Raw genomic sequence first — 43010 nt, 5'->3', positions numbered from 1 at the left:
CCTGCCAGCTCAAGGGCACGCATACCCTCAATGGAAAAACCCCGGCGGTGTTGGGCGACAAGGCTTACTGCCCGCTGCATCTGGGCGAGTTTGCCTTCGTCGAAGGGCATCCGCGCCGGCGTATGAACGGCATTCCGTTTGTATGGGAGGGCCATCTCCTGGCCTGTGGTTGTCATGGCGTGGCGAGCACTGCTCAAAATGTGCGGGTAGGGTAAAAATTAAACAAAAAAAAGCCCGCGGGAGGGCGGGCAAACCGTAGTTTCTTGAATGAGCGAGGCAAATGTACAGGGTGTGGCTTCGAGGTGGGGTGAAGAAAAGTTCATGTGGATGAACGCCCGGGTCAGAAGCCTTGGTGCGCTCAAGGCAAATGATCCGCCGCAAAGTCAGCCTCCGAACGCGCACGCAAACCGGCGTACCCGGATGACTTGGGCGAAACGCATCCGTATTGGATAAAAATGCGGTCGGACGCGATCAGCCTGTTGTCGTCCTTCGCAGGGTGCCAGCCAAGTTGACGCTGCAAAGGCGTTTTAATTTCATCTTGGCGCTCTAGAGTGGCTACGCTGGGTAGCGCTCCGGTGAGCCACTGGATCCTGTTCATAAGTCATTGAGGTGGGGCAACGCCAGGTTGTACCTTAATGATCAAAATGGATCCATTTTAGGCGTCAATAAAGTGACGAATAATCGCGATCAGATGCCGTGCGGCGGCAAAGTAGACAACCTATTGACAGTATCGGTTTGTTCTCCCATTATCGGCCGCGCTTTGATGGCTTTGCGCCATAAAAATGTCGGTGGTGACTGGGCAGTTTCCCAAGTTTCGCAACCGTAATACGATGACAAATGCCCACACCGTCAGCGGCCTCTTTTAACGAGTATCCGCTTGAATATTCAGGAAGAAATTTCATGTTCGTTGAGCGCGTACTGGTCACTGGCGGAGCCGGATTCATTGGATCGCACCTTGTGGAAGCGTTGCTGGCCAAAGGGTATAAAGTTCGCGTTCTGGATAACTTGTCCACCGGCAAAGTCAGTAACTTGCCCATGGACAACGCCAATCTGAACCTGGTCATCGGCGATGTCGCGGACAGCGCCGCCGTGGCCCAGGCCATGCGTGATTGCAGTGCCGTCGTACATTTGGCGGCAGTGGCTTCGGTGCAAGCATCGGTGGACGATCCAGTCAGTACGCATCAAAGCAACTTCGTCGGCACTCTCAACGTTTGCGAAAACATGCTGAAGGCCGGGATCAAGCGCGTCGTGTTTGCCTCCAGTGCTGCCATCTATGGCAACAACGGCGAAGGATCGGCCATCGACGAAGACACGCCAAAATCGCCGCTCACGCCCTATGCCAGCGACAAGTTATCCAGTGAGCACTACCTGGATTTCTATCGCCGCGAGCACGGCCTGGAGCCGGTGATCCTGCGCTTCTTCAACATCTTTGGCCCACGCCAGGATCCGTCTTCGCCGTACTCCGGGGTGATCAGCATTTTCACCGAGCGAGCGATGAAGCAGCAGCCTGTGTCGATTTTCGGTGATGGCGAGCAGACCCGCGACTTCGTCTACGTTCTGGACCTGGTGAGCATTCTGCTGCAAGCCGTGGAGACCACCGAGCCGCGTCCCGGTGCGGTGAACGTCGGTCTGAGCCGCTCCACCAGCCTCAATGATTTGATCGCTGAACTGGGGGCTGCCACCGGCAATCCTTTGAAGGTGAATAATCAGGCGCCACGTCAAGGCGACATTCGCCATTCGCGCGCCAATAATGCCCGCTTGCTTGAGCGCTTCAAGCTTCCGGAACCGACTTCCATCGGCAACGGTCTAGCGCAACTCATCCGCAGTTTGTAACTCGGTCTGCTTTACTGTCCGACGCACAATCAGTACTGATCAAGTCATTTCAAGAGTGAGTTATGGAAATCGTTTTTCGCAGGACGCGTGTCCGCTCGGTCGCCAAGCGACTGTTAGCCGCTCTGGCGCTGTGTGTGGGTGGACCTGCCGTGCAAGCCGCGGTTTTGACTCCACCCTCCAGCGTGGCCTTTTGGTATGCCGATGAGCCGCCGATCTCTGAACTGGCCCAGTTCGACTGGGCAGTTGTCGAGCCGGGGCACATGACAGCGAGCGATGTCAAAACGTTGCGCAAGCTGGGCAGTGAGCCGTTTGCTTATGTGTCTGTGGGAGAGTTCGACGGCTCAAAGGCTGACATCACCAAGGCCGGCCTGGACAAGGCGGTCTCTCCGGTGCGAAACGATTCGTGGAACAGCCAGGTCATGGACCTTACGGCACCGGCCTGGCGCGAACATTTGCTCAGGCGTGCCAAGCAGCTGCAAGCCCAGGGTTATGGCGGACTTTTTCTCGATACCCTCGACAGTTTCACTCTACTGCCAGAAAAGTCACGTGAAGCACAGCGTGCCGGCCTTGCCAGTTTTCTGCGTGAGCTGCACAAGCAGCAGCCAAAACTGAAGCTGTTTTTCAATCGTGGCTTTGAAGTGCTGCCGGAGCTCGACGGCGTGGCGGCAGCGGTAGCTTTCGAGTCGCTGTACGCCGGTTGGGATGCCGCCGCCAAGCGATATCGACCCGTGCCGGAGGCGGACCGCCAATGGCTGCTGGGCCAGCTGCAACCGTTGCGTGCCAAGGGCATTCCACTGGTGGCGATCGACTATTTGCCACCGGAACGACGTGAGGAGGCCCGCAAGCTGGCCAAGCGTTTGCGCGATGAAGGTTTCATTCCTTTTATCAGCACCCCAGACCTGAATTCGATGGGTATCAGCAACATCGAAGTGCAGCCTCGACGTGTCGCGTTGGTTTACGACCCGCGCGAAGGTGACCTGGCTGATAATGCCGGTCATACCTATCTCGGCGGGCTGCTCGAATACCTCGGGTATCGCGTCGACTACCTGCCTGCCAACAGCGCCATGCCGGAATATCGCTTCAGTGGCTTGTATGCCGGGGTGATCACATGGATGACCAGCGGTTCGCCGCAAGACGCTGCGGCGTTCAACCGCTTCATTAGCGCGCGTCTGGACGAGCACGTGCCGGTGGTTTTTTTCTCCGGTCTGCCGATCGAAGACCGGGTCCTGCTCAAGCGCATGGGCCTGACCCGCGAAGCCCCGCCGGGTACCCAAACCCTGACCGTTACTCATCAAGACAAGGCGCTGATCGGCGCTTTTGAAGCACCGGTGCAGCCCCGATCCCGTGATCTGACGGCGGTTTCGGTGTTGCCCAAGGGGCCGACACCGGCACTCTCGCTGAGCAATGCAGCAGGTGAAACTTTTAATCCGGTCGTCATTGGCGATTGGGGCGGTCTGGCGCTGGCGCCTTACCTTCTTGAGGTGAACAACGAGCGCAGTCGCTGGATTCTCGATCCCTTTGCCTTCCTCAAGGCAAGCCTGCGTCTGCCTGAGCAACCACGCCCGGACACCACCACGGAAAACGGCCGTCGAATCGCCACTGTACACATCGATGGCGATGGTTTTCCATCCCGCGCCGAAGTGCGTGGCACTCCGTACGCCGGTCGTCACACGCTGGACGACTACATCAAGCCCAACCCGTTCCTGACGTCGGTGTCGATCGTCGAGGGTGAGATTTCGCCGCGCGGCATGTTCCCGCACCTGGCACGTGAACTGGAGCCCATCGCCCGCGAGATCTTCGCCAACCCGAAGGTCGAAGTGGCCACTCACACCTTCAGCCATCCGTTTTTCATGCAGCCGGACAAAGCCAAGAAGCGTGAGAATTTCAAACCGGAATATGGCTTGAACATGGCGATTCCGGGTTACGACAAAATTGATTTCCGTCGCGAGGTTGTCGGTTCGCGCGACTACATCAACCAGCAGCTCACCACCCCGGAAAAACCGGTGAAAATGGTGTTCTGGCCAGGTGACGCCCTGCCTTCGGCGTCGACGCTGAAGATTGCCTACGATGCCGGCCTGAAAAACGTCAACGGCGCGGAAACGATGATGACCAAGGCCGACCCATCGCTGACCGGGTTGAACCCGTTACTGCGCCCTACCGAGGGCGGTTTGCAGTACTACGCGCCGATCATCAACGAGAACCTCTACACCAACCTGTGGCACGGCCCCTACTACGGCTTCCGCGAATTGATCGAGACCTTTGAACTGACTGACAGCCCAAAGCGTCTGCGGGGCCTGCACCTTTACTACCACTTCTACTCAAGCACCAAGCAAGCCTCGATCAAGGCCATGCACGAGATCTACGGCTACATGCGTGAGCAGAATCCGATGTCGCTGTGGATGAGCGACTACATCGATCGATTGCATGGCTTGTACCAGGCCAGTCTGGCGCGAACCGCCGATGGCAATTGGCAGATTCGCGGCATGGATGCATTGCGCACCGTGCGCCTGGACCCGCAAATGGGCTGGCCGGATTTGCTGCGATCGCAAGGCGTTGCCGGTGTTCGAGATATACCGCAAGGCCGCTATGTGGCCCTGAGCAGCGACCGGGCACTGCTGGTTCTGCGTCCTGACCGGGATGGCCGCCCGGCGCTGGAGGATGCGAATTTGCCTCTGCTGAGTTGGCAGTACCTGGATGATAAACGCGTGAGTTTTTCGTTTGCCGGGCAGTTTGATCTGACCTTCTCGGTACGCTCGGCGAGTGCCTGCCGGGTCGAAGTGGATGGACAGCGTTTTGCCGGCAAGGGGTCTGCGGGCCTTTGGACTTTTCAATTACCAATGAAGCAGGTGAGTAATGGTCAGCTCCTCTGCAACTAAAAAAAGCCGCCTGCTCAACCCCTGGGCATTGGCGGTGGTGGCGGTTGCCGTGGGAGGTCTGCTGTGGGCGACCTTCCAGCGTGAAGAAGTATTCCAGCCCGATGGTCGTGAGCCGGATGCGGTCTCGGCCAACTATGCCGAGTTGCTGCTGGCGGCCCACCCGGACGACGATCACCTGCGTATGCAACTGATCGATCTGTTGATTCGTCTGGGTGAGTACGACAAGGCGCGGCGGCACCTGGAGGCCTGGCCGCATCCGAAGGCGCAGGTTCAGGCCTTTTATCGTTTGCAGCTTGACGCATTGGTGGCCGAGAGCAGCAACGATCTGATTGCGCAGCAGGCTTTGGTTGAGCGGATGAAAACCTTCGATCACCGCAAGTTGCCGACGCCGCAGTTGCAAACCCTGGCCAAGCTGGCGCTGGAGTTGCAGGCCCCGGCGTACGCCGCTGGCGTCTACGAAGAAATTGCCAACCGTGAACCGAAGTTGCGTACCGAGTCGTTCAGATCTGCCGCCCAGTGGTATATGGCCGGTGAGCAGCCAGGGCGTGCGGCTGATATCTATCAGCAGCTCAAAAGAGAAGCCCAGGTAGGCGCCGAGCGTCGCGAATTTGCAAAGCTGGCTTTTGACAGCCTGCTGTCCGCCGGTCGTGGTGACCAGGCCGCACAGGTGCTTGCCGATGAGCTACCGCAGCTGATCAATCCTCAAACCGACATTGCCTGGCTGGAACAGGGCGTTGATGTCGCGGTAGCGAACAAGCGTTTTGATCTGGCACAGCAAGTGCTCAAGCAGTGGCAGATTTTGCAACCGGATAACCCGCAGATCCCGTTGAAGGCTTTCCATGTGCGACTGGCCATCGGCGACCTGGCGGGTGCCTGGGAAACCGGTCAGCAACTGGTGATCGACCACCCCCAGGATCAGGCGCTGCTTGAGCAAATGGCGCGGCTGGGTGAATGGCGTGGAGAGAACGAGGCCGCGTTGACCTACTGGATCAGTCTGCTGAAGTTGCACGAAGACCCGAAGCTGCGTGAGCACGCGTGGCGTCTGGGGAGTCAGCAGTTTGACTTCGATCGTTCGATCCCGTTGCTTGAAGAGATCATGGATCAGCGTGCGCTGACTGACGTCGAACTCGATGCACTGAACTACGGTCATGAATCGCGGGGCACGCCGAACGAGGCCGAAGCCTGGTTCCACAAGTACTTGCGCAAGTACCCGTCGCATCGCCTGGCGTGGACGCGTTTGTTGCAGAACCTGGAAAACACCGGGCAGTTCGAGAGCAAGACCAAGGTTTATGAGAGCTATGCCAAACGCTTCAAGCTCAATACCACCGAGCAGGTCGACTGGGCCAACACTTACCTGAAGTTGTTCGATAACACATCCGCATGGAAAGTGGTTCAGGACGATGACCAGACCATCGACGACGAGCATTACTGGCACGCCCGTGCGTCCCTGGCCTGGGAACTGGAGCGCGATGAGGATTTACGGGTTTCGCTGGAAAAACTGCTTGCGATCAATGGCAAGTTGACCAGTGGCGACGAGAGTCAGTTGATCACCATGTATCGCACTCGCGATCCTCAACGCGCCTTGACGTTGACGATTGGCAGCTGGGAGCGCACCCGGGATCCGCAACGTCTGGTCGAGGCGTTGCAGCAAGCTCAGGAGTTGGACGACTGGTCGCGGGTGGTATCGCTGCTTAAAGATGCCGAGCAATACCCGGAGGCCTTTGATCAAGCTCAGGTGCTGGCGATGCGGGGTGCATTGGCGGCCAAGCAGGGGAATGCCGATGAGGCCGAGCGCCTGTATCAACTGGGCTTGTCGCGTTACCCCACTGACAACTTGTTCCGTGAGCGACTGGTGTGGTTCTACGTTGATCAGGCGGACACCGCGAAACTCAAGCCTCTGATGACCCAGTGGCGCGATTATGCACGCCAGGACCGACTGCTTTGGCTGCCGTTCGCCAGTGCCAGCCAGTTGCTGGGCCGCGACGCAGAAGCACTCGCCTGGTATCGCATGTACCTCAAAAGCAGTCCGCAGGACTGGCTGGTGCGGGCGGCCTATGCCGACGCATTGGAAAGCGCCGGTTATGAGGATGCAGCCCAGCGATTGCGTCTGAAGCTGCTGCGCAGCCCGGAAGGTGAAGACATAAAGCCATCGTCTCAGCGTTACGCTGTCTGGCTGCGTCTGATGACCAGCAGTTATTCGCCGAAAAAGGCGCAGCACGAGTTGTTGAGGTGGAAGGACGGTTCGCCGGCGATGTTGCAAATGTGGTTCGAACGCCTGCTGGCGCGCCTCGATACCACCAATTCGGAATCGCAAAAGGATGATTGGCTGGCGTGGGCACGTAGCCATGGCTTGAAGGTCGAACGCTACGAGCAGATTCAGGAAGCCCTGCGTAGCCGTAACAAGTCGCAAGTCGAAACACTGCTGGCCCGTAGCGACCTGGACCCTGCGCAGCGGGCTCAGGCGCTCAATCGCCTGGGTCGTCTGAACGAAGCGCTCGACACCAGCCTGACAGCGCTCGGTGACGAGCAGCCGGAAGCTGTGCGCGAACAGCTGCGTCGCCAGGCCGTGGAAATCCACGAGCGCACGCCGCAAGGCGCGCAGTTGTCGTGGCAAGAGCAGGATTTCGGCGGAATCGAGTTCAACGCTCCGCGTCTGCAAATCGCGCACAACCTGGGCGATAAGTGGTACGCCGATCTTGAGCTGGAACAGGGCGACTACAGCGGTGACGAAATCGAATCATCGAAAATCGGCGAAGAGCGTAATGCCGCCCTGACCCTGCAACGTGCAGTGGATAACGGCAGCTACAAACTGTTTGCCGATACCAGCCAGCGCGACGATGACGACCGCAACGGCCTGGGCCTGTCCCGGACCTGGCAGTTGGGCGTGAGCGGTGAACTGGAAACCGGTGTTGATTGGCATCGCAAGAACGAAGACAGCGGTTTGATGCGGGCCTTCGGCCAACAGGACCGCGTGTATCTGGGTGGACGTCACAGCCTGACGGCTCGCGATCAATTCAGTTGGGAAGTCGCACAGCGGTCATTTTCGACCCGTGCCGGTGACGATCTGGGCGATGGCCACGCGCTGAAAATGGAGTACAACCATACGCTGGAATTCGCCGGTCCCAACTGGACCGTACGCAGCGGTGTCGACTATCAGAAGAACCGGGTCAAGGACAAAAATCTGGATTATCTGTCCAGCAACTTTGGTGGGCCGGTCATCAGGGCCGCGCCTGAGCAGACGTTCGACCCGGATACCGGTGAGCCCGATCCGATCAATCCACTGGATATCGAAACCGTCACCGCCAGCGACTTGCTGCAAAGCCGCTACGGCCAACTGTATTTCGGCAGTTCCTGGCGTCGCGGCATACCTGGCGCGCTGGTGCGGACCAAGCCGCAGTACACCTGGCTGGTGGACCTGACGGCAGGTTGGCAATGGACCGATCAAACCTTTAACTACGGCATCAATACCGGGATCGGCGTTGAAGTGCTGGGTGATGACGAACTGGCCCTGACCTTCGGCTACCAATCCGCGCCACAAGGCGGGGACGGCAAGGCCGGCGGAACACTGGGCGTGAGCTACGGCGTGCGTTTCGGACGCTGATCATGGAATTTTCTACGGGAGAAAAACGTATGCAAGCAATTCGTAATCTGAGCCTGGCGCTGGCGGTCCTGTTTGTCGCCGGTTGTGCCAGCTTCACCGACGATAGCAGCCCGAACCTGCCGCGCACTGCGCAGTGGGGCATCGTGCCGATGGTCAACTATTCGCAGACGCCGCAGGCCGGTGAGCGCAGCGAGCAAATCCTGCTCAGCGTCCTCAGCAGCCACGGCCTGCAACCACGGGTTTACCCGGCCAGCACCCAGGGTGAACAAGCGTTGATGGACGACAACGAGCGTCTGGCCGGAGCCCTTGATTGGGCGCGCGAGCAGAAACTCGATTACGTGGTCGCCGGCAGCGTTGAAGAGTGGCAGTACAAGAACGGCCTGGACGGCGAGCCGGCAGTGGGCATCAGCCTGCGCGTGCTGGATGCAAGCAGCGGCCAGGTGCTCTGGAGCAAAAGTGGCGCGCGTGCCGGTTGGTCTCGTGAAAGCCTGGCGGGTACCGCGCAAAAGGTGCTCGACAAACTTGTTGGCGCCCTTAGGTTCGAGTGATTGCAATGAATTCTCCACACATGGATTACAGCCTGGCGCCTCGCGCCAGCGGCCTGGTGTCTTGGCTGGAAACGTTTTTGGTAACCGGCCTGACCATCGGCCTCGGTCTGTGGCTGACCCCACAAGACCCGATGCAAATGCACGGCGGGTTCCCCTGGACGATTCTGGCGCCGCTGCTGTTGGGTGTGCGTTACGGTTTTGTGCGCGGCCTGCTGAGCGCCGGTTTGTTGGTGCTGGCAGTCTTTGCCCTGCGCTACAGCGGCCATGCCGGTTATGAACAGCTTGAGCCGTCGTGGATTGTCGGCGTGCTGGTCTGCGGCATGCTGGTGGGCGAGGTTCGCGATCTGTGGGAACGACGTCTGGAGCGTCTGCAGATGGCCAACGATTATCGCCAGTACCGTCTCGATGAGTTCACCCGAGCGCATCAGATTCTGCGGGTCTCCCATGACCGTCTGGAACAGCGTGTGGCGGGCAGCGACCAAAGCTTGCGCAGCTCTCTGCTGGGCTTGCGCGAAAGACTGCGAGTCATGCCGGAGCAGGGCGATGCTCTGTTGGCCTTGGCTGACCCGATCGTCGCCGTGCTTGGACAATATGGCTCGCTGCGGGTGGCCGGGCTGTATCGGGTCGACGATCGCGGTGAGCGGGTGTTGCCTGCCCCATTGGCAACCATCGGCGTCATGGGCTCGCTGGACACCGAAGACGGTCTGGTCAAGTTGTGCCTGGAGCGCGGTGAGCTGGTGAGCGTGCGTCAGGAATTGATCGATGCCGGTGGCTCTGCGCAATTCTCGTCGTTGCAAGCGTGCATTCCGTTGATCGATGCCGAAGGGCGTCTGTTGGCGGTGCTGGCGGTGCGGCAGATGCCGTTCTTCGCCTTCCAGGACCGGACACTGAGCCTGCTGGCGCTGTTGGCCGGGCACATCGCCGACCTGCTGTTGCGTGACGTGCAAGTGCTGCAACTGGCGGATGCCGATGCGCAGCACTTCACGCTGCAACTCAAGCGCTCGCTGGTCGACGTTGAGCGGCATCAGTTGTCGGCCGGTCTGTTCGCCTTCGAGATGACCCGTCCCAACGAAGAGCTGACGCGTCTGCTGGAGCGCAGCCAGCGCGGTCTCGACTTGCACCTGCCGCTGCGCAACAACCGCGATCACCAGCTGCTGCTGGTGCTGCTGCCGTTGACCAGCCCGCAAGGCACCGAGGGCTATCTGTCGCGTATCAACCTGCTGGTGCATGAACACTTCGGCATTGAAAGTGACTTGGACAGCCTCGGAGTGCGGGTCATGCCTTACAACCTGGAGCCCGATGAACACAACGGGCTGCGTAACTTCCTGTTCAACGAGTGTGGCCTGAATGATCAGCAAGTGGCTGTTTAGCGGAGCCTTGTTGTTAGAGGCGGGCAGTTGGGCCAGCTTGTGGGCCGACGCGCCTGAACTGCACCAATTACTGGTGTTCACCCTCACTCATGGTCTGGCCTGCGTGTTGTTGTGCGCGGCAGTCTGGTTGCTGTTGCCGACGCGTTACCGCTCGCCTATGCCCTGGAGCCCACTGTTTATTTTCAGCCTGGCGTTCTTCGTGCCGGTGCTCGGTGCGGTCGGCGTGGTCGCGGCGATTTTCCCGGCGCTGTACCTGCCGCGCAAACGCGACAAGCAAGCCTGGCAAGCGGTGGGCATTCCAAGCCTGCCGTATCGTGCGCAGACAAATCTGCATTCGCCGATCTTTGCCGATGGCGGTTTGCAGGATGTCTTGCGTCACGCACCGGATCCGGATCAGCGCCTGGCCGCGTTGCTGGCCACCAGGCGCATGCCGGGCAAGGAAGCGGTGCCGATTCTCAAGCTGGCGCTGGGCGACCCGAGCGACGATGTGCGGCTGCTGGCGTATTCGATGCTCGACAAGCAGGAAAGCGACATCAACCTGCGCATCCAGATCGCCCTTGGCCAACTGCACGGCGCCACGACCAAAGCCGCCGGCGTGCTGCACGGCACGCTGGCGCGCTGGTATTGGGAGCTGGCGTACCTGGGGCTGGCGCAAGGCAGCGTACTCGAGCACGTCCTTAATCAAGCCAGTGAGCATGCCGAACAAGGTCTGCAAGCGGGTGAGGGCGGTGAGCTGTTTCTGTTGGCCGGGCGTATCGCCCTGGAACGCGGCGACATCGAGCGCGCCGAAGTGCTGCTGACCCAGGCCCAGGAAAACGGCATGGGCGCGGCGCAGATCCTGCCGTTTCACGCCGAACTGGCGTTCGAAGCCGGTCGTTACCATGAAATTCCGGGGTTGCTCGCAAGCCTTCCCGAGAAAACCCGCCAGCGACCACCCTTCGCTGATCTGGTGAGGAGCTGGACATGAGTCACAAGGAAGAGGCGCCGATCGCCGACATCTGCCTGCTGCTCGAAGGCACCTGGCCTTATGTGCGTGGCGGCGTGTCGAGCTGGATTCACCAGATGATCCTTGGCCTGCCGGAGCTGACGTTCTCGGTGATGTTCATCGGCGGGCAGCGTTCGGCCTATCCCGAACGGCGCTATCAAGTGCCGTCGAACGTGGTACATATCGAGGAGGTGTTCCTCGAAGACGCGACCCACACCACCGACACTCGGGGCACGCCGCGCAAGGCCGACCTGCAACAGCTGGAAGACCTGTATCGCTTCCTGCATCACCCGGACGCGCCTGAGCCGGCACTGGGCGAAAACCTGCTCGACTGCATCGCGCAAGGCCGACTGACCCTCGACGACGTGCTGCGCAGCCGCGCCAGTTGGGAGGCGTTGAGCGAAGGCTATCGCCTGCACTGCGCCGATCCGTCTTTCATCAACTATTTCTGGACCCTGCGCTCGATGCAGTCGCCGTTGCTGATGCTCGCCGAGTCGTCGCGCCGGATGCCGCGGGCGCGGATGCTGCATTCGATTTCCACCGGTTACGCCGGGCTGTTGGGCTGCATTCTCAAACAGCGCTGGAACTGCACGTACCTGCTCAGCGAGCACGGGATCTACACCAAGGAACGCAAGATCGACCTGGCCCAGGCCAGCTGGATCGCCGAGAGTTCCGGACAGGCGCTCAACCGCAGCCTCGATGCCGGCTCGGGTTACATCCGGACCTTGTGGGTGCGGTTTTTCGAGCGCATCGGCCAACTGACCTACAACAGCGCCGACAACATCATTTCGCTGTACGACGGCAACCGTCAGCGGCAAATCAAGGACGGTGCCGACCCGGTTCGCACCCAGGTCATTCCCAACGGTATCGACCTGCCGCAGTGGACCGCCGCGCTCGAATCCCGTGCCCCCGGCATTGCGCCGGTGGTGGGGTTGATCGGCCGCGTGGTGCCGATCAAGGACGTGAAGACTTTCCTGCGGGCCATGCGCGGCGTGATCAGCGCCATGCCCGAGGCCGAAGGCTGGATCGTCGGCCCGGAAGAGGAAGACCCGGAATACGTCAGCGAATGCCGCAGCCTGATGGCCAGCCTGGGGCTGGAGGGCAAGGTGCACTTCCTTGGCTTCCAGCGCATCCAGGACATCCTGCCCAAACTCGGGCTCATGGTCCTGACTTCGATCAGTGAGGCGCAACCGCTGGTGATCCTCGAGGCCTGGGCCGCTGGTACGCCGGTGGTCAGCAGTGATGTGGGCTCGTGCCGGGAAATGATCGAAGGCGGCAGCCCTGAAGACCGCGACCTCGGCCTGGCCGGTAAAGTCGTGGCCATTGCCGACCCGCAGGCCACCAGCGTGGCCATCCTCGAACTGCTACGCAGTCCGCAACGCTGGCAAGCGGCTCAGGCCAGCGGCCTGTTGCGGGTCAACCGTTACTACACCGAAGCCTTGATGCTGCAGCGTTATCGCGACTTGTATCAAGCCGCCATGGAGAAAAGTTAAATGGCCGGGATTGGCTTCGAACTCCGCAAGATCCTGTCGCGCGATTCCTACACCGCGACCTTGCATGCCTACGTCTACGCCGGGCTGATCAGCTCCGGGCCCTGGGTGCTGTCGATCATCAGCGTGATGCTGGTGGGTATCATCAGCCTGAGCCGTGTCGTGCCCAATACACTGGTGGGGCAGTTCCTGGTGACGGTCACCTATCTGATGGCCAGTTCGCTCATCCTGACGGGCGGTTTGCAGCTGTTCTTCACCCGGTTCGTTTCCGACCGGCTGTTTGAGAACAAGCACGACCAGATCCTGCCCAACCTGGTGGGTGTGCTGTTGATCGTCACCATCGGTGCCGGCGTCCTGGGTATCGTCGTGCTGAGCGTGTTGTTCGACCAGCCCCTGATGTACCGGCTGCTGGTGCTGTCGAACTTCGTGGTGCTGTGCAACCTGTGGATGGTGATCATCTTCCTCTCGGGGATGAAAGCGTATAACCGCATCCTCCTGGTGATGCTGGTGGGCTACACGCTGATGGTCATCAGTGCTTATCTGCTGAGCTTCCTGGGAATCGCGGGCCTGCTGTTGGCGTTGTTGATCGGGCACAGTACGCTGCTGTTCCTGTTTCTCTACGACATCCTGCGCGAATACCGTGCCGAGAAACTGGTGGCCTTCGATTTTCTTGACCGACGCCACGTGTTTGTCAGTCTTTTGGTGACCGGGTTCTTCTATAACTTTGGCATCTGGATCGACAAGTTCCTGTTCTGGTTCAACCCCGGCACTTCGAACACCGTCATCGGCCCACTGCGGGCCTCGATCCTGTACGACTTGCCGATCTTCCTCGCGTACCTGGCGATCATCCCCGGGATGGCGGTGTTCCTGGTGCGCATCGAAACCGATTTTGCCGAGTGGTATGACCGACTGTTCCGCGCGGTTCGCGAAGGCGAGACCTTGCAGCACATCAATTCGCTGAAGACCGAGATGACCTTGTCGATCCGTCAGGGCCTGCTGGAAATCTGCAAGGTGCAGGGGCTGACCGTGGTGCTGTTGTTCCTGTTCGCCCCGCGCTTGCTGGACTGGCTGGGCATCTCCAGTTATTACCTGCCGCTGTTCTACATCGACCTGATCGGCGTGAGCATCCAGGTGGTGTTCATGGCGTTGCTCAACGTGTTTTTCTACCTCGACAAGCGTGCCGTGGTGCTGGAACTGTGCGTGATCTTCGCGGTGCTGAACGCCGGGTTGACGCTACTGAGCATGCACCTTGGGCCGAGCTTCTTTGGCTACGGTTTCACCCTGTCGTTGCTGGTGTGCGTGTTGTTGGGGTTGCATCGGCTGTCCACCGCACTGGAAGACCTTGAGTACGACACCTTCATGTTGTCGCGCTGAAGCATTCTGGCGGTACAAAAAAGGCACTGCCGATGACCGGCAGTGCCTTTTTTTGTGGGCGTGGACCTGTCAGCGGTCACTTACTTTTCGTCGTGACGGTCTTTCGTCGTACGGATGAGGTTGTCGCGCAGTTTCACAATGGCCTGCTGGATTTGCACGAAATCGTCCGGATCAAGACCGGTTTGCGGGAAGCCTTCTTCCGTCAATCCCCCGCGCAGTTTCCGCCCTTCTTTCGTCAGGCTTATTCGCACCTGGCGCTCATCTTCCGGGTCGCGTTGGCGCAACAGATAGCCCATGGCCTCCAGTTTTTTCAGGATCGGCGTGAGGGTGTTGGATTCAAGAAACAGCTTTTCGCCAAGGCTGCCAACGGTCTGGTCATCCTGCTCCCACAGCGCAACCAGGGTGATGAATTGCGTATAGGTCAGGCCGAGTCGTTCGAGCATGGCCTTGTACGCCTTGCCGAAGGCGAGGTTGGAGGAATAGACCGCAAAGCACAGGAATTCGGAAAGCTTCAGGTCGAGGGCGGATGTCTTGTCGGCAGATTTCATGCGCAATCTCTCTGGGCAAAGACGGATGGAGTGCAAGGCCAGACTATACATCGCATGCGATGGTGTCGGAAGTGCTCATACCTTTGCAGGACTGTATCCACGGGTAACCAGTCCATGAAGCCGACGACCGGTCCACAGGGGGAAATACCCTTGGGGACCGGTTGTGGAGTGCCTTATGCAGTCTGGACGTTAATGGCGACATCGATATTGCCGCGTGTTGCCTTGGAGTACGGGCAGATCGAGTCGGCGATATGCGCCAGTTCGGTCGCGACGTCGTGTGCCAACCCCGGAACGCGCAGAGTCAAACGGGCCTGAAGGAAGTAGGCTGGCCCCGTCTGGCCAAGATCTACTTCGATGTCGACGGCGAGGTCTGCCGGCAGTGCGATGTTGCGCTCGGCGGCAACCAGGCCAACTGCTGCGGTGTAGCAGGCCGACCATGCCCCGGCGAACAATTGCTCGGCTTTCGGATGCGGTTGAGTGGCAGCAAACACGTGGGCCGGCTGGGCAGAACCGGGAGACGACAACTCGATGTCGAGGGTGCCGTTATGGCCGCGCGAGGTGATGCCGGCGCTGCTCAGGGTGGTGTGGGTTTTGCCGGTGGCCAGTACTTTTTCGATTTTGCTCATGGGATGATTCCTCAAGGTTGTTGACTGCGCTATCTAATCGTATGCGATATATATGCTGTAAAAAATGGACTTAGCAATCGGTTGCTGCAGTGATCCAGTTGTTGCCGTTGTGACCTTGGACAGCGCGAGCGGTGGTGGTGAACATGGTGTGGATGCTGGCGGTGTTCATGGTTGAATCTCCAAACGGCAATGGATCGATGTTGTTTATCGCTTTCGATTAAGTCGTATGCGATGGATTGATATTCTGCCAAAGCCCCAACGATGTCAAAGATTATTTTTCGCCAGGACGATAAGCGGTAGGAATGGGCATCGCGCGCGTCATCTGAAAAGTTGAGGGGCATTAGTGACCTGTGCTCGCCAACTGCGCGGAGTAGAGACTGTCGAGGCGGGGGAGAAAGCTGGAGGGGGTTACTGAATTTCAGGCACAAAAAAAGACGTCCGTGGACGTCTTTAGATGATGAAGTGGTGGGCCGGGGTAATCTGAATTGATTTCGTAAGCTTCTGATTTTATACGTTTTTTAATGTCTGTATTTTTTGCTTGGAATACTCTTTGGAATACCGAGTCCATTTGCAATGCTCTGAGGCGTGATCGGCCGAGCCGATGAGGTTCCTTCTGATCCGGAGGACTCGATCAAATGCCTTTAACGTTGGGATCGGCCCACAATCCCTCCAGCTCTAGCCATTCGGTTTTAGGTTAGCCCGGCTTGTAGGCGGCGTTATCGTTAGTTTTTACGTTATTTTACTGCGGTTTGTAGTGCTTTGAAATTTTGTCCCCCCATCATCGTTTTGCGTGCGCCTTACTGTTCAGTTCGAGATTGATGACTTTACGGTCTGTGTTTTCCCGCCGTCCGCAAGCTGATCGACTACCTCGCCAATCGCTTTGACGTGCTCAACGTGGATTGACGTCTCAAATTTGAATGCCTCGTCACCGGTCTCTCATCTGATATTCGGCTTGTACGCCTACCTGCGACTTGTTAACAGGGGTGTACAATCATCGGGCATTGCGCTCATTTCTATTCCGTCAATTCAGCGATGTTGGGTATCGCTGCGCTCAGCGCCATCCTACGATAAGTTTCTCACGGACCGCTTCTGGCCGAGGCTGTGTAAAAGCGTTTTTGACCAGCAACCTCGCACGAAAACAGTCAAAAGCTGCCGTTGGCCAACGGCGGAATTATCTTTGCATATTGTGTTGAAAAGACAGCTTTTCGTCGCCATACCGATGGGGCCCAGACGCAGTAATGGTTATTATGGCTACGCATGGAGTAAGAAATTCACTTCAGCAACGATCGATCTTTAGGTTAAAGCCGATCTTGCCGATGGAGGTAGCTGGAGGTCAATGGAAACTGTTGAAGCTGAGCTGGAGTTCTTAATACGCCAGGCTGGGCGATGGCCGTTATTTCAGACTGAAATACATTTCTATCGATCAGAGGAGGATCACCGCATAGCGGTGGCGAAGATCAGTGTTCTCTACCACTTCAGTTGTAACGGGTCTTGTAAGGTTTCGAACTTATAATGCTACTGATTTTCTTGTTCGCTGGTTTCAGCGCGGGCGAGGGTTGTTGCTCGAAGGAATTTCAAGGCGATGTATTATGGGGGAGTGTTTAATACTCGCTTGGTAATAAAAATGTCGTAGCCGAACGGTCGGCCTCTGTAATTACCCAGATAGTGGTATCAGGTCCTAGTACATATATAGAAAGAAGTCTGAAGCCGTGAATCAAAGCTTCATCATTGGATCGCGAATATTCGGGTAATACAGATCCCCAGTCGCCGCTTAGATGTCGCGACAATAGCGTGAAGACTGTAAGGTTTTTCTCTTCCATTGCTGCAAGTGCTTTGGGAGTGGCTAAAATTTTGCCAGGAGAAAATCTGTTTCTTTTTGGCCCTAGAATTGGCTTAGTAATAGCATCTGTCTTAGGTGAAATACTCATTTTTTATTACTCCTTTTGAAATCCGTAGCTGTGTCAAAAAGCTCGGATGCAGGGCGATACGTGGCCTTATGCGAGAGCTTCTGAGCGGGCTAGTGCTAGCGAGGTTGGATTGTGTGGTATCTGTGTTGGACCGGTGAGCGGGGGCGGAGACGTGCAGCTGGATCGATAGCGGGGCATACTCGACACTCCGGTTTTTCCTTGCTGGAGAGAAGTAGGGGCTAGATTAAATTTGCAAAACGCAGTACATTGGCAATACATCAAATCAGGGCTATCCCATGAAGCGTCTGAAGGACGAAACCATTTCGATCCGCACCTCTGGACACATTAAGCAGCTCTTGCGGATTTGTGCAGAGCGCGAACACCGCTCAGTCGCATCAATGATGGAAGTACTTATTCTTGCCTACGCGCGGCAGCAAGGCCTTGAGAATCACTCCGAATTGATCGCGGCGAGTAAATGTGACAAGAACTGAAATGAGAAATTGAATGCCAACTTTAAACTGGATAGGCAAAGAAGCAGTTGAGACACACCATAAAGAGATTCCGTTTCGTTTGATAGAGCCGGTACCTGAGTTGTCATGTGGTGATCATGAAAGTGGAAATCTTGTCGTTCAAGGGGATAATCTATTAGCTCTAAAAGCACTTCTGCCTAGGTTCGCTGGCCAAGTAAAATGCATCTATATCGACCCTCCCTATAACACGGGGAATGAGGGGTGGGTGTATAATGACAATGTTAACAGTCCTGAAATTCTCAAGTGGCTCGGAGAGACAGTTGGTAAAGAAGGGGAAACGCTGGATCGGCACGATCGCTGGTTATGCATGATGTATCCTCGGCTCCTTCTTTTGAAACAGTTTCTACGTGAAGACGGCGCGATATTTGTTTCTATCGATGATAACGAATTGGGTAATCTGCAGGCGTTAATGCGTGAGGTGTTCGGCGCGGGCAACGAAGTTGCCACTGTTGTCTGGGAAAAGGGTAAGAAGGGTGATTCTAAGCTCGTCTCGGTGACTCACGAATACATTGTGGCATTCGCTAGGAATAAGTCTCTTTTAAAAGCACAAAAAATCACCTGGCGTCGAAAGAAGCCAGGCGTCGAAGAGGTTCTTGAGTATTACAATAGTCTGCGCAAAAATAACGGTGAAGACCATGTGCAGATTAGAAAAGAGATGATGGCTTGGTACCGGGCAATGCCGAAAACAGACCCGCGCAAAGGCCATAAGCATTACAACTGGTCAGATAGCAAAGGGCTTTACTTTGCTGCAGATTTCGCAGGACCGGACGATGGGCGTGAAAATCGACCTCGTTATCCGATTCCCCACCCGATCACCAAACAGGACTGTGCAATGCCGTCTACTGGCTGGCGATGGGAAGAAGATACTACTAAGGCGGCACTGGCTGACGTCCCACCACGTATCCATTTCGGTAAGGATCACACTACGATCCCTAATCGTAAGAGTTACCTCTTCGAAGTAGATGAAGAGCCAATGATGAGCGTCATATACAAAGATGGGCGAGGCGCCACACTCGAAGTAGAGTCGATTTTGGGGGCAGGGGCGTTTCCCTTTCCTAAAGACTCGGAAGTAATTGCTGATTTGATCGGAATGGTTACGGAGCCTGGGGACATTGTTTTGGATAGCTTCGGGGGTTCCGGCACAACAGCTCACGCTGTTCTAAAAAGAAATCAACATCTCACTACCCCTTTGCGGTTCATTTTGATTGAGATTGAGAAAGATACCGCTGAGAATAAAACGAGAGAGCGCATCAAAAAAGCGGTTGAAGGCTTCACTCCACTTGCTGGAAAAAAGAAAACCCCTGTTCCTGGTCTTGGAGGTGGGTTTCAGTACTGTCAGCTATCAGAACAGACTCTGTTCCAAACCGATGGATTGATCCGTCCAGAGGTGCGTTTTGATCAGCTTGCGGAATTTGTGTGGTTTATGGAAACGGGTGTGGGTATATCACGATCGTCGTTGGTCGGACGAGTGCATCCAAGCCCGTTTTTGGGATTGTATAAAGGGCGTGCAGTGTTCCTGCTACACGGCAACATTCTAGATGACCAGCAGGGAGCCGACGGAAATGTATTGAACAGTCGGACGCTTGCATACTTGGCGGAGCTGTTACCCGATTTCGATGGCCCGCGGGTTATTTACGGTGCACGAACTCGTTTGGATAAAGCGAAACTTGCTAGGCTTAACATCACCTTCCATCAGCTCCCTTATGAATTGGCGATCAAGACATGGTTCTGAACAACAACGGGCTGAAAGATTATCAACATAAATTGTTGGATGCCTTCGCGGGCTTCCTCGCTCGTACGCGCGAACTGAAAAACCCCCAGCTTGCTTTCGCTGAGAGCACGGCTGCCCATTTTGGCCATGCACTAGCCTATCACCCGCTTCCGGGCGCAAGTTCAGTGCCCTATGTATGTTTGCGGGTACCAACGGGTGGGGGGAAGACCCGTATCGCTGGGCAAGCCATTAAGAGAGTAAATGAGTCCTTTCTTGCAACAGAGCACTCTCTAATTCTCTGGTTGGTGCCTTCGGATCCTATTCGCGAGCAAACTTTATACGCATTGAAGAATAGTGGGGAGTTACTTTATCAAGATATGCGCGATCTTTTTGGCGCAGTGCATGTCCTGGATATTAATGAGGCGCTTTATCTTCAACCGTCTACGTTGAATACAGGAAATACTATCATCGTAGCTACGATGCAAAGTTTTAAGAGGGACACTGACGACGGGTTACGAGTGAACCGGCAGAACGGGGCGCTGATGTCCCATTTTGACGGCGCATCAAGTGAACAAAAGGGTGATTGCTCGCTCATGGATGTTATCCGTCTACGGCGTCCCTTTGTCATTGTTGATGAGGCGCATAATCAGGGTACGCCTTTGGCCGTGGATACTTTAGTGCGGTTGGGGCCGTCTTGTATCCTTGAACTCACCGCCACGCCCGATCGCGCGAGCCAGCCGTCTAATGTTTTGCGCAGCGTTTCCGCCGCGACTTTGCAGGCGGAGGACATGCTAAAGCTTCCTCTGGAATTGGCGATCCATCCCGAATGGCGTGTTTCGCTGACAGAGGCGATTAGCCGAGTACGAAGCCTGGAAGCCGATGCTCAAGACGAGTTCAAGGTTACAGGGGAACTAATCAACCCTGTGGTTATGCTCATCCAGGCTGAGAGAAAATCGCAAGATAAGGAAACTTTTACACCAGAGCGCGTCAAAAAACACTTGATAGAAGACTTCCAAATTCCAGAGAGCTCTATTGCTATTGCAACCAGCGCACTTGACGAACTCTCTGGTAGAAAATTGGAAGACCCAGATTATCCTCAGTTTATTATTACTGTAGATAAGTTGCGCGAAGGCTGGGATTGTCCGTTTGCCTACGTATTATTTTCATTCCGGAACACGACTTCCGCTACTGCTGTTGAACAGGTTTTGGGACGTATTCTGCGCATGCCTCACGTTACGCGCAAGGAACGCGAGGCGCTTAATAGAAGTTACGCTTATGTGGTCTCCGGGGAGCTTGCTAGTACGGTTCAGGGGCTGCGAGATGGCTTGGTACAGAGTGGGTTCGAACGACTTGAAACTAAAAACCTAGTCGTCACTGCGATGGATGACAATCCGGTAGGGGATTTATTTGCTCCACAGGGCGATCTGACTATTTTGCTTCCTGAGGTAGGGGGAAGCGTAGCGCTACCATCATCTGAGGCAATGGAAGCGTTGCCTAAAACTATCCGAGAAAAGCTCGAAATCTCTCCTGAGACTGGGACACTGACGGTGAGGGGAGGAGCGAGCAGCGCGCATTTAAAGCAGATTGCTGATACGTTTAAACAACCCGACATGGCCAGGACGATACGTGAGCGATTTGATTCGCAGGTGGCAGTAGACAAAGAGCCGCATCAACCAGTGAAATCACCCGCCGAAGCCGGAGAGTCCGCTCGTGTCCCGTTGCTTAGTATTACTCAGTTCGGCTTTTTCGACGTTTTCGATGAGACGCCTTTGCTTGAGGCGGATTGGGAGATAGGCGAGTTTGATCCGAAACTCACTGAAGCGGAGTTCCGGCATGACGTTGAGGCAATGCGTCGGGCTTCGTTGACAATATCCCAACTGGAGAAGGTTGAATGTGATGTCTACGATCGGCTTGATAGTCAGCTTGCGCTCTTTGGGCAGGAGAAAGGGTGGCAGGTCACAGATTTAATTTATTGGCTTGATCGTAACCTTTACTTTCCCTACTCAGAAGGTGCTAGAAAAGCTGCTTGGTTGAACGCTGCTGTAACATACTTAATTGAGCAGCGAGGATTTACGTTGGATGAATTGGCCTATCGGAAGTTTCGCTTGCGGGGTGCCTTTGAGCGTAAGCTCGCTTCCGGATTGGTAGTTGCAAAACAGCGGGCTTTTGATGAGTTGTTTGGCGACGAATCTAGATTCGCGGTTCGCGACGAACACTCGGTGGTGTTTGAGCAAGGTCGTTACGGCTATGACACCCCGTATGTTGGATTTGTCCATCTTAAGAGGCATTTCTTCCGTGTGATCGGGAACCTTAAGGCCACCGGGGAAGAGTTCGAATGCGCAGAGTTCATCGCTAACCAACTTCCCGATGTTGAATGGTGGGTGCGAAATGTCGAGAAAAAGCCCTCAGCGTTTTGGCTTCAGACGGCTTCCGATCGATTTTATCCAGACTTTGTCGTTAAGATGAAAAACGGAATAATTTTGGTTGTTGAGTATAAGGGAGGGCACATTGCCAATACCCAGGATAGCAATGAGAAAAAACGGATTGGCGCCTTATGGGAGAAGCGTAGCGGTGGCCGCTGCCGCTTCGCTTGGGTAGAGAACAAAAACTGGCAATCGATCCGAGATGCCTTAGCTTGATCATGTGGCCAGTAATGTGAAGTATTTGGCAATACTTGCTGACGACACTCAGTAGTCTCGCTGGGTGTCTCAGCTGCGGAACTATGAAATCAGCTGCGATGCGGCAGATAGTGCGCGCTGTTGCAATGAAGCACCTTGACCAAACCACTTGGAGTCAATTATCAAGGCGTGATGCAACCTCTTGGTGATACTTCAGCCGGGCGAACGTGTTTTCTATCTGTCGATTGCGGTACAGCTCTATGAATGGGGGCTCATTCCGATGGCGCTGGTGTAACACTTGGAGGTCTCCTGAAAATGAAAAAGCATGGCGTTGCACAACTATTGTTGCTGCCCGCAAGCCGGGGCATTAATACATATCAACGTTTGCCGACTGGTGGTCTGCGGACAGGTCGGTATAATCGGCACCCTTCGTTTCGAACCTTTTTTCCGTGGGCCCCATGATCCTTCCAGAAATTCACGAATTCCTTGGCTGTCGCACCCCCGACGGCTGGGTTCAGGCCGCGCTGGCCGATCAGGAAACCTTGCTCATCGACCACAAGAACTGCGAATTCAAGGCCGCCAGCACCGCGCTGAGCCTGATTGCTAAATATCACTCCCACGTTGACCTGATCAACATGATGTCGCGGCTGGCCCGGGAAGAATTGGTTCACCACGAACAAGTGATGCGCCTGATGAAAAAGCGCAAAGTCGAGTTGCGGCAGTTGTCCGCCGGGCGTTACGCCTCGGGACTACGCAAAGTGGTGCGCAGTCACGAACCGGTCAAGCTGGTGGATACCCTGGTGGTCGGCGCGTTCATTGAGGCCCGCAGTTGCGAGCGTTTCGAGGCGCTGGTGCCACATCTGGATGAAGAACTGGGCAAGTTCTACTTCGGCTTGCTCACGAGCGAGGCCCGGCACTTCCAGAGTTATTTGAAACTGGCTTACCAATACGGAGAAGCCAAGGACATCACCCTGATGATCGACAAAGTTCGCGCTGCCGAGCAGGAGTTGATTGAGTCACCAGATGTGGAGTTTCGCTTTCACAGTGGTGTGCCGATGCTTGAGTTAGCCGCCTAACATTACGCCACCGGTCGATCCACTGGACACCTGGCTTTCGTGTTGCACCCGGTATGGGGGCACCGCCTTTGCTGGGAGGTGAGCTGGAACGAGATTTCAGAGTTTGTCTGCGTAGACGTGGCGAGCGGTGGCAAACATAGCCTGACTCTGGCGTCGTGGAAAGCTGGCGCTTTTGAGTTCGCAGGCGAGGGTTGGGGTTTGATGCAAGATCAAAATACCGCGGTTCAGCGTCCTAACTGAACTCATCCCCAATCGGATATCGACTGGCATTCAGACTTTCCTTGATCTTGCGCAAATGCGGCTGGAAATCCACGCCCCTGCGCAGGGTCATGCCGGTGGCGAGTACGTCCAGTACGGTCAACTGGATGATTCGCGAGGTCATCGGCATGTAGATGTCGGTGTCTTCCGGTAACGGGATGTTCAGGCTCAGGGTGCTGGCCTTGGCCAGAGGTGAGCTCTCGGCGGTCAGGCCAAGCACTGAAGCGCCGTTTTCACGGGCGATGTGCGCCACTTCCACTAGTTCGCGGGTACGGCCGGTGTAGGAAATGATCACGAATAATTCCCCGGTATGCGCCACCGACGCAATCATGCGCTGCATCAGCACATCGGCGTGGGCGGTCACGGCCAGGTTGAAGCGGAAAAACTTGTGCTGCGCATCCAAAGCCACCGGAGCCGAAGCGCCGAGGCCGAAGAAGTGGATCTGTCGGGCCTGGATCAACAGGTCGACGGCGCGGCTGATCAGGTTCGGGTCCAGCGCCTGTAAGGCACTGTCCAGCGAGGCGATGGCGCTGCCGAAAATCTTCTTGGTATAGGCTTCCGGATTGTCGTCGGCCTCGACTGCACGGCTGACGTATGCCGCGCCGCTGGCCAGGCTTTGGGCCAATTGCAGCTTGAGTTCGGGATAACCGCTGACGCCGAACGAGCGGCAGAAACGGTTGACCGTCGGTTCACTAACCGAGGCAGCCTGGGCGAGGGCGGCGATACTAAACCGGGTAGCCTGTTGTGGGTTGTGGAGGATCACCTCGGCGACTTTTCGCTCGGCCTTGTTCAGGTCTTCAAGGCGATTCTGGACTTGTTCCAGCAAATTTCGCACGCGGTCCATATACGTTTCCTTAATTCACCGGCGCCGATAAAGCGAGCGGCTAATGCATAAAGGGCCTTTGGTGAGGCCCATAACGGTGGCCTATCCTACTCATGGCCCCGACCTTCCACCACTCGGAATATGCACTTTGGATAAGTGTTGTGGTTTTACTACATTTTCTCTTGAGTGATGACTTAGAAAAAAGTTGTTTTTAGATTGATAAAAGAACGAACCTCATGCCTTTGATTACGGTTGAAGAGTGCCCCTTTGTCTTGTTAGGCGAGCTCGCCTTGCGCAGCTAGTATGGTGTGCTTGGTGGTGATGTTCACCGCGCCAGGCAGCTTCGCCATGGCGTGACGAAAGTCGATTTGCTGTTGGCTCAGATGGGGCATGCGGATCTCCCTTCGTTTAGGAGGACCGCCTTTGTGCGGTCCGTAGGTGATGGCGCAAGACTATGCCCGAACTCGGCGCTACCGATCTAACGATCCCTTGATGAGGTTGGCTTTTCGCTAGTCGACTAGGGGGTTTCTTTATCGCAAGAGCCGGCCACACCGCGTATTCTGCACACTGGCTCCAGAAAGATGCGCCGATGCGCGCCGTGCGTTCGCATGCGAAAAAATAATTAGAAATTTTCATGGCTGCCCCGATGGAAACTCGTAAACCGATTGTTTATATCGTCGACGACGACAAAGACCTGTGCTCCTCGCTGGCTTGGTTGCTGGAGTCGGTCAGCGTGCCGGCGCAGTGCTTTGCAGGCGCCGAAGAATTCCTCCGCCAGTACGACCCCATGCAACCAGCCTGTCTAGTGCTGGACGTGCGTATGCCGGAAACCAGCGGTTTCCAGTTGCGGGACATCCTTAACCAGCGCGGCAGCACCTTGCCGACCATTTTCGTCTCGGCCCACGGTGACATTTCAATGTCGGTGATGGCGATGAAGAATGGCGCGCTGGACTTCGTCGAGAAGCCTTACAACCCGCAACAGATGATCGATCGTATCCAGACTGCGCTGAAGTACGCCGTGCACGCCCAGGCCGATCAGGAGCAGCGCCAGCAACTGCAAGGCAAGCTGGGGCTGTTGACCAGTCGTGAACGTGAGGTGTTGATGCTGATGATTGATGGCAAGGCCAGCAAGGTGATAGCTCGGGAGCTGGGCATCAGCGTGAGGACTGTCGACGTCTACCGCACCAAGATCAAGGAAAAGATGGGCGTGACGAGCATCGCCATACTGGTGCGTGAGGTGCTGCAATTGCTCGCCAATTGAGTCGCCGAGCCCTGTATATTTTGCAGAGCATCGCGCAGCGTACTTTGCATCGTGCGCACAGACTGCTGAACCTGGGTGACCTCATCGTCACCGGTCACCTGAATCGCTTGGCTAAGATCGCCAGACGCCACTCGGGCCGCTGCATCCTTGAGCACCGCCAAGGGCAGTCTATTTGGACGATGTGAGCCTAGGCGTTACAGGTAACCTTGTTCGGCCAACGACACGCAACCTTGATGGCTCACCACTACATGATCCAATATTCGGGTGCCGATCATGTTGAAGGCGTTCCTGAGGGTGGTGGTCAGTATGCCATCTGCTTGACCGGGCTCCGGATCACCGCAAGGATGGTTATGCACCAGAATCACGGCCGCAGCGTTATGCTCCAAGGCGATCTTGACCACCTCCCTAGGGGACACGCATGCAACCTCCAATGCGCCCCTGAATAGTTCCTTAAAGCCAATAACGCGGTGCTCGGTATCGAGTAGTAACAAAGCAAGGACCTCGTAATCATGGAATTGCAGCAGCGTTTGTAGGTGGCTGATAACGAGTCTACTCTCAGTCAACGCCCGTCCTTTAGACAGACGATACATCGCGAGTTGTTGAGCCATCTGCAGGATGTCGGACTCGGTGACTGGTGATTCCATGACATAGGTGTCGGGCGTTTCCCCGGGGCTGAGCTTGGGATATTTCATGCTGATATTCCTATCCGAACGCGTGGATGCACTGGCGGGTGGGTGGCGCAGTACTGGAATGTGGGTGTTGGGATTAAATGATTCCGAACGCCCCTTTAGGCGAGAGCGCTCGGCAGTGCTGTGGCTCGATGGTTCACACAACGAGTTGTAAGGCTGCATTGAGTGCCTTCTGTTTGATTACTGCGCCTTGTCCAAACCATGCCGAATCCATTCGATACTCAGAGCTCCTGGCGCGTCTTTCATGATCCACGTATTCAGTCACGGCGTTTAGCAAGCCCCATGCTGTACCGCGAGCAGACTCCAAATCAGCTCCTTGGCCTTTACCTTCGTAAAGGTTTTGCACCTTCTCCATAGCTCGCTTGTTGGGCAGTACATTGGGAATGGGGTCATGGGCTCCGGTGTCGCATAGCACGTCCATAAAAAAGCCAAGGGCCTCTTTCGTCTGAACCTTGCGTTCGGCGAGGGCGCGCATCCGGTACATGAATTCGTCCCATTGCGAGACGGCGATGCCCAGTTGATTTTTTACAGTTCGCGGATCAAAGCGTGTGCTGTGCGAAACCTTGATGGCGTGACTGGCGCCGTTTAGGGAAATGCTCAAAGTGTTATTGCAGACCACGCGAACGGTGGTGGGGGTGGCGGTGGTCGCCAGTGTGCCATCGCAGGAAGTTGCCAGCAGCAGATAACCATTGACCCGATCATTGTCCTTCAGCGTTGTTGCCTGACCGGTTCTGGCGAGTGCCCAGAACTTGCGACCACCTTTGAGCACGCCAGCAGTTTCCAATTCGTAGCCCGAGAACTCCGTCAGGTCTCGGTAGAACTCCAGAACTTCACGAGGTTGCACTACCTGATAGCGATGCGAGACCACCGACAACGGTGCTTTGGTGTCGGAGCGATACAGCACCTTTTGTTCCGGGAACGAGTGAATGCTGCCCAGATGGCCAGCGGTATCGGCTTTGAAATGAACCGGGCTGTCCTGAATCTGCCAGTTCATGCCGGCTTCACGCTGCCAGACTTCCAGCGGCTGTTTCTCTGTAAGGCGACTGCCCAGGCCATGCCAGGGCGTAGCGCCAACGTAAGCCATTTGTTCGATGAGGTGTGCCATGGGAACTTCCTTTTCATAGGGGCACGGCGAGGCCGCTGAGCATTCAGCAGGGAACCTTCGGCATGCGGAGTCGTGATCGAGGAGAGCGGAGCGATGAATCAGATGGTGAGTAGCGCTTGCTTCAAGCGGGAGGCGAGCAGTTCAAACTTCAGGTCAAATAGACTGACGACAGCTAAACGAAAGTCCGCAGTCTAGGCAGAGGAAATTGTCCAAAACTCGTTCATCTACTATCTCGCCGAGTTTGGCGCCAGCGATACAGCCTGTTGCCGCACCTGCTAATCCGCCGAGAATGGCACCGGCAATTCCGCCAACGGCGACCCCAGGAGGGCCGGCGATGACGCCGATAACAGCACCAACCTCGGCCCCGGTCATTGCCCCGGTGACCCCTTGGGCGGCGCCACCGACGGTGCCGATAAGGGCACCGATTTTCTTGGCAATATCTTTGGTCATTACAGAAGCTGATTGGCAGCTTGGACACTGGATGGTCATGAGCGCTTTCCTTTTATAGAGAGATGAAGTCATTGCACGGGCATAGAGCCCATCAAGCAGGTCGCATGGACGATCTGCTTGGATGTGAACTGCCGAGTCGGGAGAGGTAATTGGTGCGCAGAGATCCAGGTTCGTGATGTATGACTGAGATTTTTTTGACTGCGATTTTTGTGTATCGCAGACAGCTGCTTCCTGCTTTTCCCGCTACGAATTGCAAAAATAGCAGGGGAGTGAAGCTGCGGGATGAGCATTTAAAAAGTTGAATGAAACCGGCTATCGCGCCCCGCCCTTTACTGAGGGGAACAGGCATGATTGTTGCTGAGTTTGATTGGATTGGACATGTTTGGATGTGAAAAGATGAGTTTGGATCGTTCGGCAGAACGGTGCGCTTTTAAACTGCGCGTGAATTTTCGATCAAAGAACTAAGTTTTATTTTTGCGAACTAACTTCTGTCGTTATGCACGCGCTGCGCTGCGCGATTAGTCAGGTCGCGCTTCGCTGTCAAGGGGGGTAGCAGCAGTGGCTGTCAACGGCGGGGATTGTTTGCGAGCGATCATGAGGTGAATGACGTGTTCAGCGTTATGCCATAGCCTGTTCTCCAAGCCATACGAGGAGGCCCCTGATGAATACCGAACCTAAAAAAGCAATGCAGATACTGCGAATGGCAGAGGTCACAAGGCGAGTAGGTCTTTCAAAGTCGACTATTTATGATCGAATCAATCCGAAATCCACCCGCTATGATAATACCTTCCCTAAACCAATTAAGATTGGCTTGTCAGCTATTGGTTGGCTAGATGAGCATATAAACGGCTGGATAGAGTCCAGGATAACGCTCGGTCAAGAGTAAGGGTGTTATCAAAAATTCGACACTAACTTTTTTCAGGTTTTATTCTGAGTTTAAATATTTTAGAGCTTGATAAACCCCTCTAGAGGTGAGCGCGGTCAGATATTGCCGTAAGTATTGCGTGGGTGAGTATTGGTTTATATGTTATATCAATAATTATATCTAATATTGAATGTGTGTAATCGCTGCTTTGTATTGAGTGGCGTTACTGGTACGAGCTTGGCGTCTGTAGTGGTCGAGGATGAAATATGAATGATGATTCTGCATGTGCTAATGTGTTGCAAGGTCGTAAAGTTGAATTGGCGTGGAATCATGAAACGCTTAATGATGAGTGGTTTATTCATCCTTCCAATATGTTCGGCGCCGTGGCTGCAATAATTCGGGCGACGAGTGTGATACTGGAGACCAAGGGTGAGGTACTAGCAAAAATTCAATATGCTGCATCAGATACTGGGTTTCACATTGTGTCCTCTAAGCGTGCGGAGATCGTTGTAGAAGCGATGCGCGTCAGTGCATACGAAAGTGGCTATGAAGAAATGAAATCTGTCGTAAAGCTCAGCCCGTATGTGCACGCGTTCTTTGAATTGCGAAGTGAGTTTAAGTATAACTTTAAAGCGTATTCTAAGGAGGGTGCGGACGACAATGTTAAGGATGTTAATGCATACGTTCGCGGTCTTTATGCTCATCTTAACTCCGGTGAGTTCAAGAAGGCAGAACGAAATCATCGGCGAGCTTCTGATAAAAATTTTCGGAGTACTTCTAAATACATTGACGATATTCTGAAGTGCTGCTCCCGATTGCTGGTCGTTCGTGTTGATCTAGGCTACTCAGGAGAGGAAAGCGATTTAATTTCGCGCGAGGGATATGAGGTGCATTCCTATCACCCTGAGATATGCGAGCATCGAAAGTCTTTGTTCAAGGCGCTGTCAAAAAAAGACTCTCCTATATCTATGGTCGGATACGCCTGCAAGCTTGAGTACGGTATCAGGAAGGGGTTTCATTTTCATGTGATGTTGTTCCTGGATGGGTCAAAGCACCGTGAGCATTTAACAATGGGTATTCGTGTAGGAGAGTTATGGCAGCAGGTCACCTGTGGGAAAGGGCACTATTGGAACTGCGTGCCTCGGCCATGGCATAACGTAGATGGCACCGGCCGACTCGATTATTATGATCTTGAGAAATTACAAGAGGTCAAGGAGGCTGCTTCATACCTGACAAAAATTGATCGATGGGTACGTGCTTATTTGCCCGGAGACAAGCGCTCGTTCTATAAAGGGGTAGTAAAAACTGTACAAGGTCAGAAAGGGGGGAGGCCAAGGGCGAAACAATTTTTATAGCGAGCGATTGCTTCTAATATAACCTTCAAGCATTACACTGTTTATTTTGCTCGAAGGCTAGTTTCACTAAGTCATGCTCTTTCATCCAAGCTATCAAACGCTTTTTAAGCATAGCTTTGTCTTGAGTGCTAGGGTATCTAATTCTTTCTTTGTCTAGATACTCTTTGAGTTTTTCCATGATACTCGTAGCTGCTTCATTTTCGTCTTTCCAGCCTTTTTCAGGTCGTAGTTCGTCAAGAAGATCGCAGGTTTTAAGGCGCGCATCGCTATATTTTAAGCTATGCAGTCTTCTGGTGCGTTTTATTGACTTTTGGCGGTCAACTGTATTGTCTTTTGCGAATCTATCTTGGCCTGCATAAGCGTGCTCTAGGCTGAGAAGCAATGTTGGAATTGCTAATGGCGAAAGGCCTGAAAACTTTTTAGCGTCCTTGTGCTCGTCAAAAGCTTTGATGAGATGATTTACTACCGTAAGTTCCTCTCGGCTTAGATATGATAAGAAGTTGGCTGATTTACGCACTGCGGTAGCGATGAGCTTGTCGTCGCTATCTACGATTTTAGATATGTCTGAAAGTAGCTTTTCCCTAGTTTCGGGGGCAAATCGCTGAGTGAAAACTAACAAGCGGTGGACAATTATTTCAAGCGTCTGCTTTAAAGCTTCTTCAATGCTAAGTTTCTCAAGTACAGTCAAAATCCTTCCTGCGGTTGCGATGAACCAGTCCTTTCCTGAGAATAGATCTTTTTCGCAAGCCTGTCTCAATTCGGACTGTTTACGCCGTTTAATACCTTCAATCTGCGCATCTGTAATCGAAATCATACTTCCTCGGAACGTACCAACTCAGAAGTTAATCATAAAAAATTAGCTCAATCTGTCATGAGCGCACGTCGCTTGTCGAGTAGGTCGGAGCGAGAGTACGCCCCCTCAGTTTGGTCACGTTCGTCATGAGCCAACGCCATTTCGCAAACCTCACGTGGGTAGTGAGTGCATTCGCCCGCCCAGTCCCTGAACGAAGAGCGGAAGCCGTGTCGCGTGATATGTTCGTATCCCATGCCATGCAGGCGCGTGCGTATGGCGTTTGCGCGCATCACCCCGGTCTTGCCCTGCCCTGAAAACAAATAGGGTTTTCCTTCTGCTCGCGGAATGCTCTGCACGAGTTTTTCGACGTCTTCCGAAATTGGGATTACGAAAGCCACTCGCATCTTCATGCGCTCATCCGGTGTGAGACAAAAGATAGCTTCAGTCCAGGCGATCAATGATTGCGGAAATCGACAGATTTCCGGTAGCCGCTTCCTTGATGTGCTCGCTCCACCATTTCATCATGGGCCGTCTTCGCTCTATGTAATCTGCCCGATTATACGCGCTACGAACCTCGTCCTTATCGACGTGAGCAAGCGCAACCTCAATCAGCTCAGGATCCCAGCCGTGCTCGTTGAGGATGGTGCTGGCCATTGAGCGCATTCCATGACTAACCAAGCGGCCTCCAAAACCCATACGCTTGAGAGCCATATTGGCGGTTTGGCTGTTGCAATGAGTACGGGGATTCCGGTCTGCCGGGAAGACATGCTCGCGGTGTCCGCTAAGCGGCTTTATAGCCTCCAGGAGCTCCAGAGTCTGTTCCGTGAGCGGGATGATGTGAGTCCGGCGCTTTTTCATTCGCTCCGCAGGTATCGTCCAGGTTTTCTTGCTGATGTCGATGTCTGCCCACCGTGCGGTAGCTGCTTCTGCGGGGCGAGTCATTGTGTGAAGCTGCCACTCGATCAAGCACCGCGTGGTCCTTTTTATACTGGCATTCGCCACCGTCACCATCAGTTCTTTCAACTCGTCTGGGGCGAGTGCTGCCATGTTTTTCTTTTTTGGTTTCTTGAAAACCGAGCGAATCCCGCTGAGTGGATTTGAGTGAATCAAGCCGGAATTCACGCCGTAGGTCATGATCTCGTTAAGACGTTGGCTCAGTCGCTTCACTGTCTCAAGGCTGCCTTTGGTCTCTAGCGGTCTAAGCAAATTTATGACCGCTGGAGCCGTGATTGCTGAGATCGGGGTAGCACCCAAATCGGGAAAGACATGCAGAGTCAAAGAGCGCCAGATGTCTTCAGCATAGGCAGTAGTTACAGAGTCTTTCTTGAGCTCGAACCATGCGGTGGCCACATTTTTGAAGGTGTGTTCCGTAGTCGCTCTTAACGTTTGCCGATCAGCGTCACGCTTCTCTTTCGGATCGAACCCTTGCGCCACCAGCTCCCTGGCCTCTACGGTCCGTTTCCGGGCTTGAGCCAAGCCCACCTCCGGGAAGGTACCAAGGCCCATATTGATCCGCTTTTTGGTTGCTGGGTGGATGTAGTTAAAATTCCACAGCTTTGAGCCATTGGCTCTCACTCTCATCTGAAGGCCGTCGCCATCAGTGAGGATGTAGTCTTTTTCCTTTGGTTTCGCGGCTTTGACTTTGACGTCTGAAAGCCGCGTGGCTTGAGCACCCATGGTGATCTCCGATACTGCGTGTATTCCAAAAAATACCAGTCGTGGGCTTGGAATACCACGTGGAATACACGAATTGTAGGATGAGTTCAGATACCATCGGACCCAGTTGGACCTGAAAGCCCCGTATTTGCTGGATTTCAGGCACAAAAAAAGACGTCCTTGGACGTCTTTAGATGTTGAGGTGGTGGAGCCGGGGGGATTTGAACCCCCGTCCGCCAGTACTCCGCTGTCGGTACTACATGCGTAGCCGTGTCTATTAAGTTAACCCTCAGCGACCCGACGGGCAGGGTGCTTTGGGCGAGTTGTGTAAGTTTTAGCCGCTTCGTCCACAACGTACTGCACGGCGATTCTGTTCTATATGACAATCACTTCGGGTTTACAGACATCCCCTGGTGATTGCTGGACCCGAAGGTACCAGAAGGTAAAGGTCTAAGGCTGCTTACGCAGCGATAGATTTTTCCCCGTAGTAGGCGTCATTGGCAACTATAAGTAGTTGCAACAGTGGATTTACGAGTTCTGTTACCAACTCGGCATGCACCTAAAGTTTCGCAACCGGCGTCGAATCCTAAACGGCCCCGAACTCATTGCTCGTGAATCAAGTGAGCAACAAGCCTGCACAGTCTACGTCAAAGTGGTCCGGAAGGCCAACCCGAAGGTTGGCCCTGCCAGGGATCAGTTCCGGGTCGGGTTTCGAATTTGCATTTTGGTGATGATGCCCGAGGTGACTTCGACGCAATCCTTATCGTTCCCGGCTGCCTGAGAGGCTTTCGCTTTGGTCAGTGCCGCTTTTACGGTGTCCATTGTGCCTTCAGGAAGGGAGGGCGCACTGTCCACGAAATCGTTTATTTGTTGAATATTCCCGGCACACAGATCTTTATCCGCCGCAAACACCGGCGACGCCAACATTGCAGCAGCGATGAACAATCCAGCAATTGCAGAGTGCTTCATGGGATATCTCCTTGCGCATGAGGGCTCGGTGCTGCCGGTGAACGAGGCCGCTGGCCGAGGTGGTTATAAGCCCCTTTCAAAGGGCCTAGTCAAATGACTATAGCCGCGCGTAGGAATTCGGTTTTTTTTTACCAAAAACCGAATACGAGCCGGCTTGCTGGCGATTGATTGCTCAGACCCGCTCGGTGTCGGCTGATCCCAAGCCATCGCCAGCAAGCCGGTTCCTATGGGTATCGGCGAGCTTGCGTTACCCGGTCCACCAGATACACCAGCCCGTGATAATCGATCCCGCCGTGCTGACTCAGGCCTATCTCACAGGTGCGACTGGTGGAGATGCCTTCCTCGCAGTACTGCACGGCGTCTTTCAGGGTGCGCAGGGAATGTGCGTTCAACTCGGGGGTGGTTAAGCCCTTGTCTCCGGCAAACCCGCAGCAGTGAATGCCTTCGGGAATCACCACGTTGTTGCTGCACTTGCGCGCCAGATCGATCAGCGCCTGGCTCTCGCCCAGGTGTTGCGTGCTGCAGGTGACATGCACGGCGATCGGTGCTTCCTGCGGCGTAAAGTCCAGTCGCTCCATCAAATGTGTGCGGATGAAACGCACTGGGTCGTACAGGTCCAGACGCACATCGCCCAAGTCCTGGCTCAGGCGCAAGGTGCAGGGGCTGGTGTCGCAGTAAATCGGGTCGAGGCCGCCACGGCTGGCATGGAGCAGGGCGCCGATCAGTTCCTGGCGTTTGTGTTCGGCCTGTTCGGCATACCCCTTGGAAGCAAACGGCTGGCCGCAGCAGAGGTTGTCCAGATTGTCCGGGAAGATCACTTGATACCCGGCTTTTTCCAGCAGGCCTCGGGTTTTGTCGTACAGCGACATTTGCTCCTTGTCGCCGGCCGCCGGCCCCATGGCCCGAGAAACACAAGCTGCCAGGTACACCACGCGCGGGCGTTCGTCGGTCACTGGCGGGCTGAAGCGAACGGCTTTTTCCGGTTGCGGCATGGCGCTGGTCCATTGCGGGACCTGGCCTTTGGACACGCGCGTCAGCGTTGCCGACCACTTCGCCAGTCGTGGGGCGCCGAGCAACATCCGCGCACCGTTGGCGACGTGCAGGGTGAAACGTGCGCCTTGCAGTGCCGTGGCGAAATTGCCTTCAAGCCAGTTGGCGGTTTTCGTATGGGTGGCGTGCTGGCCGCGAAGTTTTTTCACCAGCTCGCCGGTGTTGATTCCTACAGGGCAACGTTGTGCACAGAGCCCGGTCGCGGCGCAGGTATCGATGCCCTGATATTCGTAAGCGGCCTCCAGTTCGCGGGTGTCGATTCCAGCACGTTTTTTCGCCTGGATATCACGCCAGATCACGATGCGCTGGCGCGGGCTCAGGGTCAGGCCTTTTGACGGGCAGACCGGCTCGCAGAATCCGCATTCGATGCACTTATCCACAATCTCGTCGGCGGCCGGCAAGGGTTTCAAGTGCTTGAGGTGGATCTGCGGGTCTTCGCTGAGCACCACGTCCGGGTTGAGAATGCCGCTGGGATCGAGCAGTCGCTTGAGCTGCCACATCAACTGATAGGCGTCGCTGCCCCATTCCAGCTCAACGAATGGCGCCATGTTGCGCCCGGTGCCGTGTTCAGCCTTCAGCGAACCGCCGAATTCCACTGCGACCAATTGCGCCACGTCATCCATGAACGCCTGGTAGCGTGCGACTTCTTCCGGGCTGTTGAAGCCTTGGGTGAAGACGAAGTGCAGATTACCTTCCAGCGCGTGTCCGAAAAGGATCGCTTCGTCGTAGTGATGTTTGTCGAACAACTCGATCAGGCGATTCACGCCGATGGCCAGTTGTTCCACCGGGAAGGTCACGTCTTCGATGATCACCGTGGTCCCGGTTTTGCGCACGGCACCGACAGCGGGGAAGGTGTCCTTGCGGATCGCCCAGAGACGGGCGTTTTCCAGCGGGTCTTCGGTGAAGTCAACTTGCTTCTCCACCGGGAACGACGCCAGTGACGCCATGATTTGTGCCAGTTGTTCGTGCAGCAACGTGGACGAAGCCGCGCGGGATTCGATCAGCAGGGCGCAGGCATTGTTCGACAGATGCTGTACGAAAGCGGGCATGCCGGGTTTGCTCTGCACCGAGCGCAAACTGCGTCGGTCCAGCAGCTCGACTGCCGACACCGGCTGGCTTTTCAGCACGGTGACGGCGTTGCAGCAGGTTTCCACATCCGGGAACACGATCAGCGCCGAGGCCTTGTTCGGGTGATCGATCACTGTGTCGTAGGTCACCGCGCTGATGAATCCGAGCGTGCCTTCGGAACCCACCAACAAGTGGCTCAAGATATCCACAGGCTCGTCGTAATCCACCAGGGCGTTGAGTGACAGGCCGGTGGTATTTTTCAGACGGTATTTATGGCGAATCCTGGCAGCCAGTTCGGCGTTGGCGCGTGTCTCGCGACCCAACGTCGCCAAGCGTTCAAGCAACCCTGCATGGCTTTGCCGAAACGCCGCGACACTGGCGGCGTCTTCCGTGTCGAGGCGGCTGCCATCGGCCAGCACCAGTCGAATGCCGGCCAGGGTGTGATAGGTATTTTGCGCCGTGCCGCAGCACATGCCGCTGGCATTGTTGGCGACGATGCCGCCGATTTTGCAGGCATTGATCGATGCCGGGTCCGGGCCGATCTTGCGCCCGAACGGCGCCAGCCAGGCATTGGCCTGGGCGCCGATCACGCCGGGTTGCAGGCGAATTTGCGTGCCTTGGCCACGGATTTCGCGACCGTTCCAGTTATCCCCAAGCACGATCAGCACAGAATCGCTGATGGCCTGGCCGGAGAGGCTGGTGCCGGCGGCGCGGAAGGTCACCGGCACTTGATCGCGCTGGGCCAGTTTCAGCAACGCCACCACTTCATCTTCGGATTCGACGCGGATCACCAGTTGTGGAATCAGCCGGTAGAAGCTGGCGTCAGTGCCGAAAGCGAGGGTCGACAACGGGTCGTCGAAACGCCGTTGCGGTGGAATCAGTTGCTGCGCATCACGCAGGAAAGCGGCCGGTAGACTCATTGGTCCTCCAGGATCAGCACCACCAGGTCTTTCGGGCCGTGGGCGCCGTAAGCCAGCACTTGTTCAATGTCAGCGGTTTTCGACGGGCCGGACACCAATAAGGCATTAGTCGGCATGCCTTGCGCCCATTCGAACTCCTGCTGCACCTGATAAAAGTTGTCGCGAATTTCACTGGCCTTGAGCAGGGCGAAATGCACCGATGGCGCGAGGCTCATCATGCGCGGCTCTTCCCGCGTCGGCCAGATGATCAGGCTGCCGGTTGCGGCGATTGCGCCGAGGGTCGTGGTCAGGCTCGCCGGGGTGTCGTTGAACAACTCGGCTTTCCACTCCTCGATCGGACGATCATAGGCCTTGAGCGTCGGCAGGTCGGGATTGTTCTCCCAATACTGTGCGACACGCTGCCCGTGAGGTGTGGTCGGCGCGATCAACAGGCTCGGTAACTGGCGATCCTTGAGCAACTGCCCGAGCAGTTCAGGCCAACCATCACCCGAGGTCAGATGGATTTCCGTGTGCACCGCTTCCATCAGTTTGCGCAGTTGCGGGATGCGTTGTTCCGGAGTGTAGGTGTAAGGCTTCGTCACCAGATCGACATCGAAGTTGTCAGCCACCGGCGTGGTGCCTGTCAGACTTTTACGCAGTTTGGCGAGAATGTTTTGCTTGGCGCTCATCAACGCTCTCCCTGTTTGGCCAGATGCTCGCGAGCCATGTCATGCAATGAGCGGGCGGCAGGTTTCGGGGCGCTGTGGTTTTGCGTCCACGGGCCAACCTTGCTCGGCGTGAGCGCGCGCAGGCGTGTCGCGGCCAAACCGAACAGTCGATACAGCGTCGGTGAGCTGTTGAGTTTCGCCCAGGCATTCCAGATGAAACGCTCTTTGCGCGAATACTTACTGCCTTGGCCGCGCATCACTTGATCTTTGCTGTCCGGCGCTTTGACGTTCTCTTCGCGCAAGCGGCGCAATAACGCAGGAATAGGTATTTTCACCGGGCACACTTCACCGCAGGCTCCGCACAACGAAGAGGCGCTCGGATGATCGGGGACTTTCGCCAGGCCAACCATGTGCGGAGTGATGATTTTTCCGATAGGGCCGGGGTAGACCTCCCCATAGGCGTGGCCGCCAATTCGCGTATAGACCGGGCAATGATTCATACAGGCGCCACAGCGAATGCAGTTCAGGGTCTGGCGCAGTTCGCTATCGGCAAAGGCCTGGCTGCGACCGTTGTCGAGCAGTACCAGATGCACTTCCTGCGGGCCGTCGAGTTCGTGTTCCTTGCGCGGGCCGGAAATCATGTTGACGTAGGTCGTGATCGGGATACCCAAGGCGGAACGGGTCAGCAGTGACAGCAGCGGCACCACGTCGCGCAGGTTTTCCACAACTTTTTCGATGCCGGTGACGGCGATGTGCACCGGTGGCACGGTGGTGGTCATGCGGCCGTTGCCTTCGTTTTCCACCAGCAGCAGGGTGCCGGTTTCGGCCACGGCAAAGTTGACACCGGAAACGCCGATGTCCGCTTCAAAGAACTTCTGGCGCAGGACTCTGCGACCGATCTGAATGAGTTGGTCAACGTCCTTGGTGTATTCCACTCCGAGTTTGTCGTGGAACAAGGACGCGACCTGACCGGCGTTCTTGTGGATCGCCGGCATAATGATGTGAGAAGGCTTCTCATGGTCGAGCTGGACGATGTACTCGCCCATGTCCGATTCCAGGCATTCAATGCCCTGTTCAGCGAGGACATGATTCATCTCCATCTCTTCGCTGACCATCGATTTACCCTTGATCACTTGCCGCCCCTCGTGAGCGCGGATGATCGAGAGGACGATGCCATTGGCTTCGTCCACCGTTTCCGCCCAGTGCACTGTCACACCGTTGCGGGTCAGGTTCTGTTCAAGTTGCTCGAGCAGTTCGGGCAACTTCGATAACGCTCGGGCGCGGACAGTATTGCCCAGCGCGCGTAACTGTTCTCTTTCGTGGGCATCGCTGAAAGCCGCTGCCCGCTTGGTCATCAATGAGTCCATCGCCTTGCGGAAGTTGCCGCGCAATTGCGCATCACCCAAGGCCTGGTGAGCCCGGGTGCGGAAATCTTCTTCCACGGCGACCGTAGGAATAATCTCGGCGGCGCTCATTGGGCACCTCCGGTACGCTGCCAGAGGAAACTGGCCAGATGCTCACCGCGTAACGCTTCCTTTTGTTTTTCCAGCGAGCCGTTGATGTTCATCAGACAACCGCAGTCGGCACTGAGTACCTTGTGCGCGCCGGAGTTCTTCAACGATCGGGTCTTGTCAGCCACCATTGCGCCAGAAATGTCTGGCATACGGACGCTGAAAGTCCCACCGAAGCCACAGCATTCGCTTTCATGGCTATGGTCGACTCGCTCCACATTGCTCAGCTGCGATAACAGCTCACGGCCGTGCAGGTGGGTGTTCATTTCGCGGCGTGCCGAACATGACGTGTGCAACGCTACTTTGACCGGTTCGCCGCTGTCCTTGAGCTGCACCTTGCAGACAAACAACAGGAACTCGGTGAGTTCATAGGTCCTGGCAGCCAGCGCCTCAACCTGTTGCAACGTGTCCGGCTCGTCCTTGAACAAGTCGGCATAGTGCTCGCGCAACATGCCGGCGCAGGAACCTGAAGGCACCACCACCGGATAATCCCCGGCGAATAACGCCAGTTGCGAACGCGCCACGGTCCGGGCTTGCTCGGTATAACCCGAGGTGTACGCCGGTTGTCCGCAGCAGCTTTGCCCTTGCGGATAGTCGACACGGATACCTTCGCGCTCCAGCAAGTGGATCGCGTCCATTCCGGCTTCCGGGTAGAACAAGTCGACTACGCAGGTCCCGAACAGGTACACCCGTTGCGGTTTCTCGCTGGGGTATTGCCGAGGTTCAGGCAGTGGCGGGGCGACACGGGTCGCATTCGGCACCGCGTTGTAAAAAAGCTCGCTCATCAGGCGTGTCTCCGGGTGGGCCCGGTTATCCGTCCGCTGAGGCCGCTGAATATAGAGTGAGATTCTTTCAGCAGCCTTACAGACCGGGTGGTGAATAGCTGACGCCGGAATCGTGGTCCGGCGTCGGTTTTTTCGGTATCGGTTGTGGCGCTTAGTGCACCAGCATGCCGGTGAACCAATAGGCCTGAGCCAATGTGATCAAGCCGACAATCGTTGCGAAGAACAGACTGTGCTTGAGCGTGAAGCGGAACAGGTCCGACTCCTTGCCCACCAGCCCGGTTGCGGCGCAGGCCACGGCGATCGATTGCGGCGAGATCATCTTGCCGGTCACGCCACCGCTGGTGTTCGCCGCCACCAGCAAGGTGTCGTTGACGCCGATCTGGTGTGCGGTGGTCGCTTGCAACGAACCGAACAGTGCGTTGGACGAAGTATCGGAGCCGGTCAGGAACACGCCCAGCCAACCGAGGAACGGCGAGAAGAACGGGAAGGCTGCTCCGGTGCCGGCCAGCACCAGGGCCATGGTCGACGACATGCCCGAGAAGTTGGTGACGAACGCGAAAGCCAGCACCATGCCGATGGACAGGATCGGCCAGCGCAGTTCGTAGAAGGTCTCTTTCAAAGTGGTCAGACCAGTTTTGAGATTGATCTTCAGAACCTGCATCGAGATCAGCGCGGAGAAGAAAATCGCCGTGCCGGTCGCGGAAATCGGGTCAAGCTTGAACACGGCTGGAATGGCCGTCGGGTTCGCCACGATTGGCGCAACCTTGATCACCATCTGATCAAGATGCGGAATGGCGAAGTTGAACACGAAGTTGTACATCGAACCGCCGGCGGCGAACATCGCCTTGAACGGTTTCAGGGTCCAGATGGTGACCAGCACGGTCAGGATCAGGAACGGCGACCAGGCCTTGAAGATTTCTCCGAGGCTGTAAGGCGATGCCACGGTGCTGCGTTTCTGACCGAAACCACCGACATTGGCGGTGACCACGGATGCCGAGACGGCACCGGCGATATGCTGGCCGGCGGCGCGTTTTGGCTGCCAGACTTTCAGGAACAGGGTCAGAGAGATCAGGCTGGCCAGGGCCGAAGTGATGTCCGGCAGTTCCGGGCCGATGAAGTTCGAGGTGAAATACTGGGTCACGGCGAAGCTCAACCCGGCAACCAGTGCAGCAGGCCAGGTTTCGCGGACGCCGCGCAGGCCATCCATCATGAACACCAGCCAGAACGGCACGAACAGCGACAGCAGCGGCAGTTGGCGACCGGTCATGGCGCCGATCTTGAATGCATCGATGCCGGTCACTTGCCCGGCGACGATGATCGGAATCCCCAAGGCGCCGAAGGCTACTGGCGCGGTGTTCGCGATCAGGCACAGGCCTGCGGCGTACAGCGGGTTGAACCCGAGGCCAACCAGGAGGGCGGCGGTAATCGCCACCGGCGCGCCGAAACCGGCCGCACCTTCGAGGAAGGCACCGAAGCAGAAGCCGATCAGCAGCACTTGCAGGCGTTGGTCATCGGTAATCGACAGCACCGAGCTGCGGATCACTTCGAACTGGCCACTCTTGACCGTCAGTTTGTAAAGGAAAACAGCCGCCACGATGATCCACGCAATCGGCCACAGGCCGTAGGCGAAACCGTAGCCCGCAGCGGCGAAAGCCATGTCGACCGGCATCTGGAAGGCAAAAATTGCCACCAGGATCGACAAGGCCAGCGTGATGCTACCGGCGACGTGCCCCTTGAGACGGAACACGGCCAGAGCCAGAAAGAAAAACACGATCGGAATAACGGCCGCGAGCGCGGATAAACCGAGGCTTCCGAGCGGGCTGTAGAGCTGTTGCCAGGTTTGCATATGGGGTGGCCCCTAATTGTTGTTGGTCAGGCACTGATCAGCGTTCTTGGTTAATTGGTAATACCAATTTACAATCGCTGTTGGCTAGGGTAAAAGCCTTGAAGGTGGCGTGTCAATTTGCCGCCCTAAAACTTTTGTCGAATACGTGACCCCCAAGAATCGGCCTTGTGATTGATCAAGTGCTGTAAGGCAGGTGCCGAAGCGGCGGCAATGGGCCAGAATAGAGCGCCGGCGCGCCGTCGGATCGTGGAGAAGATGAGTTATGGGGTTTGATCAGATTCGTCAGCGCCGTTTGTCTGACGATATTGTCGAGCGGCTTGAGGGCATGATCCTCGAGGGCACGTTGAAGGCCGGGGAGCGCTTGCCGGCAGAGCGTGCGCTGGCCGAGCAGTTCGGCGTCTCGCGCCCTTCGCTGCGTGAGGCCATTCAAAAGCTGACCGCCAAGGGTTTGCTGGTCAGCCGCCAGGGCGGCGGCAATTACGTGGTGGAGTCGTTGGGCACGACGTTCAGTGATCCGCTGTTGCAATTGCTGGAGAGTAATCCCGAGGCTCAGCGCGATCTGCTGGAGTTCCGCCACACCCTGGAAGCGTCCTGTGCCTATTACGCGGCGTTGCGCGCCACGGACGTCGACCGCGAGCGGCTGACTGCGGCGTTCAATGAGTTGCAGGACTGTTATTCGCGTCACGATGAAGTGAGTCGCGCGGAAGAGGGCGCGGCCGATGCGAAATTCCATCTGGCGATTGCCGAGGCCAGTCATAACGCGGTGTTGCTGCACACCATTCGGGGGCTGTTCGATTTGCTCAAGCGCAACGTGGTGACCAACATCGGTGGCATGTACAAGCAGCGCACCGAAACCCGAGACATGCTGATCACGCAGCACCGGGAGTTGTATCAGGCGATTATCGAGGGGAGGGCGGAACAGGCGCGTGAAGTCTCCAGCAGGCACATTCTGTATGTGCAGGAGGTGCTGGAAGAGGTGCGTCAGGAAGTGCAGCGCGTTGCCAGGGCGGAGCGGCGCAAGGGGATGTAGCGACGGCGATTCTGTGTGGCGAGGGCGCTTGCTCCCGATCGGCCGCGCAGCAGTCGTCAGCAGAGGCAGTGATAGACGCCGTCAAGCGAGGGGCGCTTCGCCCCTCAGCGGGAGCAAGCTCCCTCGCCACAATGTCGCGGTCTGGCAGAGAATTACTCTTCCTTGCCCTTGTTGCGCACCGCGCGCTGCAACTCGCGACCGGCGTCACGCTCGCGCTCGGTATCGCGCTTGTCGTATTCCTTCTTGCCCTTGCCCAGCGCGATCTCGCACTTGACCATGTGCTTGCTCCAATACCAGGACAGGCACACGCAGGCGTAACCCTTTTGCTGCACGGCGGCAGCGAGCTTCTCGAGCTCGCGTCGGTTGAGCAGCAATTTACGGGTGCGCACCGGATCGGCGATGACGTGAGTGCTGGCCGTCATCAGGGGCGTAATGTGGCTGCCGAGCAGCCAGGCTTCGCCATCCTTGAGCAGCACATAACTGTCAACCAGCTGCAGCTTGCTTGCCCGCAGACTTTTTACTTCCCAGCCGGCCAGGACCAGACCAGCCTCGAACTTATGCTCGATGAAGTAATCGTGTCGCGCCTTTTTATTTTGCGCGATGGTCCCTGTTGGGTGTTTCTTCTGTTTAGCCATAGGGGCGGCATTATAGGGAGTTGCGAGCGAGTCGGCTACGGTGTTGCTACGTGCTTGAGCAGGTTGATTGAATCCCGGACAATGCGCGCTCTTTTTCGAACGCTTGGGCGTGATAACGATGTCGACAGACAAGGTTTCTGTCCACGGCAGTTGGGCTAGCCGCTGGGTCTTCATACTCGCCGCGACCGGTTCGGCCGTGGG

General features: G+C 56.1%; 35 protein-coding genes, 1 other RNA gene and 3 pseudogenes (1 of these 39 cut by a window edge). 19 read left to right on the top strand and 20 right to left on the bottom strand.

The window, feature by feature from the left end:
• The 9 genes from BVK86_RS18210 to pelG all read left to right on the top strand — a co-directional run.
• The coding region (locus tag BVK86_RS18210) for a PAAR domain-containing protein (protein ID WP_075947725.1) at positions 1-215 on the top strand (215 nt) is incomplete at its 5' end.
• A gap of 685 nt (positions 216-900) precedes the next feature.
• A complete protein-coding gene (locus tag BVK86_RS18200) occupies positions 901-1833 on the top strand; it encodes an NAD-dependent epimerase/dehydratase family protein (protein ID WP_075947723.1) in 933 nt (310 codons plus the stop codon).
• 62 nt (positions 1834-1895) lie between these two features.
• Positions 1896-4709 carry a bifunctional glycoside hydrolase/polysaccharide deacetylase family protein gene (locus BVK86_RS18195; RefSeq protein ID WP_075947722.1) on the top strand — a complete coding sequence of 938 codons (2814 nt, stop codon included), beginning with the start codon at positions 1896-1898 and terminating at the stop codon, positions 4707-4709.
• Positions 4687-8310 (top strand): tetratricopeptide repeat protein, encoded by a 3624-nt coding sequence (locus BVK86_RS18190; RefSeq protein WP_075947721.1) that lies wholly within the window; start codon positions 4687-4689, stop codon positions 8308-8310. The genes BVK86_RS18195 and BVK86_RS18190 overlap by 23 nt, the downstream gene beginning before the upstream one ends.
• A gap of 29 nt (positions 8311-8339) precedes the next feature.
• A complete protein-coding gene (locus BVK86_RS18185) occupies positions 8340-8858 on the top strand; it encodes a penicillin-binding protein activator LpoB (protein ID WP_075947720.1) in 519 nt (172 codons plus the stop codon).
• A 5-nt stretch (positions 8859-8863) separates the two neighbouring features.
• A complete protein-coding gene (locus BVK86_RS18180; RefSeq protein ID WP_075947719.1) occupies positions 8864-10228 on the top strand; it encodes a PelD GGDEF domain-containing protein in 1365 nt (454 codons plus the stop codon).
• Positions 10206-11195 carry a HEAT repeat domain-containing protein gene (locus BVK86_RS18175; protein WP_075947718.1) on the top strand — a complete coding sequence of 330 codons (990 nt, stop codon included), beginning with the start codon at positions 10206-10208 and terminating at the stop codon, positions 11193-11195. The genes BVK86_RS18180 and BVK86_RS18175 overlap by 23 nt, the downstream gene beginning before the upstream one ends.
• A complete protein-coding gene (gene pelF / locus BVK86_RS18170) occupies positions 11192-12706 on the top strand; it encodes a GT4 family glycosyltransferase PelF (RefSeq protein ID WP_075947717.1) in 1515 nt (504 codons plus the stop codon). The genes BVK86_RS18175 and pelF overlap by 4 nt, the downstream gene beginning before the upstream one ends.
• On the top strand, positions 12707-14077 hold the full coding sequence (gene pelG / locus BVK86_RS18165; RefSeq protein ID WP_075947716.1) for an exopolysaccharide Pel transporter PelG: 1371 nt from the start codon (positions 12707-12709) through the stop codon (positions 14075-14077). It begins immediately after the preceding gene.
• Between the two features lie 80 nt (positions 14078-14157).
• Here pelG and BVK86_RS18160 read toward each other — a convergent pair whose 3' ends face one another.
• The 3 genes from BVK86_RS18160 to BVK86_RS18150 all read right to left on the bottom strand — a co-directional run bounded on the left by BVK86_RS18160 (position 14158) and on the right by BVK86_RS18150 (position 17179).
• Complete coding sequence (locus tag BVK86_RS18160; RefSeq protein WP_075947715.1) at positions 14158-14625, bottom strand: MarR family winged helix-turn-helix transcriptional regulator; 468 nt, start codon at positions 14623-14625, stop codon at positions 14158-14160.
• A 173-nt stretch (positions 14626-14798) separates the two neighbouring features.
• On the bottom strand, positions 14799-15251 hold the full coding sequence (locus BVK86_RS18155) for an Ohr family peroxiredoxin (protein WP_075947714.1): 453 nt from the start codon (positions 15249-15251) through the stop codon (positions 14799-14801).
• A gap of 1601 nt (positions 15252-16852) precedes the next feature.
• Positions 16853-17179: a hypothetical protein gene (locus tag BVK86_RS18150; protein WP_075947713.1), complete on the bottom strand. Its 327-nt coding sequence runs from the start codon at positions 17177-17179 to the stop codon at positions 16853-16855.
• 275 nt (positions 17180-17454) lie between these two features.
• Here BVK86_RS18150 and BVK86_RS18145 point away from each other — a divergent pair, with 275 nt between their 5' ends.
• The 5 genes and pseudogenes from BVK86_RS18145 to BVK86_RS30175 all read left to right on the top strand — a co-directional run.
• Positions 17455-17649, top strand: coding sequence for a hypothetical protein (locus tag BVK86_RS18145; protein WP_075947712.1), 195 nt, complete (start codon positions 17455-17457; stop codon positions 17647-17649).
• 13 nt (positions 17650-17662) lie between these two features.
• On the top strand, positions 17663-19420 hold the full coding sequence (locus BVK86_RS18140) for a site-specific DNA-methyltransferase (RefSeq protein WP_075947711.1): 1758 nt from the start codon (positions 17663-17665) through the stop codon (positions 19418-19420).
• The gene (locus BVK86_RS18135) at positions 19411-22038 is read left to right on the top strand and encodes a DEAD/DEAH box helicase (RefSeq protein WP_075947710.1); all 2628 of its coding nucleotides are present in this window, start codon (positions 19411-19413) and stop codon (positions 22036-22038) included. The genes BVK86_RS18140 and BVK86_RS18135 overlap by 10 nt, the downstream gene beginning before the upstream one ends.
• 437 nt (positions 22039-22475) lie before the next feature.
• A complete protein-coding gene (locus BVK86_RS18130; RefSeq protein WP_075947709.1) occupies positions 22476-23093 on the top strand; it encodes a MiaE family protein in 618 nt (205 codons plus the stop codon).
• 39 nt (positions 23094-23132) lie between these two features.
• A pseudogene (locus tag BVK86_RS30175) lies at positions 23133-23295 on the top strand (D-hexose-6-phosphate mutarotase); the annotation flags it as partial.
• A 30-nt stretch (positions 23296-23325) separates the two neighbouring features.
• Here the strand turns inward: BVK86_RS30175 and BVK86_RS18125 are convergent.
• Entirely contained in the window at positions 23326-24186 is an 861-nt protein-coding gene (locus tag BVK86_RS18125) for a MurR/RpiR family transcriptional regulator (RefSeq protein ID WP_173668867.1), read from the bottom strand.
• A gap of 302 nt (positions 24187-24488) precedes the next feature.
• Positions 24489-24566, bottom strand: a pseudogene (locus BVK86_RS30565) (4-hydroxyphenylacetate 3-monooxygenase reductase subunit); the annotation flags it as partial.
• Positions 24567-24820: 254 nt separating this feature from the next.
• Here BVK86_RS30565 and BVK86_RS18120 point away from each other — a divergent pair.
• A complete protein-coding gene (locus tag BVK86_RS18120; RefSeq protein ID WP_075947729.1) occupies positions 24821-25435 on the top strand; it encodes a response regulator transcription factor in 615 nt (204 codons plus the stop codon).
• On the opposite strand, the gene BVK86_RS18115 is transcribed toward BVK86_RS18120, so the two are convergent.
• The 4 genes from BVK86_RS18115 to BVK86_RS18100 form a co-directional block, all read right to left on the bottom strand.
• Positions 25351-25590 carry a HAMP domain-containing protein gene (locus BVK86_RS18115; RefSeq protein WP_269458099.1) on the bottom strand — a complete coding sequence of 80 codons (240 nt, stop codon included), beginning with the start codon at positions 25588-25590 and terminating at the stop codon, positions 25351-25353. The genes BVK86_RS18120 and BVK86_RS18115 overlap by 85 nt on opposite strands.
• A gap of 39 nt (positions 25591-25629) precedes the next feature.
• Positions 25630-26127, bottom strand: coding sequence for a JAB domain-containing protein (locus BVK86_RS18110; RefSeq protein ID WP_075947707.1), 498 nt, complete (start codon positions 26125-26127; stop codon positions 25630-25632).
• A gap of 133 nt (positions 26128-26260) precedes the next feature.
• Positions 26261-27229, bottom strand: a complete 969-nt coding sequence (locus tag BVK86_RS18105) for a DUF932 domain-containing protein (RefSeq protein WP_075947706.1) — start codon at positions 27227-27229, stop codon at positions 26261-26263.
• 153 nt (positions 27230-27382) lie between these two features.
• The gene (locus BVK86_RS18100; RefSeq protein WP_075947705.1) at positions 27383-27718 is read right to left on the bottom strand and encodes a hypothetical protein; all 336 of its coding nucleotides are present in this window, start codon (positions 27716-27718) and stop codon (positions 27383-27385) included.
• Between the two features lie 622 nt (positions 27719-28340).
• Between BVK86_RS18100 and BVK86_RS18095 the strand changes: the two genes are divergently transcribed.
• Together BVK86_RS18095 and BVK86_RS18090 are read left to right on the top strand one after the other, a co-directional pair.
• Entirely contained in the window at positions 28341-28565 is a 225-nt protein-coding gene (locus BVK86_RS18095) for a helix-turn-helix transcriptional regulator (protein ID WP_075947704.1), read from the top strand.
• A gap of 245 nt (positions 28566-28810) precedes the next feature.
• Positions 28811-29899 carry a YagK/YfjJ domain-containing protein gene (locus BVK86_RS18090; protein ID WP_075947703.1) on the top strand — a complete coding sequence of 363 codons (1089 nt, stop codon included), beginning with the start codon at positions 28811-28813 and terminating at the stop codon, positions 29897-29899.
• 25 nt (positions 29900-29924) lie between these two features.
• Here the strand turns inward: BVK86_RS18090 and BVK86_RS18085 are convergent, their stop codons facing one another.
• The 10 genes and pseudogenes from BVK86_RS18085 to BVK86_RS18040 form a co-directional block, all read right to left on the bottom strand.
• Positions 29925-30713: a hypothetical protein gene (locus BVK86_RS18085; protein ID WP_075947702.1), complete on the bottom strand. Its 789-nt coding sequence runs from the start codon at positions 30711-30713 to the stop codon at positions 29925-29927.
• Positions 30714-30760: 47 nt separating this feature from the next.
• Positions 30761-31114, bottom strand: a pseudogene (locus tag BVK86_RS18080) (tyrosine-type recombinase/integrase); the annotation flags it as partial.
• Between the two features lie 19 nt (positions 31115-31133).
• The gene (locus BVK86_RS18075; protein WP_075947701.1) at positions 31134-32369 is read right to left on the bottom strand and encodes an integrase domain-containing protein; all 1236 of its coding nucleotides are present in this window, start codon (positions 32367-32369) and stop codon (positions 31134-31136) included.
• A gap of 182 nt (positions 32370-32551) precedes the next feature.
• Positions 32552-32946: a transfer-messenger RNA gene (gene ssrA / locus BVK86_RS18070) on the bottom strand.
• Positions 32947-33041: 95 nt separating this feature from the next.
• Positions 33042-33317 carry a hypothetical protein gene (locus BVK86_RS18065; RefSeq protein WP_075947700.1) on the bottom strand — a complete coding sequence of 92 codons (276 nt, stop codon included), beginning with the start codon at positions 33315-33317 and terminating at the stop codon, positions 33042-33044.
• Positions 33318-33541: 224 nt separating this feature from the next.
• Positions 33542-36355, bottom strand: coding sequence for an FAD-binding and (Fe-S)-binding domain-containing protein (locus BVK86_RS18060; protein ID WP_075947699.1), 2814 nt, complete (start codon positions 36353-36355; stop codon positions 33542-33544).
• Positions 36352-37023, bottom strand: a complete 672-nt coding sequence (locus BVK86_RS18055; protein ID WP_075947698.1) for a LutC/YkgG family protein — start codon at positions 37021-37023, stop codon at positions 36352-36354. The genes BVK86_RS18060 and BVK86_RS18055 overlap by 4 nt, the downstream gene beginning before the upstream one ends.
• Positions 37023-38477, bottom strand: coding sequence for a LutB/LldF family L-lactate oxidation iron-sulfur protein (locus BVK86_RS18050; RefSeq protein WP_075947697.1), 1455 nt, complete (start codon positions 38475-38477; stop codon positions 37023-37025). Before BVK86_RS18050 ends, BVK86_RS18055 begins: the two co-directional genes overlap by 1 nt.
• Positions 38474-39298, bottom strand: a complete 825-nt coding sequence (locus tag BVK86_RS18045; RefSeq protein ID WP_075947696.1) for a (Fe-S)-binding protein — start codon at positions 39296-39298, stop codon at positions 38474-38476. Before BVK86_RS18045 ends, BVK86_RS18050 begins: the two co-directional genes overlap by 4 nt.
• 151 nt (positions 39299-39449) lie before the next feature.
• Positions 39450-41144: a lactate permease LctP family transporter gene (locus BVK86_RS18040; protein WP_075947695.1), complete on the bottom strand. Its 1695-nt coding sequence runs from the start codon at positions 41142-41144 to the stop codon at positions 39450-39452.
• A gap of 262 nt (positions 41145-41406) precedes the next feature.
• On the opposite strand from BVK86_RS18040, the gene BVK86_RS18035 reads away from it, so the two are divergent.
• The gene (locus BVK86_RS18035) at positions 41407-42174 is read left to right on the top strand and encodes an FCD domain-containing protein (protein WP_075947694.1); all 768 of its coding nucleotides are present in this window, start codon (positions 41407-41409) and stop codon (positions 42172-42174) included.
• 152 nt (positions 42175-42326) lie between these two features.
• On the opposite strand, the gene smpB is transcribed toward BVK86_RS18035, so the two are convergent.
• On the bottom strand, positions 42327-42809 hold the full coding sequence (smpB, locus tag BVK86_RS18030; protein ID WP_075947693.1) for an SsrA-binding protein SmpB: 483 nt from the start codon (positions 42807-42809) through the stop codon (positions 42327-42329).
• A 118-nt stretch (positions 42810-42927) separates the two neighbouring features.
• Here smpB and BVK86_RS18025 point away from each other — a divergent pair, with 118 nt between their 5' ends.
• On the top strand, positions 42928-43010 hold the start of the coding sequence (locus BVK86_RS18025) for a sodium-dependent transporter (protein WP_075947692.1). Its footprint extends 1321 nt past the window's final position; only the first 83 of its 1404 coding nucleotides appear in the window; the start codon lies at positions 42928-42930; its stop codon lies beyond the right edge, outside the window.

It is taken from the genome of Pseudomonas reinekei (assembly GCF_001945365.1).
Classification (GTDB): Bacteria; Pseudomonadota; Gammaproteobacteria; order Pseudomonadales; family Pseudomonadaceae; genus Aquipseudomonas; species Aquipseudomonas reinekei.
The sequence above is the reverse complement of the archived record's forward strand: the minus strand, read 5'-3'. Positions and strand labels throughout refer to the sequence as shown.

Excerpts from the sequence above, each read along its gene's own strand:
- BVK86_RS18200 (WP_075947723.1), top strand. The coding sequence starts at position 901 with ATGTTCGTTGAGCGCGTACTGGTCACTGGCGGAGCCGGATTCATTGGA.
- BVK86_RS18195 (WP_075947722.1), top strand. The coding sequence starts at position 1,896 with ATGGAAATCGTTTTTCGCAGGACGCGTGTCCGCTCGGTCGCCAAGCGA.
- BVK86_RS18190 (WP_075947721.1), top strand. The coding sequence starts at position 4,687 with ATGGTCAGCTCCTCTGCAACTAAAAAAAGCCGCCTGCTCAACCCCTGG.
- BVK86_RS18185 (WP_075947720.1), top strand. The coding sequence starts at position 8,340 with ATGCAAGCAATTCGTAATCTGAGCCTGGCGCTGGCGGTCCTGTTTGTC.
- BVK86_RS18180 (WP_075947719.1), top strand. The coding sequence starts at position 8,864 with ATGAATTCTCCACACATGGATTACAGCCTGGCGCCTCGCGCCAGCGGC.
- BVK86_RS18175 (WP_075947718.1), top strand. The coding sequence starts at position 10,206 with ATGATCAGCAAGTGGCTGTTTAGCGGAGCCTTGTTGTTAGAGGCGGGC.
- pelF (WP_075947717.1), top strand. The coding sequence starts at position 11,192 with ATGAGTCACAAGGAAGAGGCGCCGATCGCCGACATCTGCCTGCTGCTC.
- pelG (WP_075947716.1), top strand. The coding sequence starts at position 12,707 with ATGGCCGGGATTGGCTTCGAACTCCGCAAGATCCTGTCGCGCGATTCC.
- BVK86_RS18160 (WP_075947715.1), bottom strand. The coding sequence starts at position 14,625 with ATGAAATCTGCCGACAAGACATCCGCCCTCGACCTGAAGCTTTCCGAA.
- BVK86_RS18155 (WP_075947714.1), bottom strand. The coding sequence starts at position 15,251 with ATGAGCAAAATCGAAAAAGTACTGGCCACCGGCAAAACCCACACCACC.
- BVK86_RS18150 (WP_075947713.1), bottom strand. The coding sequence starts at position 17,179 with ATGAGTATTTCACCTAAGACAGATGCTATTACTAAGCCAATTCTAGGG.
- BVK86_RS18145 (WP_075947712.1), top strand. The coding sequence starts at position 17,455 with ATGAAGCGTCTGAAGGACGAAACCATTTCGATCCGCACCTCTGGACAC.
- BVK86_RS18140 (WP_075947711.1), top strand. The coding sequence starts at position 17,663 with ATGCCAACTTTAAACTGGATAGGCAAAGAAGCAGTTGAGACACACCAT.
- BVK86_RS18135 (WP_075947710.1), top strand. The coding sequence starts at position 19,411 with ATGGTTCTGAACAACAACGGGCTGAAAGATTATCAACATAAATTGTTG.
- BVK86_RS18130 (WP_075947709.1), top strand. The coding sequence starts at position 22,476 with ATGATCCTTCCAGAAATTCACGAATTCCTTGGCTGTCGCACCCCCGAC.
- BVK86_RS18120 (WP_075947729.1), top strand. The coding sequence starts at position 24,821 with ATGGAAACTCGTAAACCGATTGTTTATATCGTCGACGACGACAAAGAC.
- BVK86_RS18110 (WP_075947707.1), bottom strand. The coding sequence starts at position 26,127 with ATGAAATATCCCAAGCTCAGCCCCGGGGAAACGCCCGACACCTATGTC.
- BVK86_RS18105 (WP_075947706.1), bottom strand. The coding sequence starts at position 27,229 with ATGGCACACCTCATCGAACAAATGGCTTACGTTGGCGCTACGCCCTGG.
- BVK86_RS18100 (WP_075947705.1), bottom strand. The coding sequence starts at position 27,718 with ATGACCATCCAGTGTCCAAGCTGCCAATCAGCTTCTGTAATGACCAAA.
- BVK86_RS18095 (WP_075947704.1), top strand. The coding sequence starts at position 28,341 with ATGAATACCGAACCTAAAAAAGCAATGCAGATACTGCGAATGGCAGAG.
- BVK86_RS18090 (WP_075947703.1), top strand. The coding sequence starts at position 28,811 with ATGAATGATGATTCTGCATGTGCTAATGTGTTGCAAGGTCGTAAAGTT.
- BVK86_RS18085 (WP_075947702.1), bottom strand. The coding sequence starts at position 30,713 with ATGATTTCGATTACAGATGCGCAGATTGAAGGTATTAAACGGCGTAAA.
- BVK86_RS18075 (WP_075947701.1), bottom strand. The coding sequence starts at position 32,369 with ATGGGTGCTCAAGCCACGCGGCTTTCAGACGTCAAAGTCAAAGCCGCG.
- BVK86_RS18065 (WP_075947700.1), bottom strand. The coding sequence starts at position 33,317 with ATGAAGCACTCTGCAATTGCTGGATTGTTCATCGCTGCTGCAATGTTG.
- BVK86_RS18060 (WP_075947699.1), bottom strand. The coding sequence starts at position 36,355 with ATGAGTCTACCGGCCGCTTTCCTGCGTGATGCGCAGCAACTGATTCCA.
- BVK86_RS18055 (WP_075947698.1), bottom strand. The coding sequence starts at position 37,023 with ATGAGCGCCAAGCAAAACATTCTCGCCAAACTGCGTAAAAGTCTGACA.
- BVK86_RS18050 (WP_075947697.1), bottom strand. The coding sequence starts at position 38,477 with ATGAGCGCCGCCGAGATTATTCCTACGGTCGCCGTGGAAGAAGATTTC.
- BVK86_RS18045 (WP_075947696.1), bottom strand. The coding sequence starts at position 39,298 with ATGAGCGAGCTTTTTTACAACGCGGTGCCGAATGCGACCCGTGTCGCC.
- BVK86_RS18040 (WP_075947695.1), bottom strand. The coding sequence starts at position 41,144 with ATGCAAACCTGGCAACAGCTCTACAGCCCGCTCGGAAGCCTCGGTTTA.
- BVK86_RS18035 (WP_075947694.1), top strand. The coding sequence starts at position 41,407 with ATGGGGTTTGATCAGATTCGTCAGCGCCGTTTGTCTGACGATATTGTC.
- smpB (WP_075947693.1), bottom strand. The coding sequence starts at position 42,809 with ATGGCTAAACAGAAGAAACACCCAACAGGGACCATCGCGCAAAATAAA.